General features: G+C 47.1%; 29 protein-coding genes, 4 tRNA genes and 2 pseudogenes (1 of these 35 only partly in view). 21 read left to right on the top strand and 14 right to left on the bottom strand.

The features are described 5' to 3' along the window. Nucleotides 1-40 precede the first annotated feature (40 nt). The 16 genes from tssB (at nucleotide 41) to I2494_RS07540 (ending at nucleotide 19702) form a co-directional block, all read left to right on the top strand. Nucleotides 41-553, top strand: a complete 513-nt coding sequence (gene tssB, locus I2494_RS07615) for a type VI secretion system contractile sheath small subunit (RefSeq protein ID WP_407656555.1) — start codon at nucleotides 41-43, stop codon at nucleotides 551-553. A 100-nt stretch (nucleotides 554-653) separates the two neighbouring features. Then, nucleotides 654-2141, top strand: coding sequence for a type VI secretion system contractile sheath large subunit (tssC, locus tag I2494_RS07610; protein WP_218466463.1), 1488 nt, complete (start codon nucleotides 654-656; stop codon nucleotides 2139-2141). A 3-nt stretch (nucleotides 2142-2144) separates the two neighbouring features. After that, nucleotides 2145-2561, top strand: coding sequence for a type VI secretion system baseplate subunit TssE (tssE, locus tag I2494_RS07605; RefSeq protein ID WP_218466462.1), 417 nt, complete (start codon nucleotides 2145-2147; stop codon nucleotides 2559-2561). A 32-nt stretch (nucleotides 2562-2593) separates the two neighbouring features. Then, on the top strand, nucleotides 2594-4318 hold the full coding sequence (gene tssF, locus I2494_RS07600) for a type VI secretion system baseplate subunit TssF (protein ID WP_218466461.1): 1725 nt from the start codon (nucleotides 2594-2596) through the stop codon (nucleotides 4316-4318). Beyond that, the gene (gene tssG / locus I2494_RS07595) at nucleotides 4297-5274 is read left to right on the top strand and encodes a type VI secretion system baseplate subunit TssG (RefSeq protein WP_218466460.1); all 978 of its coding nucleotides are present in this window, start codon (nucleotides 4297-4299) and stop codon (nucleotides 5272-5274) included. The genes tssF and tssG overlap by 22 nt, the downstream gene beginning before the upstream one ends. A 2-nt stretch (nucleotides 5275-5276) precedes the next feature. Then, the gene (locus I2494_RS07590) at nucleotides 5277-5717 is read left to right on the top strand and encodes a hypothetical protein (protein ID WP_218466459.1); all 441 of its coding nucleotides are present in this window, start codon (nucleotides 5277-5279) and stop codon (nucleotides 5715-5717) included. Beyond that, complete coding sequence (tagH, locus tag I2494_RS07585; RefSeq protein ID WP_218466458.1) at nucleotides 5630-6511, top strand: type VI secretion system-associated FHA domain protein TagH; 882 nt, start codon at nucleotides 5630-5632, stop codon at nucleotides 6509-6511. The genes I2494_RS07590 and tagH overlap by 88 nt, the downstream gene beginning before the upstream one ends. Then, on the top strand, nucleotides 6508-7032 hold the full coding sequence (gene tssJ, locus I2494_RS07580; RefSeq protein WP_218466457.1) for a type VI secretion system lipoprotein TssJ: 525 nt from the start codon (nucleotides 6508-6510) through the stop codon (nucleotides 7030-7032). The genes tagH and tssJ overlap by 4 nt, the downstream gene beginning before the upstream one ends. A gap of 9 nt (nucleotides 7033-7041) precedes the next feature. Next, the gene (tssK, locus tag I2494_RS07575) at nucleotides 7042-8385 is read left to right on the top strand and encodes a type VI secretion system baseplate subunit TssK (protein WP_218466456.1); all 1344 of its coding nucleotides are present in this window, start codon (nucleotides 7042-7044) and stop codon (nucleotides 8383-8385) included. Next, the gene (icmH, locus tag I2494_RS07570; protein WP_218466455.1) at nucleotides 8385-9149 is read left to right on the top strand and encodes a type IVB secretion system protein IcmH/DotU; all 765 of its coding nucleotides are present in this window, start codon (nucleotides 8385-8387) and stop codon (nucleotides 9147-9149) included. Before tssK ends, icmH begins: the two co-directional genes overlap by 1 nt. Before the next feature lie 12 nt (nucleotides 9150-9161). Then, complete coding sequence (gene tssH / locus I2494_RS07565; RefSeq protein ID WP_218466454.1) at nucleotides 9162-11873, top strand: type VI secretion system ATPase TssH; 2712 nt, start codon at nucleotides 9162-9164, stop codon at nucleotides 11871-11873. Further along, nucleotides 11864-12550 carry a type VI secretion system-associated protein VasI gene (gene vasI / locus I2494_RS07560; RefSeq protein ID WP_218466453.1) on the top strand — a complete coding sequence of 229 codons (687 nt, stop codon included), beginning with the start codon at nucleotides 11864-11866 and terminating at the stop codon, nucleotides 12548-12550. Before tssH ends, vasI begins: the two co-directional genes overlap by 10 nt. Nucleotides 12551-12557: 7 nt before the next feature. Then, nucleotides 12558-13958, top strand: coding sequence for a type VI secretion system protein TssA (gene tssA / locus I2494_RS07555; protein ID WP_218466452.1), 1401 nt, complete (start codon nucleotides 12558-12560; stop codon nucleotides 13956-13958). Then, on the top strand, nucleotides 13955-17494 hold the full coding sequence (gene tssM, locus I2494_RS07550; protein ID WP_218466451.1) for a type VI secretion system membrane subunit TssM: 3540 nt from the start codon (nucleotides 13955-13957) through the stop codon (nucleotides 17492-17494). Before tssA ends, tssM begins: the two co-directional genes overlap by 4 nt. Nucleotides 17495-17542: 48 nt before the next feature. After that, complete coding sequence (locus tag I2494_RS07545; RefSeq protein WP_218466450.1) at nucleotides 17543-18889, top strand: type VI secretion system ImpA family N-terminal domain-containing protein; 1347 nt, start codon at nucleotides 17543-17545, stop codon at nucleotides 18887-18889. A gap of 39 nt (nucleotides 18890-18928) precedes the next feature. Next, nucleotides 18929-19702 (top strand): hypothetical protein, encoded by a 774-nt coding sequence (locus I2494_RS07540; RefSeq protein ID WP_218466449.1) that lies wholly within the window; start codon nucleotides 18929-18931, stop codon nucleotides 19700-19702. 108 nt (nucleotides 19703-19810) lie between these two features. Here I2494_RS07540 and I2494_RS07535 read toward each other — a convergent pair whose 3' ends face one another. The 4 genes and pseudogenes from I2494_RS07535 to malT all read right to left on the bottom strand — a co-directional run. Next, complete coding sequence (locus tag I2494_RS07535) at nucleotides 19811-20194, bottom strand: autotransporter outer membrane beta-barrel domain-containing protein (RefSeq protein ID WP_218466513.1); 384 nt, start codon at nucleotides 20192-20194, stop codon at nucleotides 19811-19813. 21 nt (nucleotides 20195-20215) lie between these two features. Then, the gene (locus I2494_RS07530; RefSeq protein WP_218466448.1) at nucleotides 20216-31774 is read right to left on the bottom strand and encodes an autotransporter-associated beta strand repeat-containing protein; all 11559 of its coding nucleotides are present in this window, start codon (nucleotides 31772-31774) and stop codon (nucleotides 20216-20218) included. Between the two features lie 63 nt (nucleotides 31775-31837). Continuing rightward, nucleotides 31838-37486: a beta strand repeat-containing protein gene (locus tag I2494_RS07525; RefSeq protein WP_228350880.1), complete on the bottom strand. Its 5649-nt coding sequence runs from the start codon at nucleotides 37484-37486 to the stop codon at nucleotides 31838-31840. Between the two features lie 393 nt (nucleotides 37487-37879). After that, nucleotides 37880-39184: pseudogene (gene malT / locus I2494_RS07520) on the bottom strand (HTH-type transcriptional regulator MalT); the annotation flags it as partial. Nucleotides 39185-39562: 378 nt separating this feature from the next. On the opposite strand from malT, the gene malP reads away from it, so the two are divergent. Together malP and malQ are read left to right on the top strand one after the other, a co-directional pair. Further along, entirely contained in the window at nucleotides 39563-41956 is a 2394-nt protein-coding gene (gene malP / locus I2494_RS07515; RefSeq protein ID WP_218466446.1) for a maltodextrin phosphorylase, read from the top strand. A 10-nt stretch (nucleotides 41957-41966) separates the two neighbouring features. Continuing rightward, nucleotides 41967-44066, top strand: coding sequence for a 4-alpha-glucanotransferase (gene malQ / locus I2494_RS07510; protein ID WP_218466445.1), 2100 nt, complete (start codon nucleotides 41967-41969; stop codon nucleotides 44064-44066). 697 nt (nucleotides 44067-44763) lie between these two features. On the opposite strand, the gene malM is transcribed toward malQ, so the two are convergent. The 3 genes and pseudogenes from malM to malK all read right to left on the bottom strand — a co-directional run bounded on the left by malM (nucleotide 44764) and on the right by malK (nucleotide 48228). Continuing rightward, nucleotides 44764-45690 (bottom strand): maltose operon protein MalM, encoded by a 927-nt coding sequence (gene malM / locus I2494_RS07505; RefSeq protein ID WP_218466444.1) that lies wholly within the window; start codon nucleotides 45688-45690, stop codon nucleotides 44764-44766. Nucleotides 45691-45790: 100 nt separating this feature from the next. Next, nucleotides 45791-47056, bottom strand: coding sequence for a maltoporin (locus I2494_RS07500; RefSeq protein ID WP_218466443.1), 1266 nt, complete (start codon nucleotides 47054-47056; stop codon nucleotides 45791-45793). 42 nt (nucleotides 47057-47098) lie between these two features. Then, nucleotides 47099-48228, bottom strand: a pseudogene (gene malK, locus I2494_RS07495) (maltose/maltodextrin ABC transporter ATP-binding protein MalK). 415 nt (nucleotides 48229-48643) lie between these two features. On the opposite strand from malK, the gene malE reads away from it, so the two are divergent. The 3 genes from malE to malG all read left to right on the top strand — a co-directional run bounded on the left by malE (nucleotide 48644) and on the right by malG (nucleotide 52425). Further along, nucleotides 48644-49870: a maltose/maltodextrin ABC transporter substrate-binding protein MalE gene (gene malE / locus I2494_RS07490; RefSeq protein ID WP_218466512.1), complete on the top strand. Its 1227-nt coding sequence runs from the start codon at nucleotides 48644-48646 to the stop codon at nucleotides 49868-49870. An 84-nt stretch (nucleotides 49871-49954) separates the two neighbouring features. After that, entirely contained in the window at nucleotides 49955-51520 is a 1566-nt protein-coding gene (malF, locus tag I2494_RS07485) for a maltose ABC transporter permease MalF (RefSeq protein ID WP_218466442.1), read from the top strand. Between the two features lie 14 nt (nucleotides 51521-51534). Beyond that, nucleotides 51535-52425 carry a maltose ABC transporter permease MalG gene (gene malG / locus I2494_RS07480; protein ID WP_218466441.1) on the top strand — a complete coding sequence of 297 codons (891 nt, stop codon included), beginning with the start codon at nucleotides 51535-51537 and terminating at the stop codon, nucleotides 52423-52425. 436 nt (nucleotides 52426-52861) lie between these two features. On the opposite strand, the gene I2494_RS07475 is transcribed toward malG, so the two are convergent. From I2494_RS07475 to alaS, 7 genes are all read right to left on the bottom strand, one after another. After that, nucleotides 52862-53005, bottom strand: a complete 144-nt coding sequence (locus I2494_RS07475; RefSeq protein WP_218466440.1) for a hypothetical protein — start codon at nucleotides 53003-53005, stop codon at nucleotides 52862-52864. 792 nt (nucleotides 53006-53797) lie between these two features. Continuing rightward, nucleotides 53798-53874: transfer RNA gene (locus I2494_RS07470), tRNA-Arg, on the bottom strand. Nucleotides 53875-53955: 81 nt separating this feature from the next. After that, a tRNA-Arg gene (locus I2494_RS07465) sits at nucleotides 53956-54032 on the bottom strand. An 80-nt stretch (nucleotides 54033-54112) separates the two neighbouring features. Beyond that, nucleotides 54113-54189, bottom strand: a tRNA-Arg gene (locus I2494_RS07460). 25 nt (nucleotides 54190-54214) lie between these two features. Continuing rightward, nucleotides 54215-54307 (bottom strand) — tRNA-Ser (locus I2494_RS07455). Nucleotides 54308-54596: 289 nt separating this feature from the next. Beyond that, a complete protein-coding gene (gene csrA / locus I2494_RS07450) occupies nucleotides 54597-54782 on the bottom strand; it encodes a carbon storage regulator CsrA (protein WP_027275176.1) in 186 nt (61 codons plus the stop codon). Between the two features lie 278 nt (nucleotides 54783-55060). After that, nucleotides 55061-57671, bottom strand: partial view of an alanine--tRNA ligase gene (gene alaS / locus I2494_RS07445; protein ID WP_218466439.1) — the 3' portion only. Its footprint extends 17 nt past the window's final position; only the last 2611 of its 2628 coding nucleotides appear in the window; its start codon lies beyond the right edge, outside the window — the gene reads right to left on this strand; it ends in the stop codon at nucleotides 55061-55063.

The raw sequence follows: 57671 nt of genomic DNA, 5'->3' as shown, positions 1-57671 counted from the left end.
AATATACTTTACTCCCCAGGATCTAGTTAGCAAAGGATTAATCATGGCTGGTAAAAAAGGTAGTGTTGCACCCAAAGAACGTATCAATATTAAATATACAACTGAAACAAACGGTCAGGTCGCGGAAAAAGAATTACCTTTCCACGTATTAGTGACAGGTGACTTCACCGGAAAAACTCAAGACACGCCAATAGAAGAGCGTAAGCCAATATCAATTGATAAATATACTTTTGATTCGGTAATGGCTAATGCGGGGATTGAACTTGAGTTTTCAGTTCCTAACCGCTTAGAAGATGATTCAAAAGTTGAATCTGAAATTCCTATCAAATTGAAAGTTGAAACCCTTAAAGACCTATCGCCGGACAGCATTGCGCAGGCAGTTCCTGAGTTGAAAAAACTGATTGAGCTTCGGGAATCACTGGTTGCTTTGAAAGGTCCGCTGGGCAATAAACCCGCATTTCGCGCTCAAATCGAAGCCATTCTTGGCGATGAGGCAAGCCGCGAGCAGCTGCTGCGCGAATTAAGCATGACAACTGAATCGGATAAACACTAAGTATTGCACTCAGTTGCTATTGAAACCGGTGAAATAAATTCACGGGTTATGTGCAACCACCATGTGATTGCATTCGTGTTTTAACAAGGGATTACTTTTTATGTCTATAGCTGAACAAAATGTTGCTGCTGATTCCAGGGAGCAGGCGCTTAGCTCAATGAGTCTGCTGGATCAGATTGCTTCCCAAACCAACTACTCACCGGCTGATGAAAGTTACGATATCGCTAAACAGGGTATCGCTACATTGGTTTCTCACCTTCTGGATACCGGAAATACTGAAGAACCGGTTAATAAACAGCTGGTTGACCGAATGATTGCCGAACTGGATAAAAAACTCAGCGTCCAGCTTGATGAAATTTTGCACAATCAAGAGCTGCAAAAAATGGAATCTTCATGGCGCGGTTTAAAACTGTTAATTGACCGCACTGATTTCAGAGAAAACATCAAAATCAATCTGCTGTATGTGACCAAAGATGAGATGTTGGAAGATTTCGAGTTTGCGCCTGAAATTACACAATCTGGTTTATATAAGCACGTTTACTCAGCACAATACGGCCAGTTCGGTGGTGAGCCGATTGGCGCTATTCTGGCGGATTATCAATTTTTACCTAATGCGCCGGACATCAAGTTGCTGCAATATACTTCTGCTGTTGGTGCCATGGCTCATACACCATTTATCTCTTCTGCTGCGCCGCAATTCTTTGGCATTGATAGTTATACCCAGTTAGACAGCATCAAAGAGTTAAGCTCCGTGTTTGAGAGCCCAGCTTATACCAAATGGCGTTCTCTGCGTGAAGCGGAAGACTCCAGAATGTTGGGTCTGTTAACCGTAAGAAATCTGGCACGTCTGCCCTATTCCCCAATGGATAATCCGGTTAAAAGTTTCGGTTATGAAGAAGACGTCAGCCATAACCATGAGCACTATCTCTGGACCAATGCCGTGTACGCATTTGGTACCCGTTTAACCGATAGCTTTGCTCAATACCGTTGGTGTCCAAATATTATTGGGCCAGAAAGCGGCGGTGCCGTTGAAGATCTGCCGGTACATGTGTTCGAAGCCATGGGTGAATTGCAAACTAAGATCCCAACAGAAACACTGATTACCGATCGTCGGGAATTCGAACTGGCGGAAGAGGGCTTTATTGCACTAACCATGCGTAAAGGCTCAGATAACGCAGCATTCTTCTCTGCTCAGTCGGTACAAAAACCATTGAAGTTCCCGAATACTGATGAAGGTAAAGCGGCCGAAACCAACAGCAAGTTGGGTACTCAATTACCTTACATCATGCTGTCCACACGTATTGCCCACTATCTGAAAGTGATTCAGCGTGAAAAACTGGGTTCTTATCAGGAAGCGGCCGATGTGGAACGTAATCTGAATACCTGGCTGAAGCAGTATGTTTCCGATCAGGAGAATCCACCAGTTGACGTGCGCTGCCGTCGTCCATTCCGCGCTATCAGCTTAACCGTTAGCGATGTTCCGGGCGAACCTGGCTGGGTGAAAACACGTCTGTTACTCCGTCCACATCTGAAAAGCATGGGTTCATACACTGAACTCTCGCTGGTAGGGCGCCTGGACAAGGAGTAATACATGGCGACCTTACGACGTTGGAATACCGGCAGTAAAGGCAGCCTGTTTGACCGATTACAGAACGATCAGCCGCGGCTTAAAGGAGACGCGGCCTTTATCCTGTCAATCAAAAACAATCTGCGCCATATTTTCAACGCCAGACCGGGTGAATGTCATGGTACTAAAGAGCTGGGCATTATTGATGTTAATGATGCCCTGCTAAGTACTGAAGAGATTCAGAGTTCTATATGTCAGTCGATTCGCCACTGTATCGCGCGCTATGAGCCACGTATCAGCCATACCCAGATTGTGGTGCGGCAGGATCCTATTACTTTTACCTACTATTTCTCGGTAATCGCTCAAATTGCACAAGTTTATGATGTAGAACGAATCGAACTCGATATTCATATTAATAACAATAAATTAGAAGTTATTTAGCCACGCGTTTTCTGAGCTTGATTAGGGATGATATGCTGCCAGATAGTTATATTAAACAAGAAAAATACTATCTTAATGAGGAGAGCAAGAAATTCGTTGAGGAGTTTCCGCAGGCCTCCCAGTTTTTGTCAGAGCCTTATTTCGATCCGGACGTTAACCGCACGCTTGATGGTTTTACCTATTTAAGCAGTCTGCTGCACGCCAGAATTAATCAGGAATACCCACAGCTCACCGCTAACCTGATGGATATGCTGTGGCCCAATTATCTACAGCAGACGCCCAGCACCACCATTATTGAATTTAAAACTCACAATGGAACAGCGGTAGAAATTCCACCTCATGCTAATGTGTTGAGCCCGATAACGGCAGAACATTCTCGTTCCTGCACGTTCAGAACAACGCGCAGTACCTGGTTGATACCCTTTGATATCGACCAAACAATTAAGGCATCACCGGATACCATTCATCTGCATTTCAGTAGCCAGAGCGCTGAAAATCAGAACCTGTCAGCCATTGGTCTCAATCAGCTAAGGCTGTTTCTGGGAGCCGATATTCTGACCGGCTGCCAGCTGTATCTCTATCTGGCTGAATATCTGTCCGGCGTCACCCTAACGGTTAATGGCCAATCATTACCTATGCCTGATTTACAGGCCATTCCCGTTGGTTTCGATGCCGCTCAGGCTATTTTCGATTATCCGACCAATACCTATGCCGGATACCGTTTGCTACATGAATACTTTACTTTTACCGAAGGTTTTCTGTTCTTTGATTTTAAAGGATTTCCTGACTATCTGGACCGTTTGAACACCAAAGAATTTACTCTGGCGTTTAAATTCAAACGCCCGTTGCCCGCGACGTTAAAACTGACCGCCGATTCAATAAAAATTAACTGCACACCGGCGATTAATCTGTTTTATCACGATTGCGAACCTATTTCTCTCGATGGTGATAAAACCGAATATCCTTTATATATCAATCACCAACATCGTGAATATTATGAGCTATTTGCCATTGACAGCATCAATGGCTGGAGTCAAAACCAGGTTCGGAAATATTCCCCGTTTGACAGTTTTCTCCATCAGACCCGTTATGAAAACGGCAAGATTCCGCTCTACTTCCATCTCAATCGGAAGCCGGATCGTGAACAAGAACAGATTGCTTATTCACTCTCTTTTGTCAGAGGCGATGAGACTCAACATTTTAACCACGACGAAATTATTTCCATTCGTGCGTTGTGCAGCAATCGGGACGAAGCGCAAAAATTAAGAATTGGCGAGATCTGCCTTGGCGGTGAAGGGATCCCCTCTTTTGTGTCGTTAACCAATGTGACTTACCCGTCCCGGGTTATTCGTCCGGATCTGGATGGCAGTTTACAGTGGACCACTATCTCTTCCCTTTCGTTGAACTATCTGTCGCTACTGAGTAAACACTCACTGTGCCAAATATTACAAAATTACAATTTTACTACCCGCTATAGCCAGCGGGCAGAAAAATCCATGAGTAAGCTGCTGGCGTCGATTCATAGTTTTGAGTCCGAACCTTATCAGCAGTATTACAACGAGTTAATTATCGAAGGGCATAAATCAACGTTGGTTATTTCACCTGCGGCATTTAACAACGTTGGGGAAATGTATCTGTTTGGCGCGGTTATCGCCCATTTCTACTCCCAATATGCCACGGTCAATTCATTCCACTTTTTGGAACTGGTTAATGCATCAACACATGAGGTGTACCAATGGTCGTTGATGAATACCTGATTCCGGAACGGGCAGAAAAATATAATTTCTATCAGTTAATTGAGCTACTGGCGAAATCAAGCCATGTGGATATTGATAACTTGCTGAATTTACCACCTCATAAGGAGTTTATTCAGTTTATCAGTAATCCATCATTGTCTTTTGTCACCAGAGATATCTCTGCGGTTACGTTTAAAGATAACAAAATACAGATCAAGCTTCCTTTCCTGAGCTTAACCGGTACTCACTCCCCACTGCCAAACTACTATCTGGAAGATATGGCATGGGAAGAGATCCAGCAGGACTACCGCTTAACCGCCCTGCTCGATCTGTTTAATCATCGTCTGGCGACCTATTTGTACAAAATCTGGCGTAAATATCGCTATTACATTTGTTACAAACACAGTGGGGAAGATGAGTTTTCCCAGCGGATGTTTGCACTGGTTGGGTTAGGAAAAACCAGCATTCGGCAATCGCTACAGGTTAACCAAAGCAAGATGCTTTCGTATGCCGGTATTCTTGCCAGTTCAGGGCGTTCGCCGCATCTGATGGCGTCGCTGATTGCTCACTGCTTCGATCTCTCTTCCGTAAAAATTCAATCATGGCAGTTTCGTCGTGTGGCGATTCCCCAACAACAGCAAAACCGCATAGGTCTGGCCAATTCGGTGCTGGGGGAAAATTTCATTATTGGCACTCACATACCTGATTACAGTGGAAAATTTATTCTGACGATTAGTGAATTAAGTCGTGAAAAGATGGAGCAATTCCTGCCTACCGGTTCGCTTCATCATGCACTTCATAACTTTGTCTCATTCATTTTGAGGGATCAGTTCGCCTGGGACCTGCAGTTAGTACTGGCTCAAAACCAACTCAGCAGCATGACATTAGGCAGTGATACCGGATGTTATTTAGGTTGGACAACCTTTTTGCAAGAACCACCACGCAATCCCAGCATTATGCTGAAGATGCAGGAGTAATTATGAATCATTCAAACACGCTGACGCTTCAGATACTGAATAACGACAGCCTTGCCAGTGGCAAACATGGTAATACTCTCATTGGTTCACAAGGTGCAACCATTGGCAGTAATCCTGACAATTTTTGGTCCATTCAAAATCAAAAGGGGCAAATTGAGCCTCTGCACGCTAAAGTTGATATGGTGGATTCCCACTTCTGCATCAGCGCTTATGCTCCTGATTTATACCTGAATGATGTTGACCTGTTTGCTAAGGCTAAGCCCGTACGGTTACAGCATGGGGATATTCTTAAATTATCTGATTTCAAAATAAAAGTTCAGGTTAATCCCGATGATATCTTCAGGACCCGCTATCCATGCGCCCTGAAGATATCATCGCTAATCACCATGACACCATTAATGAAATTCTCTCCAGAAAACCGGGTTCATCCTCAGGTGATTTGACTTTGCCAGAATTCCAACAAACTCAGGTGATTTCATCTCTGCCTCTCGATCCAATGAAAGTACTGGATTCAGAACAGGCCCCGATTTCTCATTCACCGCGCACCGTACAGCCAACAGTCACGACACAGAATGTACTGGATCACTCCATCCAGTTAGAAGAGAAACAGGGATATGACGCTATGCCAATGGATAACGATCTGACACATCTGGCGATCAACCCGCTGTTTCAGGGGATGAAACACACGATTAATCTGAAAGACAGCAAAGAAGCCTACGATTTACTGGAAGAAATTGGTTATAGCATCAGAGCCGTGATTGAAGGATTAAGCTCGCTGCACTCCGCCAATCTCTATTCATCAGATAAACATCTGAGACCGATTGAGGATAACCCGCTCCACCTTAAGCTGAGCTACGATGAGATGCTTAATCTGTTGTACTCCACCGATAAGTGTCCGGTACACCTGTCAGCACCTTCCGCTTTCGCTGAAAGTCTAAATCAAATTCGTCTGCACCATAGTGCCAATCAGATGGCTATTTCCGAGGCGCTTACCGCCCTGCTTAAAGCCTTTTCCCCTCAGGCGCTTATCGCCCGTTTCCTGCGTTACCGCCGGGCCAATGAAAAAAGTGCGCCAGATAGCAACTGGGCCTGGGAGATGTACAGCAGCTACTTTGATGAACTGACGTCTAACCGCCAGCAAGGGTTTGAAAAACTATTCTGGGAAATATACGAACAGTCTTATGACAGGCACATTCGCCAGTTGCAACAAGAACTGGATGGAAAGGATCGGTTATGAAACTCATCGGGGCAGTAATTCTGATCTTCATCAGTCTGATGCTGTCTGGCTGTGAAGTTTCCAAGAAGGTTTATACCGTGGTCACCGATCCGGACGTGCCGGTAGGTTACCCGGACCAGAACCCCAGCGAAATTGAGTTCACGCTTCTGGCGGATAAAAACATTAACCCGAATCTGGAAGGAGAAGCCTCTCCCACTGACATTCAGGTGATCTATTTAGAAGATGACTCAAAGTTACTCAGCACCGATTACTACCAAGTTGCCACTGAACCGTTGGATAAAATTCTGGGAAAAAACTACATCGACCATCAGGACTACACGCTGGAGCCGGGTCAATTTAAGCCATTAAAATCAATGAAAATTGAGGCTAAAACTCAGTTTCTGGCAGTGATTGCTCACTATACCGGTTCAGATACCGGAGAAGTGTATTGGATGGATATCGTTGATATCGATGGGGTCGGAAAAAAATACAAAATACTGATTCACTTGCGCGCCGGCGAAGTCGAAATAAAGAAATCTTAAGGGAATAACATGGCAAATAAGAATCGCGTAATTTGGCGTGAAGGGCTTTCAATAGCGCCACAGCATCTGCAACAACAGCAGAGACACATTGATTATTTAGTTCATGGCAGAGTGGATGCCGCGGTCAATTACGCTTATGGCTTCAGCAGACTCGCTATTGACCATGAGATGTTGAAACTAGGGCGCGTCAGTATTACCGATGCGGCAGGCGTCATGCCGGACGGAACTCTGTTCGATATTCCTTTTGAAGATATTCCCCCTCAGCCAATTGAGATCCGTGATATTCCCAGCACCGATAGCCGTGATATCTATCTGGCGCTACCGATTGTTAGCGATGCGATTACGGAGATCCATCATGACTCGGATAACCTGTCTGAAATATCTCGTTTTAAACATCATCCGCATCAGATCAGGGATTTACATACCCAAAACGGGAACTATGTACAGGTGAGCATTGCCCGTCTGGCTCCTCGTTTGATTAGAGGTTCCGACAACCTGAGTGCCTACACACTGCTGCCGCTGTGCCGCATAAAAGAAGTGGGTGCCGATGGTATGTTAACGCTGGATGAAACCTTTATTCCTACCATTTCTAAAGTTCGGGTAGCCCAGCATCTGCAAACTTTTCTGGAGGAAGTGGCAAACCTGGTAGCGGAACGGGCAAGGCAACTGTCGGATAAAATTGGTTCTCCGACTCAACAAGGAATATCCGGCGTGGCTGAATTCTTAATGTTGCAGTTGCTAAACTCTGCCAAACCAACCTACCGCCATCTGGCTCACACTCAGATCGTGCATCCGGAAACCCTGTATTTGATGCTGACCAAAACCTGTTCAGAGTTAATGACATTTACCTCTGAGTCGAAAACAGCCCAGGATTTCCAACTGTATAACCATGATGACCTGACCCGTACCTTCAAAGATTTAATCCTGAAAACCCGTTTGGCATTAAGCATTGTTCTGACACCAAGAGCGGTTCCAATTCCACTGGTCGATCGCAGCGGTGTACATACCGGGGTAATCAACGATGTAGAACTGTTAAGAACCGCTAACTTCGTACTGGCCGTCAAAGCACAGCTACCTCAGGATCAGCTTATTCGCCTGTTTGTACAGCAAACTAAAATTTCGACCCCAACCAAAATCGAACATCTGGTTCGCGTGCAGCTACCGGGTATTCCGCTTACCCCACTGTCTGCCGCACCGCCTCAACTGCCATTCCATGCAGGATACATCTATTTCCAACTGGACAGTCAGGCAGCGGAATGGGAAGAGGTTATCAAGTCAAACAGCATTGCTTTCCACGTTGCCGGTAATTTCCCTGAGCTTGACCTGCAATTCTGGGCAGTAAGGAGTAAATAATGAGTGAACAGCCGCTATGGCACGGAGCCGACCAGTCCAGCCGCTATTTGAACAAGCTGGAACAGTACTCATTAACCCTGCGCGGGCGCAATGTTAACCCGATTATTGATGCTGCCACGCCGCTGTTGGGCATGATCCTGCGTATGCAGGATCTCTCGGTGGATCTTCCGGAGCCTGACTACCTGTATCGTCAGGTTCAAACTGATATCGAAAGCATTGAACAGTTTTTAGAAATGGAGGGCTATGAGCCCGGTTCAATTGTGACGTTCCGCTATGTGCTCTGTACTTTTATTGATGAATGCGTGATGAGTGCCGACTCATCACTGGCCAAATACTGGAGCCACAAATCGCTGCTCATTCACTTTCATAATGAAGGCTGGGGCGGTGAGCGGGTATTCCAGATTACTGAGCGTTTAATGAATGAACCTAAACGCTACAAAGATATGCTGGAATTTATTTATCTGTGCTTTGGTCTGGGTTTCCGCGGCCGTTACAAAGTGCAGAATGCCAACAACGATGAATTTGAACGACTATTCCGTCGGTTGCAAAGTCTGTTGCAATCACTCAATGGCGAGCCTGCATCAACCCGTCTGCATATGGGTGCTAAAAAACCTGCCCGCTACTTTTTACCCAAACAGTTGACCACCCGCCACATTGTCATTGGTGCGGTAGGCATTCTGCTACTGGCCTATTTTATCTACCTGTCCAAACTTAATTCGCAAAGCGCCAGTATTTTAGAACAACTGAATATGCTGCTTAAATAAAAGGAATTAGCGATGATCCGTATTGAACTGCCAAAATTAATCCAACAGCTAAATCCCGTTAGCCGACATATCTTTGAAAGTACTGCTGCAATCTGCGTGAACTCACAAAGTTCCGAAATTACCGTATCGCACTTTCTGTTGCAGAGCCTGGAAACTGTACTCTGTGATATTCGGCAAATTTTATCTAAAGCCAATATTGAACCCGAAAGCCTGCGCCAGCTATTGGAACAAACTCCGGTGGATAACGCCCAACAGGGACAAACTACCCCCAGTTTCTCCCCTCTCTTAGTTGAACTATTGCAAGATGCTCTGTTGCTTGGCAGCGCAGAACTAAAAGAGAGTAACCTGCGTACCGGCGTTATCTTACTGGCATTGCTGCACAGCCCTAATCGCTATGTGTCAAAACCGGTGGCGCAGTTGCTCACGCAAATTAACAAAGACTTGCTGCAAAACCAATTCCACCACTGGACTGCCGGTTCCGCAGAAAGCGTAGCCGAAAAGCCGACCGGCAGAACTCTTGGTGCCGGTGATGCCAGCGGCGGTGAAGCTTCGCTATTGGGTAAATATGCCACTAACTTCACCCAACAGGCCATTGATGGCAAGTTGGATCCGGTACTGGGTCGCGATAAAGAAATCGACCTGATGGTGGATATCCTTTCCCGCCGCAGAAAAAATAACCCGATTGTGGTTGGTGATGCCGGTGTGGGTAAAAGTGCCTTAATCGAAGGTCTGGCTATCAGAATTGCTCTTGACCGAGTACCGGATAAGCTGCGCGGCACTCAAATCATGTCCCTTGATTTAGGTGCGCTTCAGGCCGGAGCTTCGGTTAAAGGTGAATTTGAAAAACGCTTCAAAGGCATTATGTCTGAAGTGACACACTACCCTACGCCAGTGATTCTGTTTATTGATGAAGCCCATACCTTAATTGGTGCCGGTAACCAACAGGGCGGGCTGGACGTTTCTAACCTGTTGAAACCTGCTCTGGCACGAGGTGAACTCAAAACCATCGCGGCCACCACCTGGAGCGAATACAAAAAATACTTTGAAAAAGATGCCGCCCTGTCCCGTCGTTTCCAGTTGGTTAAGGTTACGGAACCCACCGCTGATGAAGCCGTTATCATCATGCGCGGATTACGTAAAATCTATGAAGAATCCCATGGGGTTCTGATTGATGATGATGCGTTGCAGGCAGCTGCCTACCTGAGTTCTCGCTATATCTCCGGTCGTCAACTGCCGGATAAAGCCATCGATGTACTGGATACCGCCTGTGCGCGCATTGCCATAAATTTGACCTCTCCTCCCCGGCAGGTTTCGGTACTGGAAAACACGCTACACCAGCTAAATGAAGAGATTGATTTACTGGAACGAGAACATCGTCTGGGTCTGAAAGATAATGCCTCACGCATCAGCGCGTTAAGAGCATTATGTGAAGATGCACAAAAACAGCTCGAGCGTATCAACGCGCTGTGGCAGAAACAGCAAACGCTGGTACATCGGATTATTGAACTCAGAGGGATTTTACTGTCTCCGGCAGAACCTCAGGCTAACACGCTGACGGAAACAGAGACAGAGACAGAGACAGAAGCAACGTCTGAGAACTCAGAGCAAGAGAGTAACCATGACGCAGCTCAAACCGAACAGGCATTGCTGGAAGAACTCACTCTGCTAAACATTGAGTTAGTCGAACTACAAAAAGAAGAGCTGTTGGTTTCCCCTCACGTGGATAAAAAGCAGATCTCCTCCGTGATTGCCGAATGGACAGGGGTTCCACTTAATCGAATTTCACAGAATGAGCTGTCTATTGTTACCGAACTACCTAAATACCTCAGCGTGGAAATTAAAGGTCAGGATTTGGCCATTGAGAACCTGCATAAGCATCTGCTCACTGCCCGTGCTGACTTACGCCGGGCTGGTCGTCCTCTGGGGGCATTTTTGCTGGTTGGCCCCAGCGGGGTAGGTAAAACCGAATCAGTGATTCAGATAGCCGAACTGATGTTTGGCGGCCGCCAGTATCTGACCACCATCAATATGTCGGAGTATCAGGAGAAACATACCGTTTCGCGCCTGATTGGTTCGCCTCCGGGCTATGTGGGTTACGGTGAAGGCGGTATTCTGACTGAAAGCATTCGTCAAAAACCCTATTCCGTCGTGCTGCTGGACGAAGTGGAAAAAGCCCATCCGGACGTGTTGAATCTGTTCTATCAGGCGTTTGATAAAGGCGAACTGGCAGATGGCGAAGGCCGAATTATTGACTGCAAAAACATTGTGTTCTTCCTGACCTCTAACCTTGGTTATCAAACCATTGTGGAGTATGCCAACCAGCCGGAAGAGATTAACGATCGCCTGTATAAAGAGTTAGCTGATTTCTTTAAACCTGCTCTGCTGGCGCGTATGGAAATCGTGCCTTATCTTCCGCTATCGAAAGAGGTTCTGACGGTTATTGTTCAGGGCAAACTGCATAAGCTGGAAAAAACGCTACAGGGCAAATTTGGCGCATCGGTAGTATTTGACGATGATGTTCATGAACAAATCATTGCCAGAGCCACTCGCTCTGAAAACGGTGCCCGGATGCTGGAATCGATTATCGATGGCCAACTGCTACCGCCAGTCTCCCTGCAATTGCTCAACAAAATGGCGGCCAATGAACCTATCGATTACGTTCGTTTCAGCATAGAAGATAACCAATTTATCTCCTATGTAGGTGAGGAGCCGATATGCGAATAGCCGGGCTTTCTCCTGTTCAATGGCCGTTGGCCATATTGGTTTCGCTGGTCTCTTTCTCCGTTACTCCGCAGCCTCAACTCAAAGACGCCGCAGGACTGGAGAAAAGTATGTTCCAGTGCCGTAATGAGCAGTCTCCTCTGCTGCGTTTAGCCTGTTATGACGCGCTGTTTAAAACACAGGAAGGCGCTGCACCACAAGCCGGCGAATCTGAACGTAGCGATACGGTAAAAAAGGCGCTGACGCTGGAAAAACAGCGGGAGCCACACTCAACCGGATTTTTGGTTTCCAGTGCCGAAGGAGCACTGTCGCCAGAGGTCATTATTACCACACCAGCGCTGGGGACGAAACCTCCCCGGCCGGTTCTTATTTTCAGCTGTCAGGACAACATCACGCGTATGCAAATTGCGTTTTTTACTCCGCTATCCAATAAACAGGAGAGCGATATCCTGCTGAAAACCAATACCGGGGTGTCGTTTCGCTCCCACTGGTTTATTCGTGATAATGGACTGCTGCTGGAAAGCAGTCGCGGGTTGCCTGGCATCTCTGAAATATCACGGTTGCTGAATGCAGAAACACTGCTGATCGAATCAGAAAACCCGGCATTAAACGGGCTTTCTTTCCCAATCTCTGGATTATCGAAAGAGATAGCCCCCCTTCGACAAGCATGCAGATGGTAAATTAGCCATGGAATTTATTGCACAACATCCCTGGCGCGATTTACTGCTTAAGCCACTCCCTCCGGCTCAGCAGGAACAGGCCATCGCGTCAAATAACAGCGACTGGGAATATATTGATTCTGAAATGGCAAAGCTGGGCACCATTAGCCATGAAACCGTCAATATCGCCGACGTTCAGGATCGTATACTCAATTTATTCGCTGAAGAAACGAAAGACTTTCGTCTGCTGGCTCATTTGGCCAACACCCTACAGCGCAGCGAGCGCCCTGCCAGTATTCTATTGGCAATTGCGCTATTGGCTGACTATGTTGAAGCCTATTGGGATATCGCTGCCCCGCAAAAGAATAAGCGACGCATTGCCCAGATGATTATTCAACGCTTCAGCAATGCGAAAGAGGCTTTTTGCACCGCCGCTATTGAAGAAGAACGAGAACAATCCACCAAAGAGTTTGTTCGCCTTAAACAGCTATGGCAAAGCGAATCTGCGCTCTGTGAAGAGCTGGATAAGCTAATCGTCAGTTATGCTAAATCATCCATTACCGAGCTGCCGGCGGCTCAAACTACCAGTCCGGCACCGGCCAGCCATAGCGCATTACCCTCGGCACCACAGGCACAATCAACGGCTACACCAAAACCACTGCCTCATGTTCATCTGGATGATTCATCTGAACGCGCCTGGAGTAAAACGCTACTTAAAATTGCCGAAATTGAAGCGGAAAGATCGTTTAGCACACCGCTCTGTTTTCAGCTGCGGCGTCATGCTATCTGGTTTAATGCCTCCGTTCCTCCGGCGGCAGGTAACCAGGTCACTACCGTTCCACCATTACCGGCAGAAAAAATCAGCGAATTCGATCGGGAATTCAGTCAGGCCAGTTATGCCTTATGGGCCAAAGTGGAAAATACTATCGCCTACTCCCCTTACTGGTTTGACGGCCATTATCTGTCAGCTCGTATCGCTGACAAGTTAGGCCATTCGGAGATTGCGGATATCATTCGCAACGAGCTGAAGTATTTTCTGGCACGTTTTCCTGCCTGCCAGTCTCTGTGCTTCTCTAACGGCGCCCCCTTTATGAATGAGAAAACCCAAAAGTGGTTTAGCCAAAAAGAGAGCCGTCAGGCAGCCAATGAAGAGTATGAACAGGCGCTGGCATTATTTAGTACCGAAGGATTACAGGCTGCGTTGGACAGTTTAGAGCAGGCCGCCAGCGACGAACCGCGTTCACTCTCCTATAGCCAGCTCAGCACCATTCAACTGCTCAGACAGGCGGGATGTCACAAAATAGCCAAACACCAGCTGGAAAATTTAATCCACAGGACAACTCAGTTATCCGCTCAGGAATGGGAACCCTCGTTCTTTGATAGCTGTAACGAATTAAAAGAGACCTTAGGTAACAAGGAGTCATCATGAAGTTGCCATCAATATTTAGGCCCCGGCTGCCAAAACTTCCCAAGCTTCCCGGCGCATCAAAAATTGCGAAGTTACCCGGTGGCTCTGCCATTAAAAGCAAACGCATTTTTATTGTGGTAGCAATATGGCTGCTGGCAATGTTCTGGATGTGGACTTACGGTGATGATTTTGAAATTCTGGGGGCTAAGCCGTTTTCCCCATCCGTTCGCCGCTGGCTGATTACCTTAATCACTATTCTAAGCGCCATGATTTGGGCAATGCTACATCTGGAGCTATCTAACCGTCGGCTGCGTATGCAGCAAAAGCAGACCAAACGCGAAGTGAAAGATCCGGTTGAAATGGAAGTGAGCGTTCAACAACGCTATCTCAACCGCTGGATGGTTAACTTACAAAAGCAACTGGCAGTAAAGAACGCGGAATATAAGTTACCCTGGTATCTGGTGGTGGGTAATCGAGGCTCAGGGAAAACCACCTTCCTGAAAGAGGGTTGTAAACTCAATGAACTGTATGCACCAGAAAATGAACAGCTGGTACATTGTTGGTTAAACAATCAGGCGGTGATCGTTGAAGCAGATGGCGTATTGCTGGAGCAACCCACTGACCATGCCCTGCCGACTCTGTATGAAAAATTATGGAAGAATGTACTGTCATGGTTAGTTGAAGTCAGACCGGTGCAGCCACTCAGCGGCATTATTCTGACGGTTGACCTTTACCAGTTCTGTACCTTTAATAAAATAGAACGAGAAAATTACATTGCGGCGTTAAAGGCGCGTTTAAATGAAGTTTCCAGTACGCTGCACACCAGCCTGCCGGTGTATATTGTCTTAACCAAGTTTGACCTGCTGTATGGCTTTGGCGCTATGTATCAGGCATTGGATAAAAAACAACGGGAAGAAATCTTAGGTATTACCTTCCCAACCGATGAGTCCGACTGGAAAAAAACGTTAAATAACTTCTGGCAACAGTGGCTTCACCAGCTCAACAGCGCCATGCCCGGCATGATGCTGAATAACGTTGACGTAAGTCAGCGTAGTCAGTTGTTTACCTTTATCCGTCAGATTAATGGCATCAAAGATTATGTTCAGGAACTGATCGATCACGGTCTGTTCTCTTCCGAACATAATCAATTCCTGCTGCGAGGGCTTTACCTCACCTCTTCACAGCAAAAAGGCCAAATGGAGGATCTGTTTGTTAAATCGGCAGCCTCTCAATACAACCTGCCGGAGCAGATCTATCCAAGTTGGCAAAGTCAGCTTTCTCACCCCTATTTTACCCACGAGCTGCTAAACAACCTGCTGTTTGAAGAGACTCAACTGGCGGGTAAAAATGAGCAATATCGCAGCGATACCCGTAAACGCTTGTATCGCTGGAGTGCCAGTGCCGCAGGCATTGTGGTGATTTTCCTGGCCGGCTGGCAGTACTTCTACTCTTACAACCATAAAGCGGGAGATGAAGTTCTCGCCAATGCCAAACAGTATGTTGAAATCGAACTGCCTGACCAAAAAGATTATCTGGGCGCCTTGCAGCTCCCCTTACTTAATCCGGTTAGTCAGGCGACGTTCGCTTATGGTGACTACAACAAACGCAGTGTGTTATCGGATATGGGGCTATATCAGGGCAATAAGATCGGCCCTTATGTGGAATCTACCTACCTGAATTTGCTTATGCAGCGTTTCCTGCCTGCCATTATGAATGGTCTTGAGCAACAGCTACTGAAAGAGAAAGAAGGCAGCGACAATAAACTGCGTATTTTGCGTATTATGCGCATGATTGAAGATGAAACCGGCCGGGATAAAACCGCCGTTATGAACTACATGATCGACCGCTGGAGCACGGCCTTTAAAGGCCAAAACGATATTCAGATTCAGCTGGAACAGCATCTTTCATATGCGCTCGACCATATCGACTGGAAAGCCGAGCGCATGAATAAGAATCGGCTGGCTATTGAGAGTTATCTGCCCTATGAGCAAAGCATCAAAGATGCACAGGTAGATTTACGTCGTCTGTCTATCTATCGCCGGGTGTATCAGGGGTTACATGGACAAGCCAAAACCGCACTGCCAAATGATTTAAACATCCGGAATCAGGTGGGTGCCAGCTTTGACTCCATCTTTGTTGCGGATAATGAAGCCCTGCTTAAAGTTCCACAGCTGCTAACGCGCTCGGGACTGACCAACTTCTTCGTACTTCAGGATGAGTCATTAATTAACTATACCTCGCTGGACAGCTGGGTATTGGATATCACTCAGGATGTAAACTACAGCAAAGCCGATCGGGAAGAGATACAAAAGCAGATCACGTCACTGTATCTGAACGATTACATCACCACCTGGCACAATGCCTATAACAATATTCATATCCGCAAATTTGCCGATATTCCGGACGCGATTGCCGGACTGGAACAGATCACCAGCGGTGAATATGTGTTCAAACGCATTATGGATTTACTGCGGGAGAATACTAATCCTAAAGATTCCGTGTTGGGTGATGGCTCAAAGCTGTTAAATACCACCGCTACCGGACAAGGGCGAGATTATAAATTACTTAACTATCTCAGCCACCAATTCACCAAAGAAAACAGCGTTACCATTGAAGATAAAGATCAAATTAGCGCCTTAGGCAACGTTAGCCTGAAGTTAACCGATTTGCACCGTTATCTGATGGCAATTCAGAACTCACCCTCACCGGGAAAATCAGCCCTGCAGGCGGTTCAGTTACGGTTAAGTAATAACAACAGCGACCCGATTTTCGAAGCGCAACAGTTATCTAAATCTCTGCCGGAACCCCTTGGCCGCTGGGTTAATGAACTGGCAACCGAAGTGTGGAACGTGATCATGATTGAAGCGATTCGTTCTCTTGAAGTGGAATGGAATGACAAAGTGGTCACCCCATACCGTCAGGGACTGGCTCAACGCTATCCATTCTCGCCAAATGCCAAACTGGATGTACCATTAAGCGAATTTGAACGCTTCTTTGGCTACGGCGGAACACTGGACTCCTTCTATCAGCAAAACCTGAAAGTGTTTATTGATAATGAATGGAGCATGAATGAGTCAGATAAATCGCTGATTCATCCAAATATTCTGCGCCAGTTAGAAATCGCTGAGAAGATCCGCCGCACCTTCTTTAAGAAACAGAATGGATTAGGTATTCAGTTCTCTATTCAACCGATCAACATGTCGGGCAATCGCCGTCGCGGCATTCTGAATCTGGACGGGCAGTTAGTGGAATACCGCCACTCCAGCAGCATTCCGGTACGTCTGATTTGGCCGAACTCCATGCGGGATAACGTAGAAAGTAAACTGACTCTGGTGGGTGGTGAACGCAGCAATAAGACCCTGAGCTACACCAGTGCCTGGGGGCTGCTGCGTATGATTAACTCCGGCAAGTTAACCAACGTCAGCAATAACTCGTTTGATGTGCGTTACGACATCGATAACGGTTACATCATCTATCGTGTGTTTATTGATGAATCTGATAATCCGTTTGCCGGTGGACTATTTAGCCAGTTCAACTTACCAGACACCTTGTATTAAGTGCAGTATGGCCGGACTCCGCGTCCGGCCCTTTTGGGAGGTTCGTTTATGCACAGGGATTTCCATGCCGGGGGCGACCCGCGTAATTACCTGGAATTTACAGAAATACGCAATGAAGTAAATAAGCTCAGCAACCCGGCAGCCTCTGAGGTTGATTTTGAGCTGATTAAAACCCTGTCGTCAGAATTGTTCAGCAAAAATGGTATCGACCTGCAAACCGCCTGTTATGCCACCTTGGCTGAGACCCGGATCGCCGGTCTGACCGGCTTTAGCGACGGTTGCACCCTAATTGCTGAATTGATTGAACGCTATTGGGATACGCTCTGGCCTGAAAGCGAAACCGCTCGCATAGAGATGCTGGACTGGCTGAATAACCGTATTGGACAAGATATCCGTAACTACAAATTTAAAGCGGCGGATATTCCCCTGTTACTCCAGTTAGAGCAACCGCTAAAACGAATTACCGAGGTATTGCAGTCACGGAAGTTAAAAAAAGAGTCCAAAGTTATTGAGCTGTACAAGTTTGTCATTAACACCCGTGAAACGCTGGAAAAGCGGGCAGTGGAGCAACTCAGACAGGATCGACAACAGGCGATATTACCTCCCGAAATCACACCGGAACCAGAAACTAAGTCAGTGCCTGAAGTCGTAGAAAAACCTGAACAGACTCAGGCACCGGTTCATATTCATCAGGCTCCTCAACCACCGGTATCCGTTAATTTGCCGTTCTCACCAGCGCCACCCGCCCCCAGAGTCAAAGCATGGCATGGTTTTATTGCTGGCGTATTACTTGCCAGTGCGGCGTTTATCGGCTTTATGTATGGTAATCAACAACCGCCACGTCTGATGGAAACACATCTGTTCTCACCGTTACCCCAGCAGGAAATCATTCAATATGCCAATCGGTTACAAACAGAGCCATTTTATCGCCCACAGCCCGATTTAACCGCTTATCAGCAACAACTGACCTCCCTTACCGGTCAGTCACCACTGGCCAGCCGATATTACGGTGACAACCTGAGTGCATTGATAGTTCAGCTATGGCCAGACTCCAAAAAGGCTGCCTCGGTCAAACAGCAATGGGAACAATTTCTCAGCACCCAGCGCAATCAAAACTCGCTAAATGATAATTACATTCAGGTGCAAAAAAAAATTGCAGCCCTGCTCCGTCAGCTAAATCAGGCAGAATCGCAACGAAATCCTCCGGCTTACGCGCAGTTAAGGAATTCCCTTACTGCCATTCAGCGTCAGTTGAGTGAGCAAGAACCGGTTGAAGAAGTGCTAAGGCAGTTGGTTGAAGCTGAACAGCCGATACCAGAAAAGAACCAGCTGTTGGAACAGCGGTTAAACAGTTTATTAAGTCAGTACCACCAATTACTCAAAGAAAAACGTTAATCAGCCCGATTGCAGTTTTACGCATAAAAGGACAACACCATGCGGTCAAATAAATATTTTGGTTCAGGACGCTTCCTGCCTCTGTTACTGCTGCTATCTGTAGCCCTTTCCGGCTGCTCATCCAATCCGGATTTTAAATCCAGAGCCGCCGGTTTAACCGCAAAAAATGGGCTAACAGAACAGGAAGTATTAGATATCGACCCTTTTGTCGAGATTACTGAACACGACATCCAGCAGGCGGTAAGAGAAGCCAGCAAGAGTAGCTTTCTGATCCCCAGTCGGGCACAAATTGTGTTAGTACAATCAGGTGCCACTGTGCCGGATGCAGTAATGCAGCAGGAAATGATGAATTACTTCAGCGTTTCCGTCTATTCAGGATTGTCACCATCCAAACAACGTTCTCCGGTTGCCAGAAAAAATGAGGAGCAGGAAGAGGCACCACAGCCTAACTATATCCGCTCCCTACGTCTGGCGTCCGCAAAAGCCAGACAGGACAAGATCATTGTCTACTGGGGAACCCTTGAACTGGGTATGCCGGATAAAGATAACATTCAGGTAGTCTGGCTGCCTTACCACAGTGGAGAGATCCCTAAAGAGACCAAACTACTACGCTACAGTATTCGCTTTGCCAGCGTTGATGTGAAAAACGGCATGTGGGTGATGTACACCCCACCCAATACGGAAAGTGAATTTATGAGCGTTCCTTTTCAGTCGGATCAAACCAAGCTGAATCAGATCATCAAAATTAAAGAAGAGTCTTATATTGAGGCGGCAAAAAACTTTGCGACTCATTTTGAGAAGATACGGCGCTGATTTAAGCCAATTTAATTATTCAAACTGAACTAAATAATCAGAAATAAACAGGCCATAATGCATCTCAGCAATATGGCCTGTTTAATTGGTGGTGAATATTATCGCTATTTACCAGACATAACGCACGCCAACCGCGCCTTCCAGCTTCTGATAATGGTCAAAATCGTCAGTGCCGCTAACGTTTATCCAACCCTGCCAGTTTTGACTAAAGTTACCCTGAATACCCAGTTTCAACTCACCGCGATCTTTAGGTACGTTCTCTTCAATATGCATCGTGTCGAGAGTTACCGATGAGTTCTGGTTATGATGCCACCAGTTAAGCTCGGCGTATGGCTGAACCGCATAGGCATCATCCAGAATATCGTCTGACAGACGGACACCCAGACGAGTGCTGTAAGTCTCATTATTCTGGCCGCTTACCCGAGTATTACTGGAGTCAGTGAAAGTATCGGCGGTATATCGACTATAGATAACCTGAGCCTGTGGCGTCAGGCGTAATAAATGTTTCTCATTTTATGGGTTCAGCATCAGGCTATAACCAACTTCCAGCGATGAGCTCCACAAGCGGGAATCATAACTGTCAGAACCCTGACCTTCGCCCTGAACATCGTTATCGTACCAGCCGTACTGTGTCCAGCTGTCAACGTAGGCTCCGCTCTTCTGTTGTGCGTCAGCAAACCAGGTGGCATAAGCACCGAGGTTGAAGCCATTCAACGAACCAGTAGCAGAATGATGCACGCCATTTAAATCGCTGTTACCAGTGGCATCAGTATCCCCATTTCCCCAACTGCCCATTAGCCCAACTTGCAGCCGCTGAGTATCCTGCTGGTAAGTTGCCATATCGCTACCAAACTGCACCAGCGTATAGTCACCCTCCATACCTACATGACCACCAGCCGCGTTGCTTTCCGTATGCCCGCCGATAATCCGACCCCATGAGCTACCATTGTTCTGGGTATATTGAGCACCCTGACGGTCAAACAGCGTATGAATCTGCATCAGTGCCGCCATTGACTGATTGCCCAAATAGGCACCGCTCTCCGGTCTCCACTGTGGTGTATCATCCCCTTCATCACTGACCGAGCGCAGATACCAGTTACCATCAGCCTGAGTCGGCAGCCCCTGATTCAGGCTGTATTCATAGGCACCAGCCACCACCCGATTCGCCAGTGTAAACTGGCCGTTTGATTGCCCGCCAACGCGAATGATCTCGATGCCATTCACCGTAGAAGCTCCATTGCCACCAGAGTTATTCACTACCACTCGGGTAGAGCCAGAGGTATCCCCCTGAACTATCAGCTTATCGGTGGCAGAGTTATCATCACCCAAGACCGTGCTGAGAGTCAGCAAACCGTTATTACCCACATAGTTGCCTTTCACGACCAGTTGGCTGGCGGGTAATGGACTGGCCATGCGTAATTCACCACTGTTAACCAACTGACCACCAACGGTAAATACACCGGCCGGGCTATCACTCATGCCCGGTAATGCATCTGCTACCGCTAACAGACCATGGTTAGTCACATCACCACCAACGCCGCCATAGCCACCCAGTATGGCGCCCTCTGCTACAGAAACGGATGGGGTATTGGCCAGCAAAGCATCATTCATCAGAACCAGACGACCGGCATTGACATTGGTGACACCGCTATAAGTCTGATTTTGATTAAAGCTCAGTTGCCCTGTCCCTTGTTGTGTCAATATTCCGCTACCGCTAATAACTCCACCGTAGGCATAATCATCGCTGTGGTTAAAGGTCAGTTGAGCGTTATTAATTATGGCTCCGGTCACCCGGCCAGTTGTGCCACCATTGCCAAGTTGTAAGGTACCTTCATTAATCGTCGTGCTGCCGGTAAAGGTATTGTCATTGGTAAGTATCAGAGCACCGTTGCCGGTTTTACTCAGGCTACCAAAGCCATCAATGACACCACTAAATGTACTATCAAGGCTGTTATTGGCCATTAACTGTGCATTTCCCAATACCACATTACCTGAGCCGGTCAGATTATTTACGTGTTGGTCAAAGCTATTCAAATCAAAGGTGGCACCCTCACCAACATTTAACTGTGAACTCTGAGCAATAATGTCGGTATGTCCTGCCAACAAGGTGCCACCATTAATCAACGTTGCACCGGTATAGAGGTTGGCTTTTGACAGCTCCAACGTTCCCGCACCTGCTTTAGTCAGCGATTTTCCATCCCATCCACTGGCAGCATTGGCCACTTCATCCATCAGTAAAGCATCTAAATCAAAGTATTCATTTTGAGCTGTGAGGGTAAAGTTACCGGTGGCTTTGGCCGGCAATCCGGTATGAGCGGCATACCAGCTTAATGCCAGACCAACATCAAACTTATAGCCATCATTAATTGATGTTATCGACAGATAATCAACCGGGCTCACGGCTCCGCCTGCAGTTCCGCTGGCAAAGTGCCCCGTCAGGTTTCCCGGTGCCGATGTTTGAATAATAGTAAACAGGCTATTGGCCAACTGACTGGCAGTGGCGGTTTCCGGCGCGCTGTAACCCGCCACATTAATTACAGCTGCACTGCCGATATTAGCAGTACCTGCTGTAATTAGCGGTGGATTACCGCGTGCAACCACATCCAGTACTCCGTCAATATTGAACTGATTACTGACGGCCAACGTGGCGTTGGTTGCCAGTGAAGTCGTGGCGCCCGCTGCTGAATTATAATTAGCTGCGTTAAATACCCCTTCCTGAGTCAGGTGCAATACCCCCTGATTAACAGAAACGTTACCCTGACTGGAATTATTATGGGTCAGTATGGCAATGCCACCGCCGCTTTTAATTAAGCTACCGCTTCCTGTTAGTTGATTATTCAGGATACTGTTTTGGGCAAATGCCAGTTCCAGTTCAGCATTGTTGGCTATTTCATTAACCCCCAATGCATTGCCCTGAGTGCCAATCAATCGCCCCTGAGTAATGGTTGTTCCACCCGAGTAGAAATTCATTCCGCTTAAGGTCAGCGCTTCACTACCGGTTTTAGTTACGCTACCGTAACCGTTTATCACGCCATCAAAAGTACTGGCAGCATTATTGTTAGCCGTCAGAACTGCATTCCCCAAGATAACCTTGCCGCTACCTGTCAGATTATTAAGTTGCTGATCAAAACTATTCAGATTGAGCGTGCCGTTATTGCCAATTACTACACTGGAGCTATTAGCAAAAGCATTGGCAATATCAGTACGCAGTTGGCCATTATTCACCTGCGTATTACCGGTATAGAGATTTGCCGCAGACAGAATCAGTGTACCAGCCCCCTCTTTGGTCAGGCTTTTGCCATCCCAGCCGGTTGCTGATGCAACGCTATTCAGTAATGCAATATCAACATTAAAGGTGTCATCCTGATTAACCAGCGTAAAAGTACCATTCCCTAAATCTGCACCTGCCAACCAGGTCAATCCAAAACCCACGTTATAGTCATTATTATTCAGACTCTTCGCCGCATTAACCACTAAATAATCGGCGGAGCTGCTGGCGCCGTTCAGATCAACGCTGTCAAAGTCACCGCTAATCCCACCGGTAGTATGAATAATGGTAAACAGGCCATTCGGTATTTCAGAGGCTTTATCAGGAATACCGCTGGTATCAATACCCTCTACTTTTAAGGTACCGCTTAACGTGGCAGTTGATGCCGTAATCAATGGTTCAACAGAACCTAATCTCACGCTTAATGTCGCATTGCTTTGTTGCGTTAATGCTCCACTCAAATTAAGTGAAGCATCGGTTGCCAGCGCTAAAGTGCTACCACTGGTGGTCGTCAGACTGCTGGCATTAAAGACATCCCCCTGAGCGAATGTTAATGTACCCGCATTGATATTGATGGCTCCCTGAGAAGAACCCATGCCATTTAATGTGGCATTTCCTGCGCCAGACTTCAGCAGATTGCCGCTACCGCTTAATACGTTGGTCAGCGTGCTGTCACCGGCGAAATCCAGTTGTAATACGCTATTGTTGCTGACAGTTCCGGTTCCCAACGTGCCGCCCTGGGTTACTTTCAAAATACCGGTATTAATGGTGCTGCCGCCGCTATAGTTACTCAATCCGCTCAGTGTCAGTTCCCCGGTACCGATTTTAATCACACTGCCTGCACCACTGATATCGCCACTAAAGGTAGAATTGGCAGTATTGTTGGCGGTCAGTGCTGCGCTACCCAGGTTTATATGACCGATTCCACTCAGATTATTCGCTTGTTGAGCAAAACCATTTAATGCCAGAGTTCCGCTACCACCAATATTTACATCACTGCTGGTGGCAAAAGTATTGGCAATTCCCGTTTGTAAGGTACCGTTATTAATCAGGGTGCTGCCGGTGTAAGTATTCACTGAGGAGAGTTGTAGTGTGCCCAGCCCTTCTTTAGTCAGGCTGTGACCATCCCAACCGCTGGTAAAGGTGCCGGTTTGATCTGCCAGTGCCACATCCACATTAAAGCTGTCTGAAGCATTGGTTAGCGTAAAGGTACCATTACCTGATGCATCACCCGCCTCCCAGGTCAGGCCAAAACCAATGTTATAATCCAAACCATTGACCACATGACTTGTCAGTTGCAGATAATCTGCACTATTGGTAGCGCCCCCCAGGCTAACGCTGCTGAAATCACCAGTGATGCCACCGGTAGTATGGATAATAGTAAATTGTGTATTTATCAACTCACTGGCGTTAGTCGGAGCATTGGTGGTAAAACCACTGATATTCAATGCACCATCCAGCGCCGCGGTATTTGCCGTAATGGTTGGTGGTGTTGTTCCCAGCGCGACATTAAGGGTCGCACCATTACTTTGGATTAATCCGCCGCTAATATTAACCCGGGTATCATTAGTTATTGCCGTGGTCGCTCCGCTTGCTGTATTCAGGCTGCTGGCAACGAAAGTATCACCTTGTGCCAACGTTAGCGTTCCACCATCTACATTAACGAGCCCCTGAGAAGAACCGGCACCATTTAATGTGGCATTACCACTACCAACTTTAATCAAGGTTCCGCTGCCTGCCAGGCTATTAACCAGCGTACTGTTGGCTAAAAAGTCGAGCAATAAGATGCCATTATTGGTGACCATGCCACTACCCAATATACCGCCCTGAGTGGCTTTCAATGTTCCGGCACTAATAGTACTGCCGCCGCTATAGGTATTTAATCCGCTCAGGGTCAATACCCCGGTACCAGTTTTAATCAAACTGCCGGTACCGTTAACATCACCGCTAAAGGCGGTATTGCCGGTATTGTTGGCGGTCAAAGTTGCGCTGCCCAGGCTGATATGGCCTGTTCCACTCAGGTTATTCGCCTGCTGGTCAAAGCCATTCAGATCCAGCGTGGCACCACTCGCCACGGTGATATCGCTGCTGGTGGCAAAGGCATTGGCAATGCCCGTTTGCAGCGTACCGCCATTAATCAGGGTGCTGCCGGTGTAGGTATTCACCGAAGAAAGTTGTAAGGTTCCCACCCCCTGTTTGGTCAGGGTTTTACCGTTCCAGCCGCTGGTAAAGGTGCCGGTTTGATCCGCCAGAACCACATCCACATTAAACAGGTCACCGGCATTGGCTAAAGTGAAAGTACCGTTGCCCAGCGCATCCCCCGCCTGCCAGGTCAGACCAAAACCTACGTTGTAGTCAATATTATTCACCACCCGACCAGCCAGAATCAGGTAATCCACATTGCTGGCGGCGCCGCTCAGGTTGACGGTCGCAAAATCACCCGTGATACCACCAGTGGTATGTATGACATTAAATTCAGTATTGGTTAAGGCGCTGGCGCTGGTTGGTGCGCCGGTGGTAAAGCCGGTAATATTCAGTGTGCCGTCTAACGTGGCGGTATCTGCCGTGATCACTGGCTGAACACTGCCCACCGCCACATTCAACGCAGCCGTTGAGTTTTGTGTTAAACCACCGGTCAGGTTAAGTGATGAATCAGCAGCCACCGACGTGATGGCTGCATCTGCCGTAGTCAGGCTACTGCCATTAAACACACCGCTCTGGGCAAAGTTCAGCGTGCCCTGATTGACGTTAATCACTCCCTGCGTCGAGCCAGAACCACTCAGTGTGGCAACACCGGCTCCGGTTTTGGTCAGCGCTCCGCTGCCGCTCAGCACATTAGCTAATGTACTGTCACCGGCGAAGTTCAGCTCCAGCGTTGCACCATTATCAACGGCACCGCTTCCCAGAGCACTGCCCTGAGTCGCCACCAGCGTACCTGCGCTGAGGGTGCTGCCACCCTGATAGCTGTTCACTCCACTTAAGGTCAGCGTACCGGTGCCGGTTTTGCTCAGGCTACCCGCGCCGCTAATCGCACCGCTAAAGGTGGTATTGGTACTGTTATTCGCGGTTAACCCGGCACTCCCTAACAGAATGCTGCCGCTACCACTCAGGTTATTCGCCTGCTGGTCAAAGCCATTCAGATCCAGCGTGGCACCACTCGCCACGGTGATATCGCTGCTGGTGGCAAAGGCATTGGCAATACCCGTTTGCAGCGTACCGCCATTAATCAGGGTACTGCCGGTGTAGGTATTCACCGAAGAGAGTTGTAAGGTTCCCAACCCCTGTTTGGTCAGGGTTTTACCGTCCCAGCCGCTGGTAAAGGTGCCGGTTTGATCCGCCAGTACCACATCCACATTAAACAGGTCACCGGCATTGGCTAAAGTGAAAGTACCGTTGCCCAGCGCATCCCCCGCCTGCCAGGTCAGACCAAAACCTACGTTGTAATCCAGACCATTCACGACTTTCCCAGCCAGAATCAGGTAATCCACATTGCTGGTGGCGCCGCTCAGGTTGACGGTTGAAAAATCACCCGTGATACCACCGGTGGTATGTATTACCTTAAATTCAGTATTGGTTAAGGCACTGGCGCTGGTTGGTGCGCCGGTGGTAAAGCCGGTAATATTCAGTGTACCGTCTAACGTGGCGGTATCTGCCGTGATCACTGGCTGAACGCTACCCACCGCCACATTCAATACAGCCGTTGAGTTTTGTGTTAAACCACCGGTCAGGTTAAGTGATGAATCAGCAGCCACCGACGTGATGGCTGCATCTGCCGTAGTCAGGCTACTGCCATTAAACACACCGCTCTGGGCAAAGTTCAGCGTGCCCTGATTGACGTTAATCACTCCCTGCGTCGAGCCAGAACCACTCAGTGTGGCAACACCGGCTCCGGTTTTGGTCAGCGCTCCGCTGCCGCTCAGCACATTAGCTAATGTACTGTCACCGGCGAAATTCAGCTCCAGCGTTGCTCCATTATCAACGGCACCGCTTCCCAGAGCACTGCCCTGAGTCGCCACCAGCGTACCTGCGCTGAGGGTGCTGCCACCCTGATAGCTGTTCACTCCACTTAAGGTCAGCGTACCGGTGCCGGTTTTGCTCAGGCTACCCGCGCCGCTAATCGCACCGCTAAAGCCGGTATTGGTATTGTTATTCGCGGTTAAACCGGCACTCCCTAACAGAATGCTGCCGCTACCACTCAGGTTATTCGCCTGCTGGTCAAAGCCATTCAGATCCAGCGTGGCACCACTCGCCACGGTGATATCGCTGCTGGTGGCAAAGGCATTGGCAATACCCGTTTGCAGCGTACCGCCATTAATCAGGGTGCTGCCGGTGTAGGTATTCACCGAAGAAAGTTGCAAGGTTCCCAACCCCTGTTTGGTCAGGGTTTTACCGTCCCAGCCGCTGGTAAAGGTGCCGGTTTGATCCGCCAGAACCACATCCACATTAAACAGGTCACCGGCATTGGCTAAAGTGAAAGTACCGTTGCCCAGCGCATCCCCCGCCTGCCAGGTCAGACCAAAACCAACGTTGTAGTCAGAATTATTGACTATTCGACCAGCCAATGTCAGGTAGTCCACACTACTGGCAGCATCACCCAAATTCACTGTTGAGAAATCATTAGTGATACCATTGACGGTATGAATAACGGTGAATTCAGAGTCAGCTAATGCACTGGCGCTGGTTGGCTCACTGGCGTTGAATCCCGTGACATAAAGCGATCCCCCTAATGAAGCGGTATCTGCATTAATAGCTGTTTGACCACTCCCTACAGCAACATTTAGCACTGAACTGGTGTTTTGGATTAGCGCACCGCTCAGATTCAGAATCGACTCTCCCGCCAGAGAGGTTGTTGCCCCATCAGCGGTTGTCAACAGATCGGCATTGAATATACCGTTTTGAGCAAAAACCAAAGTGCCTTGATTAACAGCAACATTGCCCTGAGTTGAACCAAGGCTGTCTAATATGGCAATACCGGAACCGGTTTTCACCAGATAACCACTACCGCTGAGTAAGTTACTTAATGTGCTGCTACCACTGAAATCCAACTCCAGAATATCGCCATTATTGACGCTACCCGAACCTAACGCACCACCCTGATTAATCACCAGCGTTCCTCTGCTGATGGTCGTGCCACCCTGATAAGTATTGATACCGCTTAATGTCAGCGTACCGGTACCCTCTTTCATCAGGCTACCGGAACCATCAATAACACCGCTGAGTGTAGTATCTAAACTATTGTTGGCCGTCAATTCGGCACTGCCCAGCAGAATGCTGCCGCTACCGCTCAGGTTATTAGCCTGCTGATTAAAATCGTTCAAATCCAACGTGGCATTACTACCTACCACTATCTCACTACTGAAGGTAAAAGCGTCGGCGATCCCCGTTTGCAAAGTACCGTTATTAATTCGGGTGCTACCGGTATAAGTATTGGCTGAAGAGAGTTGCAGGGTACCCAATCCTTCTTTGGTCAGGCTCTTACCATCCCAGCCGCTGGCGAAGATACCGCTTTGATCTGCCAGTACTACATCCGCATTAAAGTTGTCTGATGTATTGGTCAGGGTAAAGGTACCATTCCCTAATGCACTACCCGCTTCCCAGGTCAGGCCAAAACCCACATTATAATCAAGACCGTTAACCACCTTACCCGTCAACGTCAGATAATCCACGCTACTGGTTGCGCCGCCCAAACTGAGGCTACTGAAGTCGCCGGTAATTCCACCGGTAGTGTGAACGATGGTGAACGCTGTACTGGTTAACTCACTGGCACTGTCAGGTGCACCGGTAGTAAAACCACTGATATTCAGTGCTCCATCCAGTGTTGCTGTATTTGCCGTAATGATAGGTTGTGTACTGCCCAAAGCGACATTCAAAATTGCACCATCGCTTTGGACTAAGGCACCACCGATATTAAGTTGGGTATCACTGGCGATCGCCGTGGTAGCTCCGGTTGCCGTATTCAGGCTACTCGCGGTAAAGGTGTCACCCTGAGCCAGTGTCAGGGTTCCGCTATTTACATTGATAGCTCCCTGAACTGAACCGGTTCCGGTTAATGTGGCATTCCCTGCACCGGTTTTTATCAGATTACCATTGCCTGTCAGAACATTTTCCAGCGTACTGTTGCCAACAAAATTCAACTCAAAAATGCTATTGTTAGCGATGCTACCACTCCCGGCAACGCCGCCTTGAGTCGCTTTTAATGTTCCGGCATTAATGACTGTGCCACCGCTATAATTACTCAAGCCGCTCAGGGTGAGTATCCCTGTTCCGGTTTTAATCAGACTGCCGCTTCCACTAATATCGCCGCCGAAGCTGGTATTGTTCAGATTATTGGCAGTCAGAACACCACTTCCCAGCGTAATATGCCCCGTTCCACTCAGGTCGTTAGTCTGCTGTGCCAGATTGTTTAAATCTAAGGTGGCATCACTGGCAATATTCACATTACTGCTGGAAGTAAAGGCATTAGCAATGCCTGCCCGTAACGTTCCTGCATTAATCAGCGTGCTGCCAGTATAGGTATTTACCGAAGAGAGTTGCAGAAGCCCCAGCCCCTCTTTAGTCAGGCTTTTTCCATCCCAGCCACTGACAAAAGTACCGGTCTGATCCGCCAATACGACATCAACATTAAAATTGTCAGTTAGATTGGTTAGCGTAAAAGTGCCATTGCCCGGCGTATTTCCCGCCAGCCAGGTTAAACCCAAGCCAACATCGTAGTCTGTGCCGTTAACCACTTTGCCGGCTAACGTCAGATAGTCTACGGCACTGGTTGCACCACCCAGATTAACACTGGAGAAATCTCCGGTGATGCCATTTAAAGTATGCACGATAGTGTATTGTGAATTGGCCAATTCACTGGCGCTGGCCGGCGCATCCGCAGCAAAACCGGTGATATTTAGCGTACCGCTCAATATTGCACTATCGGCAGTGATTATTGAGCTGGTGCTACTTCCCAATGCAACATTCAGCGCCGCACTGTTGCTTTGGGTCAGAGCGCCGCTTAGTTCAACCGTTGTATCCTCAGCAATATCGATTATTGCACCATCTGCCGTATTCAGGTCGCCGGCAGAGAATACATCGCCTAGTGCCAGCGTTAAGGTTCCGTCATTAATCTCAACGTTATTCTGTGAGGAACCCACTCCCGTCAACGTTGCTTTACCGTCACCGGATTTCACCAGATCGCCGGTACCGCTCAGTACATTATCCAGGACGCTATCGCTGGCAAAATTCAGTTCAAGCGTTGCATTATTGGTGATATCGCCTGTACCCAGCGCATCGCCCTGAGTCGCTTTCAATCGACCGGCACTAATGGTGGTACCATTGCTGTAACTATTTGTGCCACTTAATGTTAGCGTACCGGCTCCCAATTTATTCAGGCTACCGTTACCATCAATCGTGCCGCCAAATGTGGTATCCGTATTGTTATTGGTAGTTAATGCTGCCGTTCCTAAAATGATGTGACCGGTTCCACTTAAATTATTAGCCTGCTGTGCCAGGTTATTCAGATTTAACGTAGCATCACTGGCAATACTCACATCACTACTGGAAGCAAAAGCATTGGCTACTCCGGCCAGTAAAGTTCCCTGATTAATTAAAGTACTTCCGGTGTAGGTGTTCACTGAGGAGAGTTGTAGCGTTCCCAACCCTTCTTTGGTTAATGTCTTACCATCCCAACCGCTGGTGAAAGGCCCCGTCCGATCGGCGAGAACCACATCAACATTAAAATTGTCATCACTTTCAGCCAGAGTAAAGATACCATTCCCTTGTGCCGAGCCCTCCAGCCAGGTCAGCCCAAAACCTACGCTATAATCAACACCGTTAACAATGCGTCCCGCCAGAGTCAGATAATCTACCGAGCTGCTGGCCCCACTTAAATTCACACTGCTAAAATCACCAATAATACCGCTGGTAGTATGAATAATATTCCATCTTGCCGTTGCCAGTTCGCTGGCCTGAGTTGGAATATCGCTGGTATCCAATCCGGTAACGTTTAATACTCCGTCTAATGCCGCGCTTCCTGCAGTAATCAACGGATTAATGGTGCCTAATGTGACATCCAGTGTCGCACCGCTATTTTGGGTCAGTGCTCCGGAAATATTGAGAGCAGAATCAATGCCCAGAGAGATAGTGGCATCAGTATCGGTTGTTAAACTACTGGCATTAAAAGCGCCGCTTTGCGCCAGTGTTAACGCCCCTTGATTAACGTTTATCGCCCCCTGAGAGGAGCCAACTCCAGACAGCGTGGCATTCCCCACGCCAGTTTTGACCAGACTACCGTTGCCGCTGAGAATATTGCTAAGAGAATTATCAGCGGCAAAATTTAACTCCAGCGTACCGCTATTGGTAATGCTACCGGAGCCCAACGCACCACTTTGTGTCGCTTTCAACGTACCGGCGCTGATGGTGGTACCACCGCTATAGAGATTGAGTCCACTTAATGTTAACTGGCTGGCTCCGGCTTTAATCAAACTGCCGGTGCCGCTGATATCACCGTTGAAAATGGTATCCGCGTTGCTGTTTGCCGTTAATACCCCTGAACCCAATGTAATATGACCACTACCCGCCAGATTATTAGCCTGTTGAGCAAAGCTATTCAGATCCAACGTAGCATTGCTGGCGATATTGACATCGCCGCTGGTGGCAAAGGCATTCGCGATACCTGTTTGCAGAGTACCGGCATTAATCAGCGTGCTGCCGGTATAAGTATTCACAGAGGAGAGTTGCAGCAAACCAAGACCTTCTTTGGTCAGGGTTTTACCGTCCCAGGTGCTGGTAAACGGCCCGGTTTGATCCGCCAGAACCACATCCACATTAAAGCTATCTGCCGTATCAGTAAGGGTGAATATGCCATTACCCCGGGCAGCCCCTTCCAGTCAGGTTAAACCGAAGCCTACGTTATAATCCAGACCATTGATAATCCGTCCATCCAAAGTCAGATAATCAACCGGACTGGCGCTACCGTTCAAGTTAAGACTACTGAAATCACCCGTGATACCAGCAGTGGTATGAATAATGGTATATACCGTATCATCCAAAGCGCTGGCACTTCCGACGGTGCTAAAATTGTAGCCGGTAAGGTTCAGAGTCCCATCCAACACGGCTGAACCGGCAGCAATGACCGGTAACAGAGAAGTACCTTTTGCCACATTCAGTGTGGCGCCACTATTTTGGATCAGTTGTAACGTTGAAACACTTAATGACGTATTACTCTCAATCGTTGTTGTCGCGCCACTGGCGGTGGTTAATCCAGCCAGTTGTACATAATCACCGGTATCAAATGTCAAGGTACCTTCATTAACATCCACCCGATTTAAAACAATACCTGTACTGGTTAATTGTGCATTACCTGCACCACTTTTCACTAAATCGCCACTGCCAGTTATCTTATTGGCCAGCGTTCCATCGGCAGCAAAATTAAGTTCAAGGGCACTATTATCGGTAATATCTCCGCTACCGAATGCCCCACTCTGAGTTGCTATCAATTTACCGGTACTAATGGTAGTGCCGCCACTGTAACCATTAAGGCCACTTAGCGTTAGAACACCAGTCCCTGACTTAATCAAACTGCCGGTTCCGTTAATATCTCCACTAAATTGACTGTCTGCGGTGTTGTTGGCTGTCAGCGCTCCGGCCCCTAAAGTGATATGACCACCACCGCTCAAATTATTGGCCTGTTGGGCAAAACCATTGAGATTTAGCGTGGCTCCAGCGGCTACCGCTACATCACCACTGGTAGCAAAAGCATTGGCGATACCCGTTTGCAGCGTACCGGCATTAATCAGCGTGCTGCCGGTATAAGTATTCACAGAGGAGAGTTGCAGCAAACCAAGACCTTCTTTGGTCAGGGTTTTACCGTCCCAGGTGCTGGTAAACGGCCCGGTTTGATCCGCCAGAACCACATCCACATTAAAGCTATCTGCAGTATCGCTGAGAGTGAACAGACCATTGCCCTGTGTTGGGCCAGCCAGCCAGGTCAGGCCAAAACCAACGTTGTAATCCAGACCGTTAACCCCTGAGCTGAGGGTCAGATAATCTACCGAACTGGTCGCACCGCCGAAATCAACGCTGGCAAAATCACCCGTCAGGCTACTCAGAGTATGAATAATGGTTTTTTGGGTTGCCGCCAAATCGCTGGCATTCGCTACTGTGATGCCATCATCAATACCGGTAATATTTAATACACCACCCAGGGTTGCGGTATTGGCTGTAACAATAGGGTTAGCGTTGCCTAGTGCAACACTCATTATGGTTGTATCATTTAAGGCTAATCTGTCAGACAGATTCACTGAGGTGTTGGCAGCAATACCAATGGAAGTATTGTAATTCAGACTCAGATATTGGGCATTAAAGGTATCGCCCTGAGCAAAAACCAATCCCCCGGTATTAAGATCGATTCCTCCCTGACCGGAACCTGAGCCAGCCAGAGTAACGACACCATCCCCTTCCTTAATCAAAAAACCAACACCACTTAGCTTATTGAATAATGTTTCGTTATTGTCGCTCTCCAATCTTAATGAGCTATGGTTATCTATTTCGCCACTACCCGCGGCATTCATATTGGACAGCGCAAGGATGCCATTTTCAATGACCGTTCCACCGGTGTAACTATTGACTCCACTCAATGAAAAATTATTTGATCCCGTTTTAATCAGGCTGCCGGTACCAATAATATTCCCTTCAAATATTGACCCTATAGTGATATTGGCTGTTAGTGTTGCGCTACCTAAATCGATCTGCCCGGCACCAAAGAGATTATTAGCCTGTTGATCAAAATCATTCAGATCCAATGTTGCACCATTGGCAATACTTACTCTGGAACTGGTGGCAAAGGCATTCTCAATTCCGGTTTGCAATGTTCCACCACGGAGCAAAGTTGCTCCGGTGTAGGTATTTACCGCAGAGAGTAAAAGTGTGCCATCCCCCTCTTTGGTCAGGCTGTTACCATCCCAACCGCTGGTAAATGGGCCGCTCTGATCTGCCAGAACCACATCTACATTAAAGATGTCATCACTATTAGTCAGGGTAAAGGTACCATTCCCCAATGCCGGCCCTGCCAGCCAGGTCAGACCATAACCAATATCGTAATCAAGCCCATCACTACTCTTAAAACCACTAATCGTCAGATAGTCATATTCACTGGTAGCACTACCGACATTAATCGTGCTGAAATTACCGGTAATTCCACCGGTAGTATGAATCATCGTAGTGGTACTGTTGGCCAGTGCACTGGCGCTGGTTGGTGTAATTGCTGAATCAATACCTTCGACATTCAGCGTGCCGTCAAGTACTGCTGTATTGGCAGTAATGACGGGTTCATTTACTCCCAGAGTGACGTTTAATGTAGAACCTGAACTTTGGGTGAAGACGCCACTAATATTCAGGGTTGAATTGTCATTCAACGTGGTTGTCGCACCGGATGCCGTTGTCAGGCTGGCAGCATTAAAATCACCCGACTGTGAAAAAATTAATGAGCCAGCATTAACGGCCACATTCCCCTGAGAAGAATCCGCCGCACTTAATGTCAGTGAACCACCACCCAGCTTAGTTAACGAGCCAGTACCGGATAGCACGCCGGCATAAGTGATATCATCCGAACGGTTAAAACTCAGCGCATCGTTATTGACAATATTGCCCGTAATACTGCCGCTGCTACCACCGGAACCAATTTGTAACGTGCCGCCACTAATTAATGTGGAGCCGGTAAAGGTGTTATCACCGGTCAGAATCAGTGTGGTTGCAGCAGAATTTTTCTCCAGTGTTCCACTACCGCTGACGATTCCGGCATAGGTTAAATCGGCACTATTGGTAAAAATCAGGCTGCCATTGTCGGTGATATCACCGGCATAGCTTCCGGTTCCGTCAATGGTCAAAGAGGAACCACTGTTGATGGTCATATCACCGGTGTAAGTATTATTGCCCGTCAGGGTAAGCCCTGTGCTATTGCCATTATCGATGGTGACTGAACCACTACTGCCTATCAGGCCAACTGCAAACACTGATTCCGTATTACCTCTGAGGGTCAGATTACCGCCGTTGATATTCAGCGTTGCACCGGTGATACCGTTATTATTGGTCAACAGAGAGACAATATGTGTCTTACCATTCAAATCAACCACGCTGTTATTGGCTCGATACCATAGGCTCTTTCCTGCCCCTAATACATTATCGGCCCCCAGAATCAGTGTACCGCCGTCAATGTAGGTATTGCCGGTGTAACTATTGCTGCTGTTATTTAACGTGATACTGGTACCGGCATTAATAGCAAGATCGCCATCTCCGGTAATCAGAGCATGCAGCTCATCCGCGCCACTTGGTGTGGTAGCATCGTTAGATAAAGTCGTAGTAAAACCGCTTAACAGTTGCAATCCTGTCAACGCATAATGGCTATATAGCCCGGTAGCATCACTCCCAAGAGAAATAGCATAGCTACCAATCGCTACCGTATCTCCCCCTTGCTGTATATTGGCTGTGTCCACAATAGCGTTATTAGATAAGTCCGTCAGCGTCAAACCTGATGTGTCTCCGGTTACACTACCGGCGGTAATCAGGCGAAAGTTAGCCCCTTCGTCCTGTTGTAAAATATTGACGGTGCTATTAACAATATTGTCAGGGCTGACGGCTATTGTCCCGCTTCCTAATGTCAAGATATCGGTACTAATCACGCCGGTCGGCAGGTTTTCAAAACGCAAGGTGCCGCCATTAAACACCACGCCACCAACAGTTTGGGTTCCGCTGCCAACAATAACGGTACTGCCGGTATCAAGCTGTAATGTGGCATCAGTCAACGCAACCGTATTATTACCTGACAGCGTAAATGTGCTGTTACCCAGTTGAACGGTACCGGCAAACAGATTTCCTGTTCCACTACCAAACTGGAAAGTATTGGTTTTATCCAGTAATGAAACTAACAGTGTGCCATTACCGGCTAAACCGTTATTGAACTGGTAATTACCCAATGAAGGAGAGTCAACAAACAATGTTCCTGCAGAATCAATCGTGACGGCAGAACTGCCGATCGAACCTGCATTGGTTAAACGTAATACACCCCCGGACACTTTAGTACCACCGGTATGTGTACTTGTTCCTGTCAGAGTAAAAGTACCCGCCCCCGTTTTGGTCAGTAACCCGACGCCACTAAACGCATTATCAGTAGCAATATCAAATCCATTAGAGTCAACCGTACCTCCACCGCTCAACAAGGCTAATCCTGTCGCACTAAAACCGCTGATAAAGGTGTTATTACCGGCGAGAGCTTTTAGTGTCCCGCCGTCAAGATTGACCTGACCGGAACCAGTACCTGATAGCGTATTGGTTAATACTGTACCCGCGTTGCTGACATTCAGTGTTCCTGCGCCTGAAGTACCTACGCTGGTTGCCACTCGTGATTTTAGCGTTGAGCCAGCACCACTCACTGTCAGGGCGCTGCCATTACTGATTTGCGTGCTGGAATCTTCAACTGTATTTCCACCATTAATCAATAATGATCCACCGGTCACTTGAATATTTGAGCTTACATCACCGGTGAGATTGACATTGCCAGCCAAAGTTAAGCTGCCAGTATTTTGTTTTAGCAGAGAGCCGGTACCGGTGATAGTTCCCGAGTAAATATCATTAGCCGTATTATTGACTGTCAGGGTGGTGCTGTTATTCGCACCCATGGTTATTGCGCCACCAGCACTGCCGTTAAGATTTTTCAGCGTCTGGTTTAACCCATTCAAGTCAAAAGTACCGCCATTAACCTGCAAGCCACTGCTGGCGGCAATCATATTGGCAATACCCGCCTGCAGGACACCATTGTTAACAGTAGTACCGCCTGTAATGGTCTGGACTTTTGTCAGGGTAGTTGTTCCTGAGCCTGACTGCGCTAATGCACCGGTACCACTGACAACGCCGGTATAAGCAGAATTATCACTACGGTTAAACACCACGGTGCCGCTATCCGCAATGTTACTGGTGATATTGCCACCGGTGGCGCTCCCATTGTCTCCAATCTGGAGTATGCCGCTGCTGCCCGATACATTAACCGGGCCGGTATAATTCCCCTGACCGGTAACCGTTAAAGTACCGCCATTATTTTTCACCAGGCTGGTATTCGTACCAGAGAGAATCCCACTGGCATCGACAATCAGCGAATTTTGCCCGGTTCCGTCAAACTGAATCGCCGTAGTGCCATTACCACTGGCATTCAGAGTCCCTGTAAGTTGTAGCGACACATCATTATTGGTGGTGTTTTTGATATTACCGTTAAGCTGTGCCCCGCTGCCAATAGCCAGTTGACCACCGCTTAGCGTCCAGTTTTGTGTGCCGGTATTGGTTAAAGTCCATTTGCTGTTTTCCTGTTTATCAAACAGAACAAAGTGACGGTATTGGGTTGAGTTACCAATCAAAGAAAGGTTAAAGCTGTCAGAACCGGTGTTGCCCCCCAGTGCCAGCAAATCGTTGCCACCGGCGGCATCAACAAAACCGATAATAATTGAGCCGGGTTCCAGGATCAGGGTATCTGCGGTGCTTGACCAAAACATCGCCCCCTGACCTGATGTATTTTGAATAGTACCGCCATTACGCACGGTAATCGCCGCGTTAGCGTTGATGGCCCAGTCAGAACCACCGGCAGCCGTTGAAATTAACCCCCGGTTGATAATATTGGCAGTGCCGTACAACTGCATGGTTCGGGCGAGTGAACTGATGGTACCGCCCGCTTCATTGGTAATATTTATGGTGCCTGAATTGTTCCAGATAGCGTAGTTATTACCGGTGGATATATTGCCGTAGTTATCGATAGTGGTGTTGCTGCCGGCAATATCCAACGGGATACCGCTAACGGAAGAGATAGTCGCACCAGCACTATTATTAATTATATAAGTGCCTGTTCCTGTTAAATTTAGCGTCTCACTATTAACAGAGCTGATGGTGCCCGCATTATTCAGTATCAGATTAACTTCTGCATGGCGATGCTGACCCTGAGCTAACCAGGCCTGTAACAAGATGAGTTTAGGTTTTTCAATCAGATAATCATAAGGCAGTGCATTGATGCACTCTTCCAACAGTTCCAGCTCACCATGATTAAACAGTGACCAGGCATGTTGCAGTAAAATATCACGCAATAATTCAAGATTATTAGCGCTCAGCGCATGATAGATAGCTTCACCAGAATAGCCCATACTCAGCCATCCTTGTGCCGCCGCTTTATGGATTTCCGGGAGTTCCTGAGCCAGTTCATTTTGGCTACGCTGATGTAAAAAACTGGCAAATAAAGGATGAAAACTAAACCATTCTCCCCGATCGTCCATACGTTGAATAAACAAGCCCTGACGCTCCGTTTCCTCCAATCGCGCCTGGCTTCTTTCTTCTCCGGTGATGCAGGTAATCAGCTCTGCATTCATGGAGCGCAGTACCGAACAACGCAGCAGAAATGAACGCGTTACCACATCGGTACGATCGAGTACTTCATCCACCAGATAATCATATAAATAGCGTATATTAAGCCCTGAAAGGCGTTTTGCTGATTGCTTAACTGAATGGCCGGATTGATGAGTCGATAAAGCTATTAATTGCAGTGCCGTTGCCCAACCAGCTACTTCATCACACAGCCGATGCGACTCTTCTGCCGATACCGGTGCTTCAAGGCGACGATCGAAAAAGTCTTTAGCTTCATCATGAGTAAACGCCAAGTGCTGGCTATCAATCTCCAGCAGTTGACCATGTACCCGTAGTTTGGCAATTCCCAGTGCAGGAAGATTGCGCGACAAGATAACCAAAGTCAGATTTTCTGGCTGATGTTGTAAAAAGAAGCGCATCCCATCATGAATGACGTCATTAGTGATCAAATGATAGTCATCAATCACCAAATACAGTGGTTGCTGCCATTCGGATAGTTCAACAAACAGCTGGGCAAATAGTGCCGTAATACTGGTGTATTGATGTTTTTGCGTAAGAGTTTCACTTTTCTCACAGTGACCATTGGTTGCCTGTTGCACTGCGGAAACTAAATAGCTGGCAAAGCGTTGTGGTTGATTATCGCTTTCATCCAACGAGTACCATCCCAGATAAGGTATCTCTGAAGCCCATTGGGTGACCATGGTAGTCTTTCCATAACCTGCCGGACTGGTTACCAATATCAAACGATAGTCAAATGCATTGGATAACTTATTAAGTAAACGGTCGCGTATCACTACGTGAGATTGTCTTACCGGACGACTGAGCTTCGATGGAATTAGCATATAATCAGACTCGAATCTTAATTAACATACGTAAATACAAATAGTTATAGCACAAATAATTAGCTTTGCACGCCCAGTCTGACACGTCTAACAGTACCACAATATAACCCTAACCTGTGGCTATCTGAAAAGGCCCTGTGTCACAATTCCAACTTTCTGTTTTGATGCTTGTCTGATATCAGTCGCATACTCTGGTTTTATCCGCCCCCTTATCGATAAATTTGACCTTGAGAATATAAAAATCATCGTATGAATATAGTCCGGCTACGCCCCACTCCTCCTCCCCAACTAATCCCCCTCGGGATGATGCTCTCCACCTGCATCAATGACAGCATGAGCGCTACTCTATAATTAACAAAATCAGAGGCCCTACCTACTATGCAAACATTTAATACCGCGCAGTTTCATGACAGTCTGGCCCGTCAATGGCGAAGCTTTGGTCTGCAATCGGCGCAACAGATGACTCAACACCAATGGTGGCAAGCGCTCAGCCGTACATTAAACGAATTACTGCCGCTACAGGCTACCGCTCCGGATACCCGACAACGGCAAGTTAACTATATTTCGATGGAATTCCTGATCGGTCGTTTAACCGGTAATAACCTGCTTAACCTCGGACTCTACCAACAGATAAAAACCGCATTGGCCGACTATAAAGTTGAGCTTACCGATCTGTTAGAGCAAGAAGTGGATCCAGCACTGGGCAACGGTGGTTTGGGTCGTCTGGCGGCCTGTTTTCTGGACTCAATGGCAACCATTAATCAACCAGCCATCAGCTATGGTCTGAATTATCAATATGGCTTGTTTCGTCAATCATTCAAACAAGGGCACCAGCATGAATCCCCTGATAACTGGATGCGTGAACACTACCCCTGGTTTACCCGTAATGAAACGCTGAACGTACAGGTTAACTTTGGCGGTAAGTTGGTTAAAAGTGCCAAAGGCGTTGAACGCTGGGAGCCAGCTTTAACATTAGTTGGTGAAGCCTGGGATCTGCCGGTCGTTGGTTATCAAAACGGTGTCGTACAAACCTTAAGATTATGGCAATCCACCCATAGTGAACCTTTTGACCTGACGCTGTTTAATGATGGTAAATTCCTTCAGTCTGAACGCCTTGGAATTGAAGCGGCCAAGCTGACTAAGGTTCTCTATCCAAACGATAATCACACCGCGGGAAAACGTCTGCGTCTGATGCAGCAATATTTTCAGTGCGCCTGTTCTGTTGCGGATATTCTGCGCCGTCACCACCTGGCAGGTTACAAAATTGAACAACTGGCGGACTATCAGGTTATCCAGTTAAATGACACTCACCCAACCATTGCTATTCCTGAACTGATGCGTATTTTGTTGGACGAACATCAGATGAGCTGGGATAAAGCCTGGGCTATCGTTAGCAAAACCTTTGCTTACACTAACCATACCCTGATGCCAGAAGCCCTTGAATGCTGGAGCGCTTCGCTGATGCAGAGCCTGCTGCCACGTCATTTTGCCATCATTAAGCAAATTGATGCTCACTTTAAGCCGCTGGTAGAGAAAACCTGGCCTAAAGATAAAGCAGTATGGGAAAAACTTTGTGTGGTTCATAACCGTCAGGTGCGCATGGGTAATCTGTGTGTTATCGGTGGTTCAGCGGTAAATGGCGTTGCTGCCCTGCACTCAGAATTGGTGGTGAAAGATCTGTTCCCTGAATACAACCAGTTATGGCCAAACAAATTCCATAATGTCACTAATGGCATCACACCACGTCGTTGGTTAAAGCAATGTAATCCTGCACTGGCATCACTGATTGATGATTCTATTGGTACTGGCTGGGTAACGGATTTAGATCAGTTGAAAAAACTGGAGCCGTTTATTGGTGATGCCGCTTTCCGTCAGCGCTATCAGCAAATCAAAGATAATAACAAGCAACATCTGGCTCGCTATGTGAAACAAGTTACCGGACTGGTCATTAACCCCGGCGCCATATTTGACGTGCAGATAAAGCGGTTGCATGAATACAAGCGTCAGCACCTTAATCTGTTGCATATTCTTTCGCTGTATCGCCAACTTCGTGATAATCCGGCGCTGGATATCCCACCACGGGTGTTCTTGTTCGCGGCTAAAGCTGCTCCGGGCTATTATCTGGCAAAAAATATTATCTATGCCATTAACTGTGTCGCAGAGAAGATCAATAACGATCCGCTGGTTAATCAGAAGCTACAAGTGGTCTTTATTCCTGATTATAAAGTATCGGTGGCTGAGCTGATTATTCCTGCTGCTGATGTGTCTGAGCAGATCTCTACGGCAGGTAAAGAAGCCTCTGGTACCGGCAATATGAAACTGGCACTGAACGGAGCCCTTACCATCGGTACACTGGATGGTGCTAACGTAGAAATTGCTCAGGAAGTCGGAAACGAGAATATCTTTATTTTCGGCCATACCGTTGAGCAAGTGAATGCCTTAAAGGCTTCGGGTTATGATCCGTTAAAATGGCGCAAAAAAGATAAGCATCTGGATGAGATTCTGAAAGAGCTTTCCAGCGGTTTCTTCACTCAGGGTAATAAGCATGCCTTCGATCTGATGTTAAACAGTCTGGGCAGCGGTGGTGACCCGTATCTGGTGCTGGCTGATTTCGCCGACTACTGTGATGCGCAGAAACGTATGGGTGAACACTTTATCGACCGCGACCTCTGGACCAGAACCACGATCCTGAATACCGCTCGTGTTGGTATGTTCAGTTCTGACCGTTCTATCCGTGACTATCAGCAGCGTATTTGGCAGCGCAAAGCATAAGCAGGTGTGTATGAAAAAAAAAGAGTCACTCTTAGATCAAACGGCGGCGGCCGCAGGCATATCAGGCAGTTATCTGAATGCCTATGGCCAGCCAGAGATCATCAGCGATGAGGTGAAACAGCAGTTGCTATCAGCAATGCAGTTCACCCTGCCAAACCATAAAGAGGGGGAGCCACTCCCCCCGGTAATTGTGCTACAGCAAAACAATGCGTTCTCCTTACCACTGACTTTTGAAGCTCAGTGGCAGCTTGTACTGGAGCAAGGAGAATTACAGCAGGGTAACGTGCTGAAAGGTAAACCATTAAAGCTACCGGCTGATTTGCCCTGTGGTTACCATCAATTAACCCTGACTCAAGGCCAACAACAATGGCACTGTCAGGTGATTGTGGCACCGGTACGCTGTTATGAGCCAGAACCACTGCATCACCATCAAAAACTGTGGGGAACCTGCGTGCAGATGTATACCCTACGCTCAGATCGTAACTGGGGGATTGGTGATTTTGGTGATGTTCAACAACTGCTAAAAAGTATCGCTGAACGAGGTGGCTCTTTTGTTGGTCTGAATCCGATTCATGCCCTGTATCCAGCCAATCCTGAGTTTTGTAGCCCTTATAGTCCTTCTTCCCGTCGTTGGTTAAATATTATTTATATTGATATCAATCAGGTGGATGATTTTCATCACAGTGCTAAGGCGCAAAAATGGTGGCAGCAAGCAGCTACTCAGAAAAAGTTAGCTGAGCTGCGTAAGGTAGAGTGGGTTGATTATACCGGTGTGATGTCATTGAAACTGGCAGCATTGAAATTAGCCTGGCAGCAATTTGCCACTCGCCCGGAAAGAGATAAGTCACAGCTGGAGTTCAATGAATTCGTTGCTCAGGGTGGTGACGACCTGCGTTATCAGGCAATTTTTGATGCCTTATCGGTTCATTTAGTACAGGCAGGACATTCCTGGCAGTGGTATCAGTGGCCGATTGGTTATCAGGATAGCCGAAATCCGGAGGTCAGTCAGTTTGCTCAGGAGCATGCATCTGAAGTGGCATTCTATCTGTGGCTACAGTGGTTGGCTCACCAGCAGTTAAGTGAGTGCTATCGTCTTTCCCGTAAGCTGAAGATGTCGATTGGCTTATATCGTGACCTGGCAGTCGGCGTAGCTCAGGAGAGCGCCGATGCATGGAAAGATCGTTCTCTGTATTGTTTTAGCGCTTCAGTCGGGGCACCACCGGATATTCTTGGCCCACTGGGACAAAACTGGGCACTACCCCCAATGAGACCGCATGTGATGGTGGAACGTGCCTATCAGCCATTTATTGACCTGTTGCGAGGCAATATGACTCAGTGCGGTGCATTACGTATCGACCATGTGATGTCATTATTGCGTTTGTGGTGGATCCCTCAAGGGGAGAGCGCGAAAAACGGCGCTTATGTACATTATCCGGTAGATGATCTATTAGCAATTCTGGCGCTGGAAAGTCAGCGTCACCAGTGTATGGTCATCGGCGAAGATCTGGGCATCGTACCTAAAGATATTGTCAGTAAATTAAGTACCTGTGGCGTTTACTCCTACAAGATTCTGTTTTTTGAACAAGATGAGCAGAGTCAGTTAACGCCACCGGAAGACTATCTGCCACAGGCAATGGCGACAGCAACGACCCATGATATGCCCACGCTGAAAGGTTACTGGCAGTGTGGTGATTTAGCACTGGGTAAGCAGTTAGGCCTCTACCCTAACCCACTGGCTCTGGCGAAAATCTATCAGGAACGCGAACTCACCAAACAGGGTATTCTGAACAGTTTGCATCGTTATTACTGTGTACCGAAAAGTATGCGTAAGACGGTGAAGGATATGCCCATGTCTCCGGAGCTTAATCGCGGTATATTGCGTTATTTAGCACTGACGGAGAGTGCTCTGGTGGGTATTCAGTTAGAAGATTTACTGGATATGTCGGAACCGGTGAACGTACCTGGCACCTATAAGGAATATCCAAACTGGCGCCGTAAACTGACAGACTCGCTGGAAAATATGTTTGCTGATTCGTCGATACGCCGTTTGCTGAGTGATTTGAATAGCAAGAGGTTGTTGGCGGCTAGCCGTAAGCCGAAGCAGAAATAGCCGTAGGCGAATAATGAACATAAGGGGCCATCATTTGATGGCCCGTAATATTATAAAAGTATTCAATTAGGGTTTGGGGATATTCCGGCCGTAAAAACCAATGTGTTCATATCTCCGTTGTGCTCGGCCGGAAGACCGTTTGTACTTGAGTCTTGAGTGCGTTGGGCCTAGTGTGCCTACGGGCAGTTATGAAACACCTTGCGGTGTTTCACCCTGACGGGCCAGCGCTAGCGCTGTTCAAACAGGCTTTGCCTGTTTGTCGTTGGCTTGCGCCAAGTCGCCCCCCACGGCACCCTCTCCCAACGATTAGCTTTATTTAAAAGATCAAACCAAAACCAAAGAATTATTTAGGAGCAACGTCCCTGAATACTAACCAATCTTTTAGTCTTTTCTTTTGATCTTAATCTTTTGACTTTTAAGAGCACTGGAATTCAGCCGACAACTGAATGAGGGTAGCACGCAGAACATGGATGTTCTGCGAGGCGCAGCGACGTAGGGAGCGGCTCTGCGCCGGTGCGTAAGCCCGAATGAAGGCGGAGGGAAGTCGCCTAAGCGACCTGGATTCGTGTGCGAAGGCGCGGAGGTGCAGGAGGCGTTCGCCTTAACGCCTCTTGCTCGACCGCCGCACATTAGTCTGGTAAAACATCGTTCTATTTGCGGGCGAAACCCTCTCAAAACCTAATAATCAAAAGATTACTTATTTCTTCGCCTTAACACTCCCAACAAACGTCTCTCTCGCCGTTGTCGATCCCAATCTCTCTGCTTCATCCAGCAACTTCAGCGCTTTATCAATATCCCCCTGCTTCACCGCAGTACGAATACTCTGATTAAAGTACTCTTCGGTATCCGTCAGCACTTTTTCCGGTGCGGCATGAGCTTTTGCTGCCGGAGCCGCTGCTGGCGCAGGAATAACCGCGGTTGCCGCAGTATCTGATGAAGAGGTTGGCATCAACTGACCAATCATTACGTTGCCGTTTTGCTGGTCAGATTTCACAACAACCTTCAGCGTACCTTGCTCACTGTGTTGAGCGATTGGGTCCGGAATATCCGGTACCGCATTCCCCACGCCCTTCGCATAAGCTTTGGCTGGAGCTGTTAATTTGGTGGTTTGTTGCAGGTCTTTATTCGTGGTGTACACCAGCATATAGATCTGCTGTTGGCCTAAAGCCGGAGTCAGGCGTAAGGTACCTTGCAGGCGATCAGTATCCATAACTTCAGGCCCCGCATAAGCAAATCGCTCACTGGGATAATACGCAGCCGGGCGCATTTGCTCATCCAATACTAAAACGTTTGGTGCATACACACTTTTATTGTCTACCAGGCTGGATAAGGTTATTTCCAACGTGCCGCGGTTAGCCGGCAATGCAATAGTTGCAACAGCACCACGAATATCACCCTGAGACAGTTGAGGTGAACTCGCATCCAGTTTGATAGTTTGAGTGGTTGGTGGAACCAGCGGCTGCCATGGCAACTGCTGCAGCTTACTGCCAGAAAGTGTAGGAGCGGTTGTCACGCTCTCCGGGGCCTGAACGTTATCACTGAACAGCGATACCGCCTGAGCCTGACCGACCATGCCGCTGCCAAGTGCCAGAGCTAAACATAAGGCCAGATATTTGTTATTCATTATTTTTCCCTCTGAAAGTAGCAAATTACTCATACAACAGAAAAATGACAGGCGTTGAATAGTCAGCCATTCACGCCTGTCATTGGGACATCAGATGTTATTACCACCAGGCTTCGAATTGAACGCCGAAGGAGAACTCATCATCATTTCCACGGCTGTAGGTTTTGGTTGCGGTATCATTAGTTGCAACACCGTCGTTATATCCCCACTTCTCATCCCAATTTGCATAGGTACCAAATACGCGAATGGCCGGACGAGACCAAATGCTGTTACCTGCTTGCCATTGTTGTGCCAGCGTAATTTTATACTGACTGTTACGATCGCCAGTATTCTGAGCCTTCACATTATCATAGCCTGCTTCCAACAATGTGCTCATAATTGGTGTCCATTTGTACATTGGACGCACACCAACGGTGTACCAGGTTGAGCCATTGTTGTTATCAAGATCGGTGTCCTGATACATAGCTACGTACATCAGATCCCAATCCTGCGCCAGAGAAATGGCACCGTGATCCAATACGCGAACCATACTACCATTATTATTTACGCTGGCGCCCTGAGAGTGGCCGGTATTCCAGGAAGTCATTGAATCTGTTGCATATTGAACAACAAACTTGTTAAAACCACCTAACATACTTTGCGTATGCTCTGCGGTAAACATGGCGCCATCTTTCGAAGCGTCATCAGCTAAAGAATAACCATCACGAGCGTTGGCACGGCCATAGTCCACACCCAGCTCCAGTACGCCATCCGGGTTGGTATTCAGGTTGGCTAAACGAATGTCAAACACATCGTTAGAGGTTGGAACCTCATCAGCCTGTCCATCAATCCAACCGTGAGAACCACCCGCTTCAGTATCACGGGTAACTGCCATCGATAATTTACCAAAGCCCAGATCGATATTTTCCAGACCTGCTCCCGGACCAGAAATATCCCAGTAGTAAAAGTCGATCATATGAACATCGTGACGCTGGTAGAAACGCTTACCGGCCCACATGGTTGAACCTGATAACCAGTCGATCAGGTTTTCACCTTTCACGTTAATTTCACGGAATGCCGGGTCAGTTGCTTCCCAGTCGTTTGCCTGATCGATTGAGTAGGCAACGTTGGTGTCCAGATAAAACTTCTTGTCGCCTTCTTGCCATAATTGTTGCCCTAACTTCAGTTCTGCGTAGGTTTCACATTCGTTACCTAAACGGTACTTACTTTGTGCACCCGTTGCCTGAAAGCATTGTTGGTCACCACCATCCCCTGACCAACCAATACCAGAACGAGCATAACCATGAAAATCAACAGCCAGTGCCTGAGTTGCAAAAACGCCTGCTGCAACGGCTAAAGAAAGTTGTAATTTGCGGGACACGACCATCGTAGTTCTCCTATGATGCCACCAGGTGGCTTATATGTTTATTTAAACGCCCAGCTCTCTGTGTAACCGTTGACAGGCCCTGCCATCGCTGTGGAATAGATGACAGCGTTGTGGAATAGATGACAGCGTTGTGGCGGTAAACCAATGGCAAAGGTGGAGCCTTCTTTTACCAGAACAACGTCGTTCTGACGGTAAATCAGGTTTTGTCTGATCGACGGAATTTGGATATGGATCTGTGTTTCATTGCCTAACTGCTCTACTACCTGTACTTCTCCCTCCAGCGTGACATCTGCGATCTCACTGGTTGTTAAATGTTCAGGCCGGACCCCCAGAGACATATTGGTTCCCACCTGAACTCCCTGACTGTCTACGGGCAGCCATACTAGCTGCCCGTTTGGTAATGCAATTTGTACTTGTTCAATGGCGGTGGCGGTCACTTTCACCGGCAGGAAATTCATTTTTGGTGAACCAATAAAACCCGCGACAAAGCGATTCGCCGGATAGTGATAAAGTTCCAGCGGTTTACCCACCTGAGCAATATGCCCGGCATCCAGCACCACGATTTTGTCCGCCAGTGTCATTGCCTCCACTTGATCGTGAGTAACGTAAATCATGGTGCGCTTGAGGCGATTATGCAGACGGGAAATTTCGATACGCATCTGAACCCGCAAAGCGGCATCCAGATTAGAGAGGGGTTCATCCAGCAGAAAAACTTCCGGTTCCGCCACCAGCGTACGACCAATCGCCACTCGCTGACGTTGCCCTCCCGACAGCTCTTTTGGTCGACGATCCAGCATATGGCCCAGTTGCAGCATCTCTGCAACCTGAGCAACCCGGTGTTTAATTTCGCTTTTAGGTGCCTTGGCCAGCTTTAGACCAAAAGACATGTTGTCAGCCACCGACAGATGCGGATACAGCGCATACGACTGGAAAACCATTCCAATTCCTCGCTGTGCCGGAGGTACTTCATTCATTCTTTTACCGTTGATGGTCAGTTCGCCGGAGGTGATATCTTCCAGACCAGCAATCATGCGCAGCAAAGTAGATTTGCCACAGCCCGATGGGCCTACAAATACGACGAACTCACCATCATCGATTTCAAGATTAATGTCCCTGGAAATGACAACATCACCGAACGCCTTACTTACATTGCTTAGCGTGACATTGGCCATAATTAGCTCCTCTCTGTTTGTCGGTTTCTGTGGTCATACTCAACCAACCGATAAATTGGTATGGCTGCGATATTGCATAAAAAATCGCAAGCACAAATCATCCACCGAAAGGTTTTTTATGGGGGGAGGAGGTGGGAGGATGAGAGAAACAGAAGGGAGATGAATTGCCCCCTGATGAACGAAAGATTGTGAATTTACTCACAAATTAATCACATTCTTTATGTGATACAGCGCACAAAACGCGTTGTAATTGCAACACACATCACACAAAGGTGTTGGAGGGCATAGAAAAGAGGAGGATGCGTTTTATTCACTGACGACGGCAACATAGTCACTGTGTAAATGTCTTGCCTCAGCAACCGAATACCGATTGCTATCCGGACTACCTGACTAAATTGAAAGAAGGATAACTATGATGTTCCGTATATTAAAAGCTGCACGTCGTCATACCCAACGTCCACTGGCGGTTTCTAAGGTGGCAACCATTTCTGCCCTGGTGGCACTTTGTCTTTCCAGCTCTGCGATGGCCAAAATTGAAGAAGGCAAACTGGTTATCTGGATCAATGGTGATAAAGGATACAACGGTCTGGCTGAAGTCGGAAAGAAATTTGAAAAAGATACCGGTATCAGCGTTACCGTTGAGCATCCGGATAAGATGGAAGAGAAGTATCCACAAGTTGCTGCAACAGGCGATGGCCCTGACATTATCTTTTGGGCGCATGACCGTTTTGGTGGTTATGCCGAATCAGGTCTGTTAGCCGAAGTCACGCCATCCAAAGCCTTACAGGACAAAGTTGCTCCGTTCACCTGGGATGCGCTGCGCTATAAAGGCAAACTGATTGGTTACCCTATTGCAGTAGAGTCCCTGTCACTGATCTACAACAAAGACCTGCTACCAGAACCGCCCAAAACCTGGGAAGAAGTTACCGCTCTGGATACAAAACTGCGTGCTAAAGGCAAAAGTGCCATCATGTGGAACTTGCAAGAACCCTACTTCACCTGGCCACTTATCGCAGCTGACGGCGGCTATGCCTTTAAGTTTGAAAACGGCCACTATAACGTGAAAAACGTAGGTGTGAATAATCCTGGTGCCCAGGCTGGTTTACAGTTCCTGGTAGACTTGGTGAAAAACAAACACATCAATCCTGATACTGATTATTCCGTGGCTGAAGCCAGTTTTATTAAGGGCGAAACCGCAATGACCATTAATGGTCCGTGGTCATGGGGCAACCTGGATAAAGCTAAAATTAACTATGGCGTCACTATGCTGCCAAGTTTTAAAGGAAAGCCGTCCAAACCATTCGTTGGCGTACTTTCAGCCGGAATTAACACTGCCAGTCCAAACAAAGATCTGGCAAAAGAGTTTCTGGAAAACTACTTGCTGACTGATGAAGGACTGACTCTGGTTAATAACGACAAAATGCTGGGTGCCGTAGCGCTGAAATCCTATCAGGAGAAACTGGAGAAAGATCCACGTATCGCCGCCACCATGAACAACGCGCAAAAAGGTGAAATTATGCCAAACATTCCGCAAATGAGTGGATTCTGGTATGCCGAACGCAGCGCCATCCTGAATGCTATTCATGGCCGTCAGACGGTTCCGGCCGCATTAAAAGATGTTGAAACGCGTATTACCAAGTAAATCAGTAAAACAGCGGCGCAGATAACTGCGCCGCTGCTAATCACCGGATTTTTGTAGTATCCCGGCCACCTAAAGGAGTTCGTCATGTCTGTTATTCAAACCGAATTACCACAAGGAAACAGAGGGTTTAGCCTGGGTAACGGCCTTAAGTGGCTGGTCATTACGCTTTTCGCTTTGTTTGCATGCTATTTAGTCGTACTGATGTATGCGCAAGGTGAGTATCTGTTTGCTATTCTGACGTTAATCCTGGTGGGTTTAGGTTTGTATGTATTTGCTAACCCACGCACTTATGCCTGGCGCTATGTCTATCCGGGTATGGCAGGAATGGGACTGTTTGTACTGTTTCCTTTAGCCTGTACTATCGCCATTGCATTCACTAACTACAGCAGCGTCAACCAGCTAACCTTTGAGCGCGCTCAATCGGTTTTGTTGCAAAATCAATTTACTTCAGGACATGCCTATAACTTCTCACTCTATCCTGAAGGTCAAAAATGGCGTCTGTTTCTCAGTGATGCACAAAATGAGATGTTGCTCTCGGAGCCTTTCGATCTCAATGCGCTTCCCCCAACGCTAACCGTAGAAAAAACCACGGCAGCACCAACGGAAGAAGCAGCACCGCTACGTGTTGTTATCCAGAACAACAAGCAGCTTGGCACGTTGTCAATTCAACTGCCGGAAGAAAAAGTATTGCGCATGAGTTCACTGCGCCAGTTTTCTGAAATTCAACCGCTGTATGTATTGGGCGAGGATCAAAAAACGCTGCTCAACCAACAAACCGGCGTTCGCTACCTGCCTAATCAAGACACTGGGTTTTACCAGGCCGTCAATGCTCAGGGGCAATGGCAAAGCGAAGTATTAAGTCCCGGCTTTACCGTTACTGTTGGCTGGAAAAATTTCCTGACGGTGATGTTTGATGAAGGTATTCAAAAACCTTTTATCTCAATTTTTATCTGGACTATCGCCTTCTCCCTGTTGACCGTGGTATTTACCGTGGCGGTAGGCATGATTTTAGCTTGTGTTGTCCAATGGGAATCGTTGAAAGGCCGAGCCATCTATCGGGTGCTGCTAATTCTGCCTTATGCCGTTCCCTCTTTTATCTCGATTCTGATCTTCAAAGGGCTATTCAACCAGAGTTTTGGTGAGATCAACATGATGCTGGAGGCACTATTTGGCATCAAACCGGCCTGGTTTAACGATCCAACCATGGCTCGCAGTATGATTGTGATCGTCAATATCTGGCTGGGCTATCCGTATATGATGATTCTGTGCATGGGTTTACTGAAAACGATTCCTGATGACCTATATGAAGCCTCAGCGATGGATGGTGCAAACTTATTCCAGAACTTTTTCCGTATCACCTTCCCGTTATTAATTAAACCGCTAACACCGCTGATGATTGCCAGCTTTGCGTTTAACTTTAATAACTTTGTATTGATTCAACTGCTCACCAACGGTGGCCCTGACCGAATCGGTACCACCACACCGGCGGGTTATACCGACTTACTGGTTAGCTTTACTTATCGCATGGCATTCGAAGGCAGCGGCGGACAAAACTTTGGTCTGGCAGCAGCGATCGCCACGCTGATTTTCTTACTGGTCGGTGCACTGGCGGTTATCAACCTGAAAGCATCACGTATGAACTTTGATTAAGGAGAAAGAATAATATGGCAATGGTTCAACCTAAATCTCAGCGATTACGTATCGGTCTTACTCATATTCTACTGCTGTGTTTTATTGCGTTGATTATGTTTCCACTACTGATGGTAATTGCGATTTCTCTGCGTTCAGGTAACTTTGCAACCGGTAGTTTGATCCCGGAACAGATATCCTGGGAACACTGGAAACTGGCGCTGGGGTTCAGCATAACTGATGCCAACGGCAAAGTGACACCACCACCCTTCCCGGTTTTGCTGTGGCTCTGGAATTCCGTCAAGATTGCCGTTATTACCTCTATCGGCATCGTCGCCCTGTCGACGACCTGCGCTTATGCTTTTGCCCGCATGCGTTTTCGCGGCAAAAGTACGTTGTTAAAAAGTATGCTGATTTTTCAGATGTTCCCGGCAGTCCTCTCATTAGTGGCGTTGTATGCGTTGTTTGATCGACTGGGACAATATGTTCCTATGTTGGGGCTCAACACCCATGGTGGAGTGATATTTGCCTATCTGGGAGGAATAGCCCTGCACGTCTGGACCATTAAAGGCTATTTCGAAACCATTGATGGCAGCCTGGAAGAAGCGGCTGCATTAGATGGCGCTACGCCATGGCAAGCTTTCCGTTTAGTCCTTCTACCCCTGTCAGTGCCAATTCTGGCTGTGGTATTTATCTTATCGTTTATTGCTGCCATTACCGAAGTACCGGTAGCGTCATTGCTGTTACGCGATGTAAATAGCTATACGCTGGCAGTAGGTATGCAGCAGTATCTCAACCCTCAAAACTATCTGTGGGGAGATTTTGCCGCCGCCGCTGTGTTGTCCGCTATCCCGATTACCGTTGTCTTCCTGCTGGCCCAGCGTTGGTTGGTTAGTGGCCTGACGGCAGGCGGCGTAAAAGGATAGTGTTTTTAAGCTACATCCCTCATTGTTGTCTTTGTCTCACTTCAGCGGTCTTTCAGACCGCTTTTTTTATCGCTGCATTGCTATATCAAAAGAAACCCGTTGTATAAAAATTAATATTATTTATGCGTTTTTTAACATCATGATTATGCTTCACGTCAACTGAATCAATAACAAAACTTTAGATATAATTAATTACAGCCCCAATAATCAACAAACATATTTAAACTATTTTCTTGAATGCTGTTATTTATACTTTCTCAATAAATAACAGCCAAAGATAAATAAGGCGAAAGATAACTCTCGCCTTATTAATAAAAAAGCATAATGAATACATATTATCTTTCTAAAATGAACCTAATCATTCATTATATTTCCCTCTAATAATGAATAATAAGAACAGAATAACAAGATAAATGAATTAAAAAGAAATCAGGTATTATTTACAGCGACCACAAACAATTTTTGCCGCATAGCATAACTTTAGCTTACCGCTACAGAAGGTACCGCCCGCTTCAGCTACCGCAGAGATACCAAAGGATAACAACAGAGCAAGGGATAACATTTTAATTTTACCAGCCATATAAACTCCTTTTAATATATATTTCATATACCAGAGATATAATATAAAACAACTGCCTTTCCCTATCTTAAATAGCGCCTGAATAAGACATCATACTCAAAATAAGAAATTGAGAATTGAGTATATTATTTCTGAGCTTAGCTTTCTTTTTCGGGTCCTGCAGAAAACAAATTACTCTCAGTAATAATATTATGTCAATACATAATTAAAACTAAATTATAACAATCTCTTTTTATTAAGTTCACATCATAAAGATTAGTTATTCTTTTTCATTTTTAATCTTTATTAATAAAGACATATCTGAATACGAAGAGATCATTCAACTAACGAGCGAATCATACAACAGCATTCTGTACTTTTTACGATAGCTTTTGCCTTGCCTGAAATTTCAAACTGAACGTTTGCCCCATGTTATCTTGTGCACCTCTTCTGTTTTTATCTGCCAATCAAAAAGTGCTGACATAAAATTAGTTTGTACGGTGTCATAATATATTGGTGGTTAACAGCATCCACGTTAACCACGCTATAAGCCTGTTTAAGGAACGATTGAATTATATGCCCCCTGATTAGCGCTATTTGAATAAAATGCGCTGGAGAGGCTTAGAGTGCGTAATTTTTCATTCTGTGTATGAACTCCTGTGGGTTTACCAGAAGAAAACTTACAAGCTCAGGAATGCATTCAACATAATGCACAAGAGTAATTGTTGAAAAGAGATATGCAACAAGGAGAGAGGGAGTATCAAATTTTAGACATAAAAAAAAGATACCTTTCGGTATCTGCGAACTTCAAGATGGTGCACCCGAGAGGATTCGAACCTCTGACCGCTCGGTTCGTAGCCGAGTACTCTATCCAGCTGAGCTACGGGTGCTCTTTGATTCTTTTAAAACAAATACTACAACGGCATCTGTTTTTGTTACAAATGCTGTTATTAAAACAACAGTGTAAAATATGGTGCACCCGAGAGGATTCGAACCTCTGACCGCTCGGTTCGTAGCCGAGTACTCTATCCAGCTGAGCTACGGGTGCTCTTTGATTCTTTGAAACAGATATTACGACACTATCTGTTTTTGATACGAATGCCGTTACTAAAACAGCACTGTAAAATATGGTGCACCCGAGAGGATTCGAACCTCTGACCGCTCGGTTCGTAGCCGAGTACTCTATCCAGCTGAGCTACGGGTGCAGATTCTAACAGCGTAATAAGTAAATGGCGGTGAGGGAGGGATTCGAACCCTCGATGCAGCTTTTGACCGCATACTCCCTTAGCAGGGGAGCGCCTTCAGCCTCTCGGCCACCTCACCGTATACTTACTATCTACAGGTCGCTAAACATTTAAAATGTTTATCAACACTGCGTGGCGCACATATTACTTTCCCGGACTTATAAGTCAAATACTTTTTCGTTCATTAGGTTCGTTTGTGCACTAAGCAAACAACACGAACAATTTGCCAGCAAAAAATTGGGCTTTTGTGGCTAAAACGAAGGAGTAAAACAAGAATATAAAAAAGAGGTAATAACAAAAAACTGAGGGATTTGGCAAAAATCAACGCGCCTTACTTTCGATAACTACAAGTAAGGCGCGTTTATTGGTTAAAAAGTCGATTGTTGTGACTTTTCAGCCTGAATTCGCTGATAGATCTCTTCACGGTGAACAGATACTTCTTTCGGTGCATTAACACCAATACGAACTTGATTACCTTTTACGCCCAGAACAGTAACCGTTACTTCGTCACCAATCATCAGCGTCTCACCAACTCTACGAGTTAGAATAAGCATTCTTTGCTCCTTGACAGATTAAACAGACCATTGCATCTCTTTGTGCATCCTGCCCATTATCCATGATATGCGCTAAGAACGTAAGCTATAAATCTGATAGATTAACTAGCATCACTGACTCATTCAGCCACTCATCCAGATAAGAACACGTATATGCCTAAGTTTAGCTAACTTTTGTAAGTTTGTACTAAATTGTTCCAACTAAAAATATCAGACAATCCCGCAGGTTCCAATATGATAAAAGCGAATAATCATACAAACCTGCGGGATCTCCGGTGTTATAACTTAGCCGCAACCCAATTTTCTACTGTCGCCAGGGCCGCTGGCAATGCCGCCACATCGGTACCACCAGCCTGTGCCATATCAGGACGGCCGCCGCCTTTACCACCGACTAACTGAGCGACAGGACTAATCAACTCACCGGCTTTTATGCGATCCACCAGATCTTTAGTGACACCGGCAATCAGACTGACCTTATCCTCATGTACTGTCGCCAATACAATGATGCCAGAACCCAGCTGATTCTTAATGTCATCGACCATGGTACGCAGCATTTTCGGCTCAACGTTTTGCAGGTTACTAACCAGTAGCTTAACCCCTTTCACGTCTACTGCTTTACTGACCAGTGAGGAGCTTTCCTGCGCAGCCAGTTGATCTTTTAACTGTTGAAGCTCTTTTTCAACGCCTTTGGCGTGTTCCAGCAGGCTCTTCACTTTTTCAATCAGACTATTGCTGTCACCTTTTACCAGTGATGCCACTTCACTCAATACATCACTTTGCTGATGCATAGCAACAATGGCGTTTTCACCGGTAACCGCTTCAATACGACGCACACTGGCAGCGATACCTGATTCAGAAGTAATACGGAACAGGCCGATATTACCGGTAGCTTCGGTATGAGTACCACCGCATAGTTCAGTTGAGAAATCTCCCATAGAAAGTACGCGAACTTTGTCATCGTACTTCTCACCAAACAGCGCCATAGCACCTTTAGCCCGGGCATCCTCTAAGTCCATAATATTGGTTTCTACCCGTAGATTACGGCGAATTTGCTGATTAACTAAATCTTCAACCGCACGAACCTGTTCTGGTTTCATCGCTTCAGGATGGGAGAAATCGAAACGCAGATAGTTATCATTAACCAGAGAACCTTTTTGAGCAACGTGGCTGCCTAAAACCTGACGTAATGCCGCGTGCAGCAAGTGGGTTGCTGAGTGGTTAAGACGGATACGCTCACGACGTACACCATCCACCAGTGCATCAACGCTGTCACCCACTTTTAATTCACCCTGAGTCAAACGACCAACGTGACCAATGGCTTGACCATATTTTTGCGTATCTAATACATCAAACGTGCTGTTAGCCGCTTTCAACATACCCTGATCGCCGACCTGACCACCGGACTCACCGTAGAACGGCGTACTATCGAGAATCACGACCGCTTCCTGACCGCTTTTAATCTCTTTAACTTCATTACCGGCAACAAACAGTGCAGTCACTTTTGATGACTGTTCCAGACGCTCATAGCCACTAAAACAGGTTTCACCGTCAACGCGGATTAACTTGCTATAGTCCGCACTAAAACCGCTGGATTCACGAGCACGACGACGCTGCTCTTCCATCGCTTTTTCAAAACCGACTTCATCAACTTTAATATTTCGTTCACGGCAAACATCAGCCGTTAAATCCAGCGGGAAGCCAAAGGTATCATACAAACGGAATGCGGTTTCACCAGCCAGCGTGTCTCCGGTCAGCTTACTTAACTCTTCATCCAACAGCGTTAACCCGCGTTCCAGAGTACGGGCAAACTGCTCTTCTTCGGTTTTCAGTGTTTGTTCAACCATTGACTGCTGGCGACGCAATTCATCAGCAGCGCTGCCCATAACGCTAATTAACGGAGTAACTAACTTATAGAAGAAGGTTTCCGTAGCACCCAGCATATGCCCATGACGCACAGCACGACGAATAATACGACGTAATACGTAACCACGACCTTCATTAGATGGCATAACACCATCAGAAATCAGGAAAGCACAAGAACGAATATGGTCAGCAATAACCCGTAAAGACTTGCTGGTTAAATCAGTGGCTTTGGTGGCTTTAGCTGCCGCATCAATCAAAGTGCGGAACAGATCGATATCGTAGTTAGAGTTGACGTGCTGTAAAACCGCAGCAATACGCTCTAAGCCCATACCAGTATCAACTGAAGGCTTCGGCAATGGCAGCATAGTTCCGTCGGTTTGACGGTTGAACTGCATAAATACGATATTCCAGATCTCAATATAACGGTCGCCATCCTCTTCCGGTGACCCCGGAGGCCCACCCCAGATATGATCGCCATGGTCAAAGAAGATCTCAGTACATGGACCACAAGGACCGGTATCACCCATTTGCCAGAAGTTATCTGATGCGTATGCTGCACCTTTGTTATCGCCAATACGGATGATTCTTTCGCGAGGAATACCGATCTCTTTTTCCCAGATTTCGTAAGCTTCATCGTCCGTTGCGTAAACGGTCACCCACAGCTTCTCTTTTGGCAAATTAAACCATTGAGCGCCAGTAAGTAGTTCCCAGGCAAAATTAATAGCATCGTGCTTAAAGTAATCACCGAAGCTAAAGTTACCCAGCATTTCAAAAAAGGTGTGGTGACGGGCGGTATAACCTACGTTTTCTAAATCATTATGTTTACCACCGGCGCGCACACAACGCTGGGAAGTCGTTGCCCGGGTATAGGCACGCTTGTCCAGCCCCAGGAATACGTCTTTAAACTGGTTCATTCCTGCATTGGTAAACAGGAGTGTTGGATCGTTATGCGGTACTAAAGAGCTGCTGTCGACAACCTGGTGCCCTTTACTATTAAAGAAATCGAGAAACGCTTGACGGATCTCA

This window comes from Limnobaculum allomyrinae (assembly GCF_016649425.1).
Lineage (GTDB): Bacteria > Pseudomonadota > Gammaproteobacteria > Enterobacterales > Enterobacteriaceae > Limnobaculum > Limnobaculum allomyrinae.
Note: the sequence above shows the minus strand (reverse complement) of the source record. Positions and strands in the feature narration are given on the sequence as shown.

Coding starts and splice junctions, on each gene's coding strand:
- tssC (WP_218466463.1), top strand. CDS start 654: ATGTCTATAGCTGAACAAAATGTTGCTGCTGATTCCAGGGAGCAGGCG.
- tssE (WP_218466462.1), top strand. CDS start 2,145: ATGGCGACCTTACGACGTTGGAATACCGGCAGTAAAGGCAGCCTGTTT.
- tssF (WP_218466461.1), top strand. CDS start 2,594: ATGCTGCCAGATAGTTATATTAAACAAGAAAAATACTATCTTAATGAG.
- tssG (WP_218466460.1), top strand. CDS start 4,297: ATGGTCGTTGATGAATACCTGATTCCGGAACGGGCAGAAAAATATAAT.
- I2494_RS07590 (WP_218466459.1), top strand. CDS start 5,277: ATGAATCATTCAAACACGCTGACGCTTCAGATACTGAATAACGACAGC.
- tagH (WP_218466458.1), top strand. CDS start 5,630: ATGCGCCCTGAAGATATCATCGCTAATCACCATGACACCATTAATGAA.
- tssJ (WP_218466457.1), top strand. CDS start 6,508: ATGAAACTCATCGGGGCAGTAATTCTGATCTTCATCAGTCTGATGCTG.
- tssK (WP_218466456.1), top strand. CDS start 7,042: ATGGCAAATAAGAATCGCGTAATTTGGCGTGAAGGGCTTTCAATAGCG.
- icmH (WP_218466455.1), top strand. CDS start 8,385: ATGAGTGAACAGCCGCTATGGCACGGAGCCGACCAGTCCAGCCGCTAT.
- tssH (WP_218466454.1), top strand. CDS start 9,162: ATGATCCGTATTGAACTGCCAAAATTAATCCAACAGCTAAATCCCGTT.
- vasI (WP_218466453.1), top strand. CDS start 11,864: ATGCGAATAGCCGGGCTTTCTCCTGTTCAATGGCCGTTGGCCATATTG.
- tssA (WP_218466452.1), top strand. CDS start 12,558: ATGGAATTTATTGCACAACATCCCTGGCGCGATTTACTGCTTAAGCCA.
- tssM (WP_218466451.1), top strand. CDS start 13,955: ATGAAGTTGCCATCAATATTTAGGCCCCGGCTGCCAAAACTTCCCAAG.
- I2494_RS07545 (WP_218466450.1), top strand. CDS start 17,543: ATGCACAGGGATTTCCATGCCGGGGGCGACCCGCGTAATTACCTGGAA.
- I2494_RS07540 (WP_218466449.1), top strand. CDS start 18,929: ATGCGGTCAAATAAATATTTTGGTTCAGGACGCTTCCTGCCTCTGTTA.
- I2494_RS07525 (WP_228350880.1), bottom strand. CDS start 37,486: ATGTTTTGGTCAAGCACCGCAGATACCCTGATCCTGGAACCCGGCTCA.
- malP (WP_218466446.1), top strand. CDS start 39,563: ATGCAAACATTTAATACCGCGCAGTTTCATGACAGTCTGGCCCGTCAA.
- malQ (WP_218466445.1), top strand. CDS start 41,967: ATGAAAAAAAAAGAGTCACTCTTAGATCAAACGGCGGCGGCCGCAGGC.
- malM (WP_218466444.1), bottom strand. CDS start 45,690: ATGAATAACAAATATCTGGCCTTATGTTTAGCTCTGGCACTTGGCAGC.
- I2494_RS07500 (WP_218466443.1), bottom strand. CDS start 47,056: ATGGTCGTGTCCCGCAAATTACAACTTTCTTTAGCCGTTGCAGCAGGC.
- malE (WP_218466512.1), top strand. CDS start 48,644: ATGTTCCGTATATTAAAAGCTGCACGTCGTCATACCCAACGTCCACTG.
- malF (WP_218466442.1), top strand. CDS start 49,955: ATGTCTGTTATTCAAACCGAATTACCACAAGGAAACAGAGGGTTTAGC.
- malG (WP_218466441.1), top strand. CDS start 51,535: ATGGCAATGGTTCAACCTAAATCTCAGCGATTACGTATCGGTCTTACT.
- I2494_RS07475 (WP_218466440.1), bottom strand. CDS start 53,005: ATGGCTGGTAAAATTAAAATGTTATCCCTTGCTCTGTTGTTATCCTTT.
- csrA (WP_027275176.1), bottom strand. CDS start 54,782: ATGCTTATTCTAACTCGTAGAGTTGGTGAGACGCTGATGATTGGTGAC.